Annotated in this window: 53 protein-coding genes (1 of these 53 cut by a window edge); 34 read left to right on the plus strand and 19 right to left on the minus strand. The window is 62.6% G+C overall.

Annotation, left to right across the window (positions count from 1 at the left end; genetic code table 11):
• Positions 1-226 (plus strand): ATP-binding protein (locus HHL24_RS19235; RefSeq protein WP_230417513.1); only part of this gene is annotated, 226 nt, incomplete at its 5' end.
• Between the two features lie 66 nt (positions 227-292).
• On the opposite strand, the gene HHL24_RS19240 is transcribed toward HHL24_RS19235, so the two are convergent.
• The 6 genes from HHL24_RS19240 to HHL24_RS19265 form a co-directional block, all read right to left on the minus strand.
• On the minus strand, positions 293-697 hold the full coding sequence (locus HHL24_RS19240; RefSeq protein WP_169487015.1) for a hypothetical protein: 405 nt from the start codon (positions 695-697) through the stop codon (positions 293-295).
• Between the two features lie 427 nt (positions 698-1,124).
• A complete protein-coding gene (locus HHL24_RS19245) occupies positions 1,125-1,904 on the minus strand; it encodes a peptidylprolyl isomerase (RefSeq protein WP_169487016.1) in 780 nt (259 codons plus the stop codon).
• Between the two features lie 11 nt (positions 1,905-1,915).
• A complete protein-coding gene (locus tag HHL24_RS19250; protein ID WP_169487017.1) occupies positions 1,916-2,230 on the minus strand; it encodes a BolA family protein in 315 nt (104 codons plus the stop codon).
• Position 2,231: 1 nt separating this feature from the next.
• Positions 2,232-2,762 (minus strand): septation protein A, encoded by a 531-nt coding sequence (locus HHL24_RS19255; protein ID WP_120291756.1) that lies wholly within the window; start codon positions 2,760-2,762, stop codon positions 2,232-2,234.
• 243 nt (positions 2,763-3,005) lie between these two features.
• Positions 3,006-3,428 carry a peptide-methionine (R)-S-oxide reductase MsrB gene (gene msrB, locus HHL24_RS19260; RefSeq protein WP_169487018.1) on the minus strand — a complete coding sequence of 141 codons (423 nt, stop codon included), beginning with the start codon at positions 3,426-3,428 and terminating at the stop codon, positions 3,006-3,008.
• Positions 3,429-3,518: 90 nt separating this feature from the next.
• Positions 3,519-5,075: a protein adenylyltransferase SelO gene (locus HHL24_RS19265; RefSeq protein ID WP_169487019.1), complete on the minus strand. Its 1,557-nt coding sequence runs from the start codon at positions 5,073-5,075 to the stop codon at positions 3,519-3,521.
• Between the two features lie 247 nt (positions 5,076-5,322).
• Here HHL24_RS19265 and HHL24_RS19270 point away from each other — a divergent pair, with 247 nt between their 5' ends.
• The 3 genes from HHL24_RS19270 to HHL24_RS19280 all read left to right on the plus strand — a co-directional run bounded on the left by HHL24_RS19270 (position 5,323) and on the right by HHL24_RS19280 (position 10,592).
• On the plus strand, positions 5,323-7,008 hold the full coding sequence (locus tag HHL24_RS19270; protein ID WP_169487020.1) for a 3-(methylthio)propionyl-CoA ligase: 1,686 nt from the start codon (positions 5,323-5,325) through the stop codon (positions 7,006-7,008).
• A 141-nt stretch (positions 7,009-7,149) separates the two neighbouring features.
• A complete protein-coding gene (locus tag HHL24_RS19275) occupies positions 7,150-9,264 on the plus strand; it encodes a 3-hydroxyacyl-CoA dehydrogenase NAD-binding domain-containing protein (RefSeq protein WP_169487021.1) in 2,115 nt (704 codons plus the stop codon).
• A gap of 149 nt (positions 9,265-9,413) precedes the next feature.
• Positions 9,414-10,592 (plus strand): acetyl-CoA C-acyltransferase, encoded by a 1,179-nt coding sequence (locus HHL24_RS19280; RefSeq protein ID WP_169487022.1) that lies wholly within the window; start codon positions 9,414-9,416, stop codon positions 10,590-10,592.
• Between the two features lie 170 nt (positions 10,593-10,762).
• Here HHL24_RS19280 and HHL24_RS19285 read toward each other — a convergent pair whose 3' ends face one another.
• Positions 10,763-11,290 carry an LEA type 2 family protein gene (locus tag HHL24_RS19285; RefSeq protein WP_169487023.1) on the minus strand — a complete coding sequence of 176 codons (528 nt, stop codon included), beginning with the start codon at positions 11,288-11,290 and terminating at the stop codon, positions 10,763-10,765.
• 67 nt (positions 11,291-11,357) lie between these two features.
• Entirely contained in the window at positions 11,358-11,735 is a 378-nt protein-coding gene (locus HHL24_RS19290) for a hypothetical protein (RefSeq protein WP_169487024.1), read from the minus strand.
• Between the two features lie 178 nt (positions 11,736-11,913).
• On the opposite strand from HHL24_RS19290, the gene HHL24_RS19295 reads away from it, so the two are divergent.
• From HHL24_RS19295 to HHL24_RS19320, 6 genes are all read left to right on the plus strand, one after another.
• Positions 11,914-13,389 (plus strand): aminotransferase-like domain-containing protein, encoded by a 1,476-nt coding sequence (locus HHL24_RS19295; RefSeq protein WP_169487025.1) that lies wholly within the window; start codon positions 11,914-11,916, stop codon positions 13,387-13,389.
• Positions 13,390-13,441: 52 nt separating this feature from the next.
• On the plus strand, positions 13,442-13,744 hold the full coding sequence (locus tag HHL24_RS19300) for a Dabb family protein (protein ID WP_169487026.1): 303 nt from the start codon (positions 13,442-13,444) through the stop codon (positions 13,742-13,744).
• Positions 13,745-13,753: 9 nt separating this feature from the next.
• Entirely contained in the window at positions 13,754-14,251 is a 498-nt protein-coding gene (locus tag HHL24_RS19305) for a PaaI family thioesterase (RefSeq protein WP_169487027.1), read from the plus strand.
• Positions 14,252-14,366: 115 nt separating this feature from the next.
• Positions 14,367-15,365: an NADP-dependent oxidoreductase gene (locus HHL24_RS19310; RefSeq protein ID WP_169487028.1), complete on the plus strand. Its 999-nt coding sequence runs from the start codon at positions 14,367-14,369 to the stop codon at positions 15,363-15,365.
• Between the two features lie 198 nt (positions 15,366-15,563).
• Positions 15,564-16,463 carry an SDR family oxidoreductase gene (locus HHL24_RS19315; protein ID WP_169487029.1) on the plus strand — a complete coding sequence of 300 codons (900 nt, stop codon included), beginning with the start codon at positions 15,564-15,566 and terminating at the stop codon, positions 16,461-16,463.
• Between the two features lie 173 nt (positions 16,464-16,636).
• The gene (locus HHL24_RS19320; protein ID WP_169487030.1) at positions 16,637-17,596 is read left to right on the plus strand and encodes an alpha/beta hydrolase; all 960 of its coding nucleotides are present in this window, start codon (positions 16,637-16,639) and stop codon (positions 17,594-17,596) included.
• Positions 17,597-17,713: 117 nt separating this feature from the next.
• Here the strand turns inward: HHL24_RS19320 and HHL24_RS19325 are convergent, their stop codons facing one another.
• Together HHL24_RS19325 and ygfZ are read right to left on the minus strand one after the other, a co-directional pair.
• Entirely contained in the window at positions 17,714-18,559 is an 846-nt protein-coding gene (locus tag HHL24_RS19325) for an NRDE family protein (RefSeq protein WP_169487031.1), read from the minus strand.
• 84 nt (positions 18,560-18,643) lie between these two features.
• Positions 18,644-19,741, minus strand: a complete 1,098-nt coding sequence (gene ygfZ / locus HHL24_RS19330) for a CAF17-like 4Fe-4S cluster assembly/insertion protein YgfZ (protein WP_169487032.1) — start codon at positions 19,739-19,741, stop codon at positions 18,644-18,646.
• Between the two features lie 78 nt (positions 19,742-19,819).
• Between ygfZ and mltG the strand changes: the two genes are divergently transcribed.
• From mltG to HHL24_RS19385, 11 genes are all read left to right on the plus strand, one after another.
• Complete coding sequence (mltG, locus tag HHL24_RS19335) at positions 19,820-20,830, plus strand: endolytic transglycosylase MltG (protein ID WP_169487033.1); 1,011 nt, start codon at positions 19,820-19,822, stop codon at positions 20,828-20,830.
• The gene (tmk, locus tag HHL24_RS19340; RefSeq protein WP_169487139.1) at positions 20,830-21,450 is read left to right on the plus strand and encodes a dTMP kinase; all 621 of its coding nucleotides are present in this window, start codon (positions 20,830-20,832) and stop codon (positions 21,448-21,450) included. Before mltG ends, tmk begins: the two co-directional genes overlap by 1 nt.
• A 93-nt stretch (positions 21,451-21,543) precedes the next feature.
• Entirely contained in the window at positions 21,544-22,578 is a 1,035-nt protein-coding gene (locus tag HHL24_RS19345; protein WP_169487034.1) for a DNA polymerase III subunit delta', read from the plus strand.
• Positions 22,579-22,685: 107 nt separating this feature from the next.
• The gene (locus HHL24_RS19350) at positions 22,686-23,204 is read left to right on the plus strand and encodes a GNAT family N-acetyltransferase (RefSeq protein ID WP_169487035.1); all 519 of its coding nucleotides are present in this window, start codon (positions 22,686-22,688) and stop codon (positions 23,202-23,204) included.
• A 58-nt stretch (positions 23,205-23,262) separates the two neighbouring features.
• A complete protein-coding gene (locus HHL24_RS19355) occupies positions 23,263-24,054 on the plus strand; it encodes a TatD family hydrolase (protein WP_169487036.1) in 792 nt (263 codons plus the stop codon).
• Positions 24,055-24,106: 52 nt separating this feature from the next.
• Positions 24,107-24,847: an ankyrin repeat domain-containing protein gene (locus HHL24_RS19360; RefSeq protein WP_169487037.1), complete on the plus strand. Its 741-nt coding sequence runs from the start codon at positions 24,107-24,109 to the stop codon at positions 24,845-24,847.
• 229 nt (positions 24,848-25,076) lie between these two features.
• Positions 25,077-25,433: a Rap1a/Tai family immunity protein gene (locus tag HHL24_RS19365; protein WP_054042704.1), complete on the plus strand. Its 357-nt coding sequence runs from the start codon at positions 25,077-25,079 to the stop codon at positions 25,431-25,433.
• Positions 25,434-25,886: 453 nt separating this feature from the next.
• Entirely contained in the window at positions 25,887-27,110 is a 1,224-nt protein-coding gene (locus HHL24_RS19370; RefSeq protein WP_169487038.1) for a mechanosensitive ion channel family protein, read from the plus strand.
• A 317-nt stretch (positions 27,111-27,427) separates the two neighbouring features.
• Complete coding sequence (gene otsA / locus HHL24_RS19375) at positions 27,428-28,840, plus strand: alpha,alpha-trehalose-phosphate synthase (UDP-forming) (protein ID WP_169487039.1); 1,413 nt, start codon at positions 27,428-27,430, stop codon at positions 28,838-28,840.
• 67 nt (positions 28,841-28,907) lie between these two features.
• Positions 28,908-30,089, plus strand: a complete 1,182-nt coding sequence (locus HHL24_RS19380; RefSeq protein WP_169487040.1) for an AAA family ATPase — start codon at positions 28,908-28,910, stop codon at positions 30,087-30,089.
• Between the two features lie 288 nt (positions 30,090-30,377).
• On the plus strand, positions 30,378-31,445 hold the full coding sequence (locus tag HHL24_RS19385; RefSeq protein ID WP_169487041.1) for a glycosyltransferase family 4 protein: 1,068 nt from the start codon (positions 30,378-30,380) through the stop codon (positions 31,443-31,445).
• 108 nt (positions 31,446-31,553) lie between these two features.
• Here the strand turns inward: HHL24_RS19385 and HHL24_RS19390 are convergent, their stop codons facing one another.
• From HHL24_RS19390 to HHL24_RS19400, 3 genes are all read right to left on the minus strand, one after another.
• Positions 31,554-32,141 (minus strand): BPSL1445 family SYLF domain-containing lipoprotein, encoded by a 588-nt coding sequence (locus HHL24_RS19390; RefSeq protein WP_169487042.1) that lies wholly within the window; start codon positions 32,139-32,141, stop codon positions 31,554-31,556.
• 360 nt (positions 32,142-32,501) lie between these two features.
• Positions 32,502-32,948 carry a hypothetical protein gene (locus HHL24_RS19395; protein ID WP_169487043.1) on the minus strand — a complete coding sequence of 149 codons (447 nt, stop codon included), beginning with the start codon at positions 32,946-32,948 and terminating at the stop codon, positions 32,502-32,504.
• 315 nt (positions 32,949-33,263) lie between these two features.
• Positions 33,264-33,560 (minus strand): PsiF family protein, encoded by a 297-nt coding sequence (locus HHL24_RS19400; RefSeq protein ID WP_169487044.1) that lies wholly within the window; start codon positions 33,558-33,560, stop codon positions 33,264-33,266.
• Between the two features lie 448 nt (positions 33,561-34,008).
• On the opposite strand from HHL24_RS19400, the gene HHL24_RS19405 reads away from it, so the two are divergent.
• Together HHL24_RS19405 and HHL24_RS19410 are read left to right on the plus strand one after the other, a co-directional pair.
• Positions 34,009-34,305, plus strand: coding sequence for a YciI-like protein (locus tag HHL24_RS19405; RefSeq protein WP_169487045.1), 297 nt, complete (start codon positions 34,009-34,011; stop codon positions 34,303-34,305).
• Between the two features lie 584 nt (positions 34,306-34,889).
• Positions 34,890-36,041: a transposase gene (locus HHL24_RS19410; RefSeq protein ID WP_169487046.1), complete on the plus strand. Its 1,152-nt coding sequence runs from the start codon at positions 34,890-34,892 to the stop codon at positions 36,039-36,041.
• Between the two features lie 158 nt (positions 36,042-36,199).
• Here the strand turns inward: HHL24_RS19410 and HHL24_RS44595 are convergent, their stop codons facing one another.
• The 3 genes from HHL24_RS44595 to HHL24_RS19420 all read right to left on the minus strand — a co-directional run bounded on the left by HHL24_RS44595 (position 36,200) and on the right by HHL24_RS19420 (position 38,384).
• A complete protein-coding gene (locus tag HHL24_RS44595; protein WP_268966727.1) occupies positions 36,200-36,328 on the minus strand; it encodes a hypothetical protein in 129 nt (42 codons plus the stop codon).
• 55 nt (positions 36,329-36,383) lie between these two features.
• A complete protein-coding gene (locus tag HHL24_RS19415; protein ID WP_169487047.1) occupies positions 36,384-37,937 on the minus strand; it encodes a mannose-1-phosphate guanylyltransferase/mannose-6-phosphate isomerase in 1,554 nt (517 codons plus the stop codon).
• A gap of 177 nt (positions 37,938-38,114) precedes the next feature.
• On the minus strand, positions 38,115-38,384 hold the full coding sequence (locus tag HHL24_RS19420) for a hypothetical protein (protein WP_169487048.1): 270 nt from the start codon (positions 38,382-38,384) through the stop codon (positions 38,115-38,117).
• 212 nt (positions 38,385-38,596) lie between these two features.
• Between HHL24_RS19420 and HHL24_RS19425 the strand changes: the two genes are divergently transcribed.
• The 10 genes from HHL24_RS19425 (at position 38,597) to HHL24_RS19470 (ending at position 52,073) form a co-directional block, all read left to right on the plus strand.
• Positions 38,597-39,994: an undecaprenyl-phosphate glucose phosphotransferase gene (locus HHL24_RS19425; RefSeq protein ID WP_169487049.1), complete on the plus strand. Its 1,398-nt coding sequence runs from the start codon at positions 38,597-38,599 to the stop codon at positions 39,992-39,994.
• Positions 39,995-40,047: 53 nt separating this feature from the next.
• On the plus strand, positions 40,048-41,520 hold the full coding sequence (locus HHL24_RS19430) for a UDP-glucose dehydrogenase family protein (protein WP_169487050.1): 1,473 nt from the start codon (positions 40,048-40,050) through the stop codon (positions 41,518-41,520).
• A gap of 60 nt (positions 41,521-41,580) precedes the next feature.
• Positions 41,581-42,036 (plus strand): arsenate reductase/protein-tyrosine-phosphatase family protein, encoded by a 456-nt coding sequence (locus HHL24_RS19435; RefSeq protein WP_169487051.1) that lies wholly within the window; start codon positions 41,581-41,583, stop codon positions 42,034-42,036.
• On the plus strand, positions 42,030-43,283 hold the full coding sequence (locus HHL24_RS19440) for a polysaccharide biosynthesis/export family protein (protein ID WP_407947515.1): 1,254 nt from the start codon (positions 42,030-42,032) through the stop codon (positions 43,281-43,283). Before HHL24_RS19435 ends, HHL24_RS19440 begins: the two co-directional genes overlap by 7 nt.
• Positions 43,284-43,441: 158 nt before the next feature.
• Positions 43,442-45,640, plus strand: a complete 2,199-nt coding sequence (locus HHL24_RS19445) for a polysaccharide biosynthesis tyrosine autokinase (RefSeq protein ID WP_169487141.1) — start codon at positions 43,442-43,444, stop codon at positions 45,638-45,640.
• 76 nt (positions 45,641-45,716) lie between these two features.
• Positions 45,717-46,649, plus strand: a complete 933-nt coding sequence (locus tag HHL24_RS19450) for a glycosyltransferase family 2 protein (protein ID WP_169487052.1) — start codon at positions 45,717-45,719, stop codon at positions 46,647-46,649.
• A gap of 131 nt (positions 46,650-46,780) precedes the next feature.
• Positions 46,781-48,076, plus strand: a complete 1,296-nt coding sequence (locus tag HHL24_RS19455; RefSeq protein WP_230417514.1) for a glycosyltransferase — start codon at positions 46,781-46,783, stop codon at positions 48,074-48,076.
• A gap of 3 nt (positions 48,077-48,079) precedes the next feature.
• Positions 48,080-49,540, plus strand: a complete 1,461-nt coding sequence (locus HHL24_RS19460; RefSeq protein ID WP_169487053.1) for a glucose-6-phosphate isomerase — start codon at positions 48,080-48,082, stop codon at positions 49,538-49,540.
• Complete coding sequence (locus HHL24_RS19465; RefSeq protein ID WP_206002938.1) at positions 49,537-50,766, plus strand: glycosyltransferase family 4 protein; 1,230 nt, start codon at positions 49,537-49,539, stop codon at positions 50,764-50,766. Before HHL24_RS19460 ends, HHL24_RS19465 begins: the two co-directional genes overlap by 4 nt.
• 140 nt (positions 50,767-50,906) lie before the next feature.
• A complete protein-coding gene (locus HHL24_RS19470; protein ID WP_169487054.1) occupies positions 50,907-52,073 on the plus strand; it encodes a glycosyltransferase family 4 protein in 1,167 nt (388 codons plus the stop codon).
• A gap of 185 nt (positions 52,074-52,258) precedes the next feature.
• Here HHL24_RS19470 and gmd read toward each other — a convergent pair whose 3' ends face one another.
• From gmd to HHL24_RS19485, 3 genes are read right to left on the minus strand one after another with little or no spacing between them, the layout of a single operon-like run.
• Positions 52,259-53,302 (minus strand): GDP-mannose 4,6-dehydratase, encoded by a 1,044-nt coding sequence (gene gmd, locus HHL24_RS19475; RefSeq protein WP_093633741.1) that lies wholly within the window; start codon positions 53,300-53,302, stop codon positions 52,259-52,261.
• Between the two features lie 55 nt (positions 53,303-53,357).
• Complete coding sequence (locus tag HHL24_RS19480; protein ID WP_169487055.1) at positions 53,358-54,089, minus strand: SGNH/GDSL hydrolase family protein; 732 nt, start codon at positions 54,087-54,089, stop codon at positions 53,358-53,360.
• Positions 54,086-55,174: an acyltransferase family protein gene (locus tag HHL24_RS19485; RefSeq protein WP_169487056.1), complete on the minus strand. Its 1,089-nt coding sequence runs from the start codon at positions 55,172-55,174 to the stop codon at positions 54,086-54,088. Before HHL24_RS19485 ends, HHL24_RS19480 begins: the two co-directional genes overlap by 4 nt.
• A gap of 506 nt (positions 55,175-55,680) precedes the next feature.
• Between HHL24_RS19485 and HHL24_RS19490 the strand changes: the two genes are divergently transcribed.
• A protein-coding gene (locus HHL24_RS19490; protein WP_169487057.1) for an NHL repeat-containing protein crosses the window boundary here: on the plus strand, positions 55,681-57,235 show its 5' portion. It continues 647 nt past the right edge of the window; only the first 1,555 of its 2,202 coding nucleotides appear in the window; its start codon is at positions 55,681-55,683; the stop codon falls past the right edge of the window.

Below are 57,235 nucleotides of genomic sequence, written 5' to 3' on the forward strand. Positions count from 1 at the left end.
TAGCCTTCTGATCACGGCCAACCAGCCGTTCTCGGGCTGGAACGACGTGTTCCCCGATCCCGGCATGACCGTCGCTGCAATTGACCGGCTCGTCCATCATTCGACGATCTTCGAGATGAATGTCGAAAGCTACCGTCGTCGCACCGCCAGCGACAAACAGAACAGCCGGCGCCGACAATCATCCAGCGACAATCACAAGGAAGGAGCGACAAACATGGCCGAATAACCACCGACAATCAACCCGGTCGACCGGCCAAAATGATTGTCGGTAAACCGGCCATCCTGCTTGACGTTATCCATCCACATCCCCGCACCCTTGCAGGGCCTTCCAGATGGCGTTGAAGAAACAGTTTCCGTCAGGTCGAACCCAGACTCTTTCGCCATCGATCAGCGCCCAGTAGTGCTCTTCCTCCACCTCGATACATACGTCGTTAGCGCTGTATTCCGATGCACCAAAAGACTCATGGTGCCGACCGTTCCAGACGTGAAGTGCCAGCCGGCCCGCCTTCCAGCAAGGAAGTTCGGAAACCAGAAAGGGCATTGAATCCGCCAGCTCAAAATCCCATTCACCGTTGCGGCCGACGCGCTCTACCTGGTCGATCCACCTCGATTCGGTAACATCGGGTTGCTCGACAACGTCATCGTGCCCGCGTCGCTTATTTCTGGTTGCGGAATCGTTCTCTGCGTAGGTGTGCATAAGCCGTCTCGGAATCGGACAATTGACTTTGAATAGAGCCGTGCATTGCCAGGCTCAGGCGCATATTGCGTGTCATGCCGATCGGATATGCACTGTTTCATCGCAGCGACGCTGATGCGATATTATTTTTATTTCTGAAACGTGCGAATCAATGACAATACTGGGAAACTAAAGCGGTGTATTCGTGCTGTCAACGGCGTAACCACAAGAATTATCTGTGTGCGTCAATCTGCAGCAATTGCGCCGAGCCATGCTTATTGAGCCAAGGAACGGCCTGATATAGACGAAATTCCTTTCGGGGGCTGTGTGAAGTATGGGGTGGTTTAGAGGAGCGGCGAGGATTTCGCAGTCGAAAAAAAACCGCCCCTTATAACTGCACTCCCGTGCAGTTATAAGGGGCGGCCAATTCAGAGTGGCTAAAAACCGCTTACTGAATCTTCGCGTTCTTACGCAGACCTTCTTCGAACGCCTGCAGCTTTTCCTGCTGGATCTGCTGCACGATCTGCGGACGCACTTGCTCGAGCGGGGGCGGCGTGATGTTGCGCACGTCGTCGACACGGATGATGTGCCAGCCGAATTGCGTATGCACCGGCGTGTCGGTCATCTGGCCTTTCTGCAGATGCGTGGCCGCGTCCGCGAATTCAGGCACATAGGCCTTCGGGTCCGACCAGTCCAGGTCGCCGCCGTTCTTGCCCGATCCCGGGTCCTTCGAGTATTGCTTCGCGAGGTCTTCGAAGCTCGCGCCGGCCTTGATCTTGGCGATCAGATCCTTGGCTTGCTGTTCGTTGTCGACCAGGATGTGGTGCAGGTGATATTCCTTGCCGCCTGCGTCCTTGATCAGCGCGTTATAGCGCGCGGTGACTTCGGCGTCGGTCGGCGTGTTGTTCTTCACGAAATCTTCGATCAGCGCGCGCAGCACGACGGTTTGTTGCGCGACGGCGATTTGAGCCTTGATGTCCGGACGATTCGGCAGGCCGCGGCGCAGCGCTTCCTGCATCAGGATTTCGCGATTCACCAGCTCTTCGCGCACGGCCATTTGCAACTGTGGCGTGTCTTGCTGGCCTTGATGAACCAGTTGATCGATCAGCGCGTCGGCGCGCGCTTTCGGAATCGGCGTGCCGTTTACGACAGCAATGTTCTGTGCGAATGCAGGTGCGGCCGCAAAGGCAGCCAGCAATACCCAAAGGCGGGTTTTCTTCAAGGTCATCGAAAGGTTTCCTAGCGGGGCAACAAAGCGAATTCTTCGGGCGTATACGCCGTGATTGCAAGGGCGTGAATGCCGCGCTGCATGGCATCGGCCAGCGCATCATACACCATGCGATGCCGCGCCACGCGGGCCTTGCCGGCGAATGCGGCGGCCACGATCGTGACAGTGAAATGACCGCCGGCGGAGGCGCCGGCGTGGCCTGCGTGCTGCGCGCTGTCATCCGTGATCTGGATCGACGCGACCGGCGCGAGCGCTGCGCTCAGGCGCGCTTCGATCAGCGCAGCCCGCTCGGCGGTGGTGGCATGCATGAATACATCGCTCGTCATGTCATTCTTCCTTCATGTACTTCGAGAGCCACAAACTCTGTCCGACGATGAATACCACGAGGCACCCGGTCGCGCCGAACAGCTTGAAATTGACCCATTGGTCGGTCGTGTAGTTATACGCGACGAACAGGTTCACCAGCCCCAGCAGCACGAAGAAAATCGCCCAGACGATATTCAGCTTGCCCCAGATCGCGTGCGGCAGTGTGATCTGCTTGCCCATCATCGCTTCGATCAGGTTCTTGTTGAAGGCCAGCTGCGAGACGATCAGCGCGACCGAAAACGCCCAGTACAACACGGTCGGCTTCCATTTGATAAAGGTGTCGTTGTGCAGCACGAGCGTCGCGCCGCCGAAGACGGTGACGACGCCGAGGCTCACCCACAGCATCGGATCGACCTTGCGGTGGCGGAATGCCACCCACGCGATCTGCACCAGCGTGGCAACGATCGCCACTGCCGTCGCCGTGAAAATGCCCCATAGCTTGAAGGCGACGAAAAACAGGATGATCGGGAACAGATCGAACAGGAATTTCATTATCTGGTCGGGAATTCGGAGAGTGGGTCGGAGAGTGGATCGGAAAAACAGGGACGCGGCGCGGGGCGCCCGGTGGCAGGGATAGAAGAAACCCGCCGCGGCACGCCGGGAACGGCACGTTGCGCCGTCCGTAGCATGATCGCCGCGCCGGGTTGACCGGTTCGCAAGCCGGATGAAGGGTGTCGCGGCCGGCGGGCGCTTAAGGCAGACGCCGGCCGGCAACGCGCCGAACTCCGCGCTGCGTTACTTGGGCTCGAATTGTAACGCAGCCGAATTGATGCAGTAACGCAGACCGGTCGGCGCCGGTCCGTCTTCGAACACGTGACCCAGATGCGCGCCGCAGTTCTTGCACTGCACTTCGATGCGCAGCATGCCGTGCGTGCGGTCGGTTTTCTCGGCGATCACTTCGCCGTTGATCGGCTTGAAGTAGCTCGGCCAGCCACAACCGGCGTCGAACTTGGTGTCCGATTCGAACAGCGGTGTGCCGCAACACACGCAGTCATAGATGCCGCGGTCCCAGTGGTCGTGATAGCGGCCGGTGAAGGGGCGCTCGGTGGCCGCGTGGCGCGTCACCTCGTATTCGATGTCGGAGAGCTGATTACGCCACTCGGCGTCGTCTTTCTGCACGGCGGGGGCGCCAGCGTTGAGGTCGTCGGGCTTGTTCATGGTCGGGGTTCCTGTCTCAAGATTGTTTGGGGGCTGCTAAGGGGGCCAGCGGTTCAAGCAGATTTCAGCAGAATCAAAGCTTTCGGCTTGTCACGAAGAGCAACTCACTTCCAACGAGCTGGCCCAATCCGGCGGCAGCCCCGCATACGATTCGTTTTCCGGCTGCTCGTCGAACGGGCGGCGCAGCACCGCCGCCAGACGTTCCACTTCGGAAAAGTCCTTCTCTTTGGCACGGCGGATCGCGGTTTCCGCCAGATGATTGCGAAGTACGAATTTGGGGTTCACACGGTTCATTGCAATGGCGCGCGCGGCGTCGTCGCGTGTTTCTTCGGACAGGCGCGCGCGGTAGTCGTTCACCCACGCGTCGAACGCGGCGCGGTCGAGGAACAGGTCGCGCACCGGCGCGTCGCCGCTCGCATCGTGCTTTGAAATACGCGCCAGATTGCGGAAGGTCAGCGTGAAATCCGCACGGTTCGCGTGCATCACTTCGAACAGACGGTTGACCAAAGTATCGTCACCGTCGCGCTCGCTTTCGAGGCCGAGCTTGGCGCGCATGCGTTTCTCCAACGCCGGCGCGAAACGCTCCTTGAAGCCGCCGAGCACGCGCTGCGCGTCTTCGATTGCCTTGTCGCCGCGCACGCCTTCTTCATGCTTAACGCCCAGCAACGGCAGCAGGCCTTGCGCGAGGCAAAAGAGGTTCCAGTAAGCGATTTGCGGCTGCATCTTGTACGCGTAGCGGCCTTGCGAGTCAGAGTGATTGCAGATGTAGCCGGCGTCGAAACCGTCCATGAAGCCGAATGGGCCGTAGTCGATCGTGAGACCGAGGATCGACATGTTGTCGGTATTCATCACGCCGTGGCAGAAGCCGACGGCTTGCCATTCGACCATCAGATCGGCCGTCGAATTCACCGCTTCATTCAGCAGCGCGAGATACGGATCGTCGGCTTCGCGGCAATGCGGATAGAAGCGTTCGATCACATGATCCGCGAGCGCGCGCAGCGCATCGACGCGATCGTTCGAATAGAAGTGCTCGAAGTGCCCGAAGCGCACGAAACTCGGCGCCACACGCGTGACGACCGCTGCGGTTTCGACTTCCTCGCGGCGCACCGGCTGGTCGGAGCCGATCACGCATAGTGCGCGCGTGGTCGGAACGCCGAGGTGATGCATCGCTTCCGAACACAGATATTCTCGGATTGACGAACGCAGCACGGCGCGGCCGTCGCCCATGCGCGAATAGGGCGTGCGGCCCGCGCCTTTGAGCTGCAGTTCGAAGCGTTGGCCGTCGTGTTCGACTTCGCCGAGACCGAGCGCGCGGCCGTCGCCGAGCTGGCCGGCCCACACGCCGAACTGATGCCCCGAATACACCGACGCGTACGGGAGCGCTTCGGCGCGCCATTCACGCGTGGCGTTGCCGGAGAACAGTTCGGCGAAGCCCGGATCATTCTGGAGCCCAGGCTCTAAACCGAGCAATGCGGCGGTTTCTTCGGAGAAGCCGACCACATACGGCGCACTCAACGGCGCCGCGGGCAGCCGCGTCAGAAACGCGCTGCCGAGGCGCGCAAATGCGTTTTCAGGCGAGGTGGTAAGTGCGTCGGAAAGAGCCGATAACGGCCCGGATAACCCTGCAATGCTTGGGGAAAACGACATGTTGAGCGCCTCTGGATTAACCGATATTGTAAGTCCGCGCCCGCGGAGCTGCTGGCCAGCCCTCAGCCCGAGGTTTAGCCAGACCCGCGCCTGCGTGCCGGGCGTCTCCTGCCGGAGCGCGCCTGCGCCGTTTCAGAGCACGCCGCGCGGACCCACCGGAGCGTTGCGTGCGACTCAAACGGAGCGCGCCGCGTGGCCCCCGAATTGCAACCCCAATGACGCAAACAAGGCGAGGAGACTTCTCTTTATGACGACGCCGCTGCTTGGCCAGATGATGGACGTGCCGCTCACTGTGTCCTCGTTGCTCGCGCATGCCGCGCGGCATTTCGGCGACACCGAGATCGTGTCGCGGCGCATCGAAGGCGACGTGCATCGCTACACCTACCGCGACTGCGAAAAGCGCGCGAAGCAGCTGGCGCAGGCGCTGATCGCGCTCGGCGTCGAGCCCGGCGAGCGGGTGGCCACGCTGGCCTGGAACGGCTACCGGCATCTGGAAGCGTATTACGGCACGACGGGCTTCGGCGCCGTGTGCCACACGATCAATCCGCGCCTCTTTCCCGATCAGATCGCCTACATCGTCAACCACGCCGACGACGCCTACGTGCTCTTCGACACCACGTTCGCGCCACTTGTCGATGCCCTCGCGCCGCAGTGCCCCAAAGTGCGCGGCTGGATCGCACTGGCCGATGAGGACCACCTGCCGAAGATGCAAACGCCGGTGCTGAGCTACGAAACGTTGGTAGAAGCGCAGGATGGCAATTACGAATGGCCGGCCATTGACGAACGGCAGGCGTCTTACCTCTGCTATACGTCGGGCACCACCGGCAACCCGAAAGGCGCGCTGTACTCGCATCGCTCGACGGTGCTGCACGCGTTCGGTGCATCTCTTCCCGATGCGATGAGCTTGTCCGCGCGCGACTCCGTGCTGCCGGTCGTGCCGATGTTCCATGTGAACGCCTGGGGCATTCCGCATGCCGCGCCGCTGACCGGCGCGAAGCTTGTCTTTCCCGGCAAGGATCTCGACGGCAAATCGCTGTATGAATTGATGGAAAGCGAACGCGTCACGTATTCGGCCGGCGTGCCGACCGTGTGGCTCGGCTTGCTCAACTACCTGCGCGAAGCCAAGGTGCGTTTCTCTTCGCTGAACCGCACGGTGATCGGCGGCTCAGCCTGTCCGCCGGCCATGCTGCGAGCCTTCGAGGACGAGTACGGCGTGCAGGTGATCCACGCATGGGGCATGACGGAAATGTCACCGCTCGGCACCTTGTCGAAACTGACGTGGGAACAGAGTCAGCGTCCGCTGGCAGAGCAGCGCAAACTGCTCGAAAAGCAGGGCCATGTGCTGTACGGCGTCGATATGAAGATCGTCGGTGAAGACGGGCGCGATCTGCCGTGGGACGGTGTGGCGTTCGGCGATCTGCACGTGCGCGGACCCTGGGTGATCGACCGGTATTTCCGCAAGGGCGATTCGCCGCTGGTGGACGGCTGGTTCCCGACCGGCGACGTCGCCACGATCGACCGCGACAGCTTCCTGCACATCACGGATCGCTCGAAAGACGTGATCAAGTCGGGTGGCGAGTGGATCAGTTCAATCGACATCGAGAACGTCGCGATCGCGCATCCGGCGGTGGCTGAAGCCGCGTGCATCGCCTGCGCGCATCCGAAATGGACCGAGCGGCCGCTGCTGGTGATCGTCAGGCGGGCGGGTTTCGACGTGACGCGCGAAGAACTGCTCGCGTTCTACGACGGCAAGGTCGCCAAATGGTGGATTCCCGACGACGTCGTCTTCGTCGACGAACTCCCGCACACGGCTACCGGCAAGCTGCAGAAACTCAAACTGCGCGATATCTTCCGCGACCACGTCCTGCCGTCCGCGCTCGAAGACGAAAAGGACTGTCCGCTTACTCCGCTTGCCAGGGGAAACCCCATCTAACGATAAATTGAACGAGCGTGCTTTTTTGTGTATTCTGCCTGCTGACCCGGGAAACTCGGAGATAAAGTCGGACAATGAGTCGACCCGATAAACCGGACGGGCGGCGCGTCATGCGCCGCCTCATCGCACGGAGGCAGGCAGATGGCAGTGGACTACACAACTCATGACGGCGTGGCCGTCATCACGCTGAACAATCCCCCCGTAAACGGCCTCGGCCTCTCGACGCGAGCGGGTATTGTCGAAGGGATCGAGCGCGCGCAGAACGATCCGGCCGTCAAGGCGATCGTGCTGACCGGCGCCGGCAAAGCCTTCTCGGGCGGCGCCGATATCACCGAATTCAACACGCCGAAGGCAACCCAGGAGCCCACCCTCCATACGGTCATCAAGACCGTCGAAGGGAGCGCCAAGCCGGTTATCGCCGCGATTCACAGCGTCGCCATGGGCGGCGGCCTCGAACTGGCGCTCGGCGCGCATTACCGTATCGCCGCACCCGGCGCGCAGATCGCGCTGCCGGAAGTGAAGCTCGGCATCCTGCCGGGCGCGGGCGGCACGCAGCGTCTGCCGCGCGCGATCGGCCTTGAAGCCGCGCTCAACATGATCGTCTCCGGCGCGCCGGTAATGTCGGAGAAGCTGGCCCATCCCGGGCTGGCCCATCCCGGGCTGGCCGACTCGGGCCTGTTCGACGAAGTCGTGGAAGGCGATCTGGCCGAAGCGGCGCTCGCGTTTGCCCGCAAGGTTGGCGCGAAAGCGGGCCCGCATCCGAAGGTGCGCGACCGTAAGATCGAGCATCCGAATGCCGCCGGTTTCATCCAGTTCGCGCGCAATAGCGTCGCGGCAGTCGCCAAGAACTTCCCGGGGCCGCTGAAATGTATCGATGCAGTGGAAGCGGGCGTGCAGAACGGCTTCGACAAGGGCCTCGCATTCGAACGTGACTGCTTCATCGCGCTCGTGCAGACGCCGGAAAGCCATGCGCTGCGTCATGCGTTCTTCGGCGAACGCGCGGCGAGCAAGATTCCCGATGTGCCTTCCGATACACCGGTACGCGACATCAAGCAGGTGGCCGTGATCGGCGCCGGCACGATGGGCGGCGGCATTGCGATGAACTTCATCAACGCGGGTATTCCGGTCACGCTGCTGGAAACGAAGCAGGAAGCGCTCGACCGCGGCGTCGGCACGATCCGCAAGAACTACGAGGCCACCGTCAAGAAAGGCAAGCTCAAGCCCGAAGCGCTGGAACAGCGCATGGCTTTGATCACGCCGACGCTCTCCTACGACGACCTGAAAAACGCCGACCTGATCGTTGAAGCCGTGTTCGAAGAACTCGGCGTCAAGGAGCAGGTGTTCAAGCGTCTCGACGAGGTGGCGAAACCCGGCGCGATCCTCGCGTCGAACACGTCCACGCTGGATGTCGACAAGATCGCAGCTTTCACGAAGCGTCCGCAGGACGTGGTCGGCATGCACTTCTTCAGCCCGGCCAACGTGATGAAGCTGCTCGAAGTCGTACGCGGCAAGGACACGGCGAAAGACGTGCTTGCCACCGTCATGAAGCTCGCGAAGAAGATCAAGAAGACCGCAGTGGTCTCGGGCGTCTGCGACGGCTTCATTGGCAACCGGATGATCGAGCAGTACATCCGTCAAGCGCTCTTCATGCTCGAAGAAGGTGCATTGCCCGCGCAAGTGGACAAGGCCATCGAGAAGTTCGGCTTCGCGATGGGCCCGTTCCGCATGAGCGATCTGGCGGGTAATGACATCGGCTGGGCGATCCGCAAGCGCCGCTATCAGGAACATCCTGACATGCACTATTCGAAGATCGCCGATCGTCTGTGCGAGACGGGGCGCTTCGGGCAGAAGACCGGTGGCGGCTGGTACGACTACAAGGCGGGCGACCGCACCGCGTATCCGTCGAAAGTGGTCGACGAGATGATTACGTCGTTCTCGAAAGAAGCCAACGCCGAGCGCCGCAAGATCAGCGACGAGGAAATCGTTGAGCGCCTGGTGTTCGCGCTCGTCAACGAAGGCGCGAAGATCCTCGAGGAAGGCATTGCGTCGAAGGCGTCGGACATCGACATGGTTTATCTGACCGGCTACGGCTTCCCGCTCTATCGCGGCGGTCCGATGCTGTACGCGGATACGGTCGGCCTCTACAACGTCGAGCGCGCGATTCGCCGCTATGCGTCGCGCCCGAATGGCGACGCGTGGCAATTGGCGCCGAGCATTGCGGAGCTTGCGGCGAAAGGCCGTGGGTTCAACGGCTGAATCGCCGCCGCTCGGGCGAAATGAGTGAAATGAGTGAAGTGGGGCGACCGAGCGATCCGCCAGCGCGCCCACCATCAACATCTGGAATTACTTGTATGGGACCAGAGTAAGCGCTAAAGCGCCAACTCTGGTCGACACAGGAGACATGAATGACTGACGCCGTAATCGTATCGACCGCCCGTACGGGCCTCGCCAAATCATGGCGCGGCGGTTTCAACATGACCCACGGCGCCACGCTCGGCGGACATGCGACGCAGGCCGCTGTCGAGCGCGCGAAGCTGGACCCGGCGCGCATCGAAGACGTGATCATGGGCTGCGCAAATCCGGAAGGCGCGACGGGCGCCAACATCGCGCGGCAAATCGCACTGCGCGCCGGTTTGCCGGTCAGCGTGCCGGGCATGACGGTCAACCGTTTCTGCTCGTCCGGTTTGCAGACGATCGCACTGGCTGCGCAACGCGTGATCGCCGGTGAGGGCGACGTGTTCGTCGCGGGTGGCGTGGAATCGATCTCGTGTGTGCAGAACGAGATGAACCGCCACATGGTGGCCGAAGGCTGGCTCAGCAAGAACAAGCCGGAAATCTACTGGTCGATGTTGCAGACCGCCGAGAACGTCGCGAAGCGCTACTCGATTTCCAAGGAACGTCAGGACGAATACGGCGTGCGCTCGCAACAGCGTGCCGCGGCCGCACTCGAAGCCGGCAAGTTCAAGGACGAGATCGTGCCGCTGACGGTGCTGGCCGGCGTCGCCGACAAAGCGACTGGCCGTCTCTACACGAAAGAAGTGACCGTCAGCGCCGACGAAGGCATTCGCGCCGACACGACGCTCGAAGGCGTGTCGAAGATTCGCACCGCGATGCCGGGCGGCGTGATCACCGCAGGCAACGCGAGCCAGTTCTCGGATGGCGCGTCGGCTTGTGTCGTGATGAACGCGAAAGTCGCGGAGCGCGAAGGTCTGCAACCGCTCGGCATTTTCCGCGGCTTTGCGGTGGCCGGTTGCGAGCCGGACGAGATGGGCATCGGCCCGGTGTTCGCCGTGCCGAAGCTGCTCAAGCAGGCCGGCCTGAAGGTCGAAGATATCGACCTGTGGGAGCTGAACGAAGCGTTCGCGGTGCAGGTGCTGTATTGCGCCGACAAGCTCGGCATTCCGCAGGACCGCCTGAACGTGAACGGCGGCGCGATTGCGGTGGGCCATCCGTATGGCGTGTCGGGCGCGCGTTTGACGGGCCATGCGCTGATCGAAGGCAAGCGGCGCGGTGCGAAGCTGGTCGTCGTGACAATGTGTATCGGCGGCGGCCAGGGTGCAGCAGGCTTGTTCGAAGTGGTTTGATGCGCGTTCTGGCCTGGTTTAGTGCGACGCGGGATGATCTGGCGTGACCTGGCGTGAAGTGACGACGCGTCACGGGTGGCAAGAGCGGGTGTTGCGGTTCGGTGTCGATTGCATTGAATCCGCAACACCCGTTTTTTTCGCCCGCGGCTCGCCAGATCAGGCGAGCAGAATCAAGGCAGCGCCATCCCGAGCGCGGGCAGGCTCAACGTGCCTTGATCGATAAAGCGATTGCCGCCCACGAGGCCGCTCGTGACACCGCCCGAAAAGCCGCCGGCGAGCTTGCCGCGCAGGATGTACGGAATCTGGCCTGATTGAGTCACGCCCGCGAAGGCGAAGGCCTGGCGAACCGCGGCGAAAGCGGGGACCGTTAGGGGCACGTTGACAATGATTTCGCCGTAGCGCGGCACAACGCCGCTCTGATTACTGACACCGCTCGCGAACGGCTTGCCGTTCAGTTCGAGATCGAGCGACACGCCGTCGAAATTGATGGCGGATTCATTGGGATTCTGTACGCGCAGTTTGACGTTGAAGCGCACCTCGAGGCCCTGACTGTCGATCGGATCGATGCCGGCCACGTTCACGCGCACCGGCTCACTGCCGAACATGCCGGCGCAGCCGTTGAGCGTCAGCACGACGAAGGCGAGGGTCGTAGCCAGACCAGGGGTACGGCCAAACCGTAGCGCGCGAAAGAAGGACATGACCGACACCTCGAAAGAAGCGGGTAGGTCATGCATTGTAGGGCCGTTCTGCGCCAGTAGAAACGTTTCAGGTGGCGCGCCGCAGCTGCGTTTTGACGAGGCTCGTCAGATTGCGGATGGCTTGACTGACGAAACCGTGCTGCTCGTTTTCGGGCCGGCATGGCTGTACGACGAACACGGCAGGTTCCGCATGCGCGGTGCTGATCGACACGACGCCGCGCTGCGGCGTGACATAGCGGTCGCCTTCATGCAGCGTGACCGAGGTGACCGGGACGGTGTCTCCCAGCCACGCCAGAGAATGATCGCGGAACTCGAGTTGCAGATCGCCTTCGACGGCCACGATCGAGGTCCGTGCGCGCAGATCGTGCACGGCCATCTGACCGGCCGCAACGCGCGCGAGGGCGGCATCGCGAGGCAAACCGGTGCGAGGTTGAGTGATGGGCATGACCGATTCCTTTAAACCGTTTCCATGCCACATAGCTTATTGAGTCCATCCACGTGAAAACAGGCGCAACAATGGACAATGTGGACCGGTACAACGTGGCGTTTCAGCGTGCTGTATCGGTTGGAATCACGTCGATGTGTATCTGTCGCCACGCCCGAACTATCCGCACCATCGGATCATGAACGCTTCGATCCCTGCGCCAGATGACCGGCCCCTCTACCGCCAACTGGCTGACCAATACCGTCGTGCAATCGACAACGGCGTGCTGCGTCCCGGCGACCGCATGCCGTCGATGCGCGCATTCATGCAGCGGCACGGCGTGAGCCTTGCGACCGCGACCGAGAGCTATCGCACGCTTGAACGTGACGCGCTGATCGACGCCCGGCCTCGCGCTGGTTACTTTGTGCGTGCCCGGCCGACGGCTACCTTGCCGGCCGCAACCGAGCCCGACCTCGCGGCAGCGCCCGGCGCCGCACAGTTCGTCGGCATCCATTCGGCAATTTCGGCGATCGTGTCGAAATTCCAGCGCTATCCCGACGCGCTGAATCTCGGCGGCGCGACTGCATCGCCCGATCTTTATCCCACTGACGCTTTGCAGAAGGCCGCGCTTCGCGCATTACGCCGACGGCCGACCTTGCTGACCGCGGCTGGACACGATCAGGGCGATCCCGAGCTGCGCGCAATCATTGCGCGCCGTGCGCTCGACGCCGGCATCCAGATCGGTGCGGACGATGTGATCATGACCCACGGCGGCATCGAGGCCGTGAACCTGGCCTTGCGCGCGGTCACGCAGCCGGGCGATACGGTCGCGGTGGAATCGCCGTGCTTTTTCGGCTTGCTGCAAGCGCTCGAAAGCCTCGGCCTGCGGGCGCTCGAAATCCCAGCCAGTCCGACCACCGGCCTCGCCATCGAAGCGCTGGCGTTCGCGCTGCAAACGCATCCCGACATCAAGGCCGTGGTGGTGGTGCCGAATTTGCAAAACCCGCTGGGTAGTGTCATGCCGGACACGCACAAGGCACGGCTCGTCGAACTGTGCGCGCGAGCCGGCATTCCACTGATCGAAGACGATCCCTACCGCGAACTCGCCGACGCCGCCCAGCCGCCCCGATCGTTGAAGGCCTGGGACGCCGACGGCACGGTAATTCATTGCACGTCGTTCAACAAGACGCTCGCGCCCGGCATGCGGGTTGGCTGGATCAACGGCGGACGCTGGCATCCGCGCATCGGCATGCTGAAGTTCGCGCAGTCGCGTCATAACGAACAGCTGTCGCAAGTCGTCCTCGCCGAATTTCTGGAAACGAATGCGTATGAGCGGCATCTGCGGCGTTTGCGCGACCGTCTGCGGATTCAGCGCGAACGAATGGCCGCAGCGATCGCCGCATCGTTTCCCGACGGGACGCGCTTCACGCCGCCGGGCGGCGGAATGTTTTTCTGGATCGAGCTGCCGCGCGAAGTATCGTCGTCGGCGTTTTTCGCTGCGGCTTTGGACGAAGGCATCCGCGTGATGCCGGGCACGGTGTTCTCGAACGCTGGGCGCTTCGATCATTTCATTCGCCTGAGTTGTCCGAGTACGGACCTCGATCAGGCCGATCAGGCGGTGCGCAGATTAGGGCGTCTGGCGGCACGGCTGGTGGCGCATGCGCGAACGCCATAGCGGTTATCATTAAAGTCCCGGTCCAACGAATTGAATCGAACAAGGTGATCCCGTGATCCGTCATATTGTGATGTGGAAGCTCAAGGAAACAGCAGAGGGCGCCTCGCGTGTCGAAAACGTCCTGAAGCTGAAGGAAAAGCTCGAAGGCTGCCGCGACATCGTCCCCGGCATGTTGAAGCTCGAAGTCGGCATCGCGGCACCGGGTCTCGAATCGACCTACGACGTCGTGCTGGTGTCGGACTTCGCCGACAAAGCCGCGCTCGACGCCTATCAGGTCCATCCGACACACGCGGCGTTGAAAGGCTTCGTCGGCGCGGTGCGCGAATCGCGCGAATGTGTCGACTACGAAATCTGAAATCAGCAAATGACCGATTCACCCTCATCTAAAACGGGCAGCGCGACGGGCAGCGCGTCGTTGCCCGAAAGCCCGTTCGTCGACCGGCTCGGCGCACAACTCGTGTCGGTTGCCGACGGCGTCAGCGAAGTCGTGCTGCCGTTGCAGCCCGATCACATGAATACTTGGGATGTCGCGCATGGCGGCGTGACCATGACGCTCGCCGACGTCGCGCTCGCGATGGCCGCGCGCAGTCTGGCCGGCGACGGCGTCGGCGTCGTCACCGTCGAGATGAAGGTCAACTTCATGCAGCCAGGCCGCGGCGAATTGCGCGCCACGGGCCGCGTACTGCACCGCTCGACCACCATGGCCTATTGCGAAGGCGAGATCCGCGACAGCGAAGGCCACTTCGTCGCCAAAGCACTCGGCACCTTCAAATACATGCGGCGTCTCGCCGTGGGCCGCGACGTGACGCAACAGCGCCTGCGCAGCGATCCTTCGGCGAAACCCGGTCCAAGCGACGGCTAATCACCGGATGGACAGCGCGCGTGTTGCGCGCCTCACGCGCTGGATCCTGTCGTTGCAGATACCGTTCGTTCGAATTATTCGCCGATCACATCGGTAACCCATGGAGACGATCGTCATGCCCCAGATCAACCGTCAACTCGTGCTGGCTTCGCGTCCGCAAGGCGCGGTTACGCCCGATAACTTCAAGCTCGTCGAAACGCCGCTTGCGCCGCTTGCCGACGGCGAATTCCGCGTGCGCAATCATTTCCTGTCGCTCGATCCGTACATGCGCGGCCGCATGAACGACAGCAAGTCGTATGCAGCGCCGCAGCCGCTGAACGAAGTGATGATCGGCGGCACGGTGGGCGAAGTGGTGGAGTCGAAGAATCCGAAATTCGCAGTCGGCGACAAGGTCGTCGCGATGTTCGGCTGGCAGGAGTACGGCACCTCGAACGGTGCGGGCGTGCAGAAAGTCGACGATACGCACGTGCCGCTGTCGGCCTATCTCGGCCCGGTCGGCATGCCCGGCGTAACGGCCTGGTACGGCCTGAACCGGATCATCGTGCCGAAAGCGGGCGAGACGGTGGTGGTCAGCGCGGCGAGCGGCGCCGTGGGCAGCGTGGTCGGGCAACTGGCGAAGCTGGCTGGCGCACGCGCGGTCGGCATCGCGGGCGGCGCGGAGAAGTGCCGCTACGTGGTCGAGACGCTCGGCTTCGATGCCTGCGTCGACTACAAGGCCGGCAATCTGTATCAGGACCTCAAAGCCGTAACGCCGGACGGCGTCGATGGCTACTTCGAGAACGTCGGCGGCGAAGTCCTCGACGTGACGCTCGCGCGCATGAACGCGTTCGGCCGCATCGCGTTGTGCGGATTTATCGCAGGCTACGACGGCCAGCCTCTGCCGCTCAAGCATCCGTCGCTGATGCTCACGCAGCGGTTGCTGGTGCAGGGCTTCATCGTCAGCGAGCATATGGACGTGTGGCCCGAAGCGCTCAAACAACTCGGCACGCTGGTCGCGCAGAAGAAGCTGCAATATCGCGAGACCATCGCGCAAGGGCTCGATGCGGCGCCCGAGGCGTTTATCGGTCTCCTGAAGGGCAAGAACTTCGGCAAGCAGCTCGTCAAGCTGATCTGAGCGCGGCGGCTGTTGAGCGGCCTGCGCGGTATATGTCGCTGGATATCTGCTGGTAGATCTCTGTCGATAGATCTAAGCCGGCAGATTCAGGCCGGCAGATTCAGGCCGGCAGATTCAGGCCGGCAGATTCAGGCCGGCGGATCCAGGCCGATATACCTAAGTCGATAGCCCCAAGCCGATAAACCCAGGAGAGAAAGGATGTTTGAATTCGAAGGCAAGGTGGCGGTGATCACCGGTGCCGCAAGCGGTTTCGGCCGGGCATTCGCGGAGAAGGGCGCGTCGCTCGGCATGAAGCTCGTGCTCGCCGACGTGAACCCGGAGGCGCTTCTTCAAACCGTCGATGCATTGCGCGCCGGCGGCGCCGAGGCAATCGGCGTACCGACAGACGTGTCCGACGCCGCCCAGGTCGAAGCGCTCGCACAAGCGGCGCTCGACGCTTTCGGCAAAGTGCATCTTCTGTTCAACAACGCGGGCGTGGGCTCGGGCGGCTTCCTCTGGGAAAGCTCGGCGAACGACTGGGCGTGGGTGTTCAACGTCAACGTGATGGGCGTCGCGCACGGTGTGCGCGCCTTCACGCCGATCATGCTGAGGCAGAACGAACCCGCGCATATCGTCAACACGGCGTCGGTGGCGGGCTTGCTGTCGCCGCCCGCGATGGGCATTTACAACGCCTCGAAACACGCCGTCGTGTCGCTCACGGAGACGCTCTATCACGACCTGCAACTCGCACAGGCGGCCAAACCGGCGCAAGCGGCGGCTGGCGGCGAGGTCGGCTGTTCGTTGTTATGTCCAGCCTTCGTGCCCACCGGCATCGCCGATGCGGAACGCGCGCGGCCCGCGGAACTGCGCAACGATAGTGGGCCGACCCGCTCGCAGATTGCCGCCGGCAAGCAACTGCAACGTGCGGTGCAATCGGGCAAGCTGACCGCGGCCGACGTCGCCGACATTACGTTCGAAGCGATCGCGGCGCGGCGTTTTTACATCGTCACGCATCCGGGCATCATGGCGACGGTGAAGCTGCGTCACGAGGATATCGAGCAGTTGCGCAACCCGACTGATCCGATGTCGCTGAAGCCCGAAGTGAAGAACGCGACCTAGGTGTTCGTGGTATCAGACAGACTGCGGACTTGCCGCCGCTTCTTCATGGCTGTTTCATGCCTGTTGCAGTTGGTATGTGAAGCTGGCCAGTGGATTTTTTCTGCTTGTTCTACGGTTTTGCTCCGCTTTTTTGACCCACTAACCTTCGGCGCCCACGCGCCAGCAGGCGCCCAATGCCGTTGAATCCGAAGATCGAGCAGGTGCTCGACATGATCGCGCGCGCGAAACGCCCGCAACTTCACGAACTGACCCCGCAACAGGCGCGCGCGTCCTACGAGAAAAGCGCACCGATTCTGGAGATCGCGAGCGCGCCCATGTTCGCGGTCGAAGACCTGCACGTGCCGACGCGCGACGGCGCGACGATTCGCGCGCGTCTTTATCAGCCGGTCGAGCCGAGCTGGGCCGAGCCTGCTCCGGCGCTGGTGTATTACCACGGCGGCGGCTTCACGGTCGGCAGTGTCGATACGCACGATGCGGTGTGCCGGATGTTCGCGCGCGATGGCCGTTGTACGGTGTTGTCGGTCGATTACCGGCTTGCGCCAGAGTACAAATTCCCCACTGCCGTTGACGACGCGTTCGATGCATTGACCTGGCTGCACGCGCACGCCGCGGAATTCGGCGTCGATGCAAAGCGGCTGGCTGTGGGCGGCGATAGCGCGGGCGGCACGTTGGCAACGGTGTGTGCGGTGCTGGCACGCGACGCGGGCATCAGGCTAGTGCTGCAATTGATGATCTATCCGGGCGCCACGGGCTATCAGCAAACCGATTCGCACTCGCGCCTCGCGGATGGCTTCCTGCTGTCGGGCGACACGATTCAATGGTTCTTCGAGCAATACGCGCGGGATAAGAGCGACCGCGACGACTGGCGTTTCGCGCCACTCGACGGCACGCGCGGCGCACCGGAATTCAGCGGCCTTGCACCGGCATGGATCGCGACCGCCGAATACGATCCTCTAAGCGACGAAGGCGATGCATACGCGGAGAAACTGCGCGCGGCGGGCAATCAGGTCATGCTGAAACGCTACCCGGGCATGATTCACGAGTTCTTCAAGTTGGGCGGCTTCGTACCCGATGTCGCAGAGGCGCATGCGGATGCCGCCTCTGCGCTGCGCGCGGCGTTCGGGGGCGAGTAATCTCCGCTCCGTGTAAAACGCGCAGCGCGATCGTGAAATGATCATCGGGCCGCAAAACAGCGAAAGGGTCGTCGAGACCGTCCGGCTGCAAACGGCCAGGCAGTCCTCAAACGCTCGTCAGGCAATCTCGCGTTCAACGTTGAACGCAAAGCTTCGCTCGAAGTCGCCAGGTCGCACGATCCTGTGCGAGCCGTTGTCGTCGCTGCGCTCGGCGGCCGCTACGCTGATGACCTCGCCATGCGCGACCACGCGCACCGCGGTCGTACCGCGCGTGCCGTACTCCGGCGTTTCGATAAACGCCGCCGACAAGGCCCGTTCCCGTTCGAGCGGAATGCCGGTGGACGGCAATTCGTCATCGCGCGCGAGGCGCGGATCGCGCATCAGATCGATCAGCCGTTCGAGCGGCGGCATCGCATCACGCGTGAGCATGGCCCCCAGTTCCGCGCGCTTTTTAACCAGCTTCGGCCAGGCGGTATCGAGCACCGCGTTCGAGATGCCATGTGTGCCGGGCGTGAGCAGGGTGGGCGCGGTGTTCGACCGGTTGCAATACCAGCCGAGCTCGCGGCGCGTCCAGTCGCCGACGAGCAGATTGAAGCCGTTGTAGATGTCGCCGGTTCGCGCGACGTGTTGCAGATAATCGAGCGGCGTTTCGTGCTGACCGTTATCCGAGCCACTTGCGGAGCCACTGAGCCAGTCGCTGACAAGCGTGCCGCGGGTCGGTGCATCGGCGCGCATTTCATGCGGCGCGCGGTAATTGGTCAGCGCGGCGAAGCGGCCATCGCGCGACATGCCGAGCCATGTGCCGCCGCCCACCAGATCGCGGCCGGCCAGCATGGTCGGCGCGTCATGCCACCAGCTGATCGGCTCGGCGGTGCGGCGGAAGAATTCGTCGCGATTCGCGGCGAGCGTGAAAAGCGGCGCGTCGACCGCATCGGGCCGCCAGTCGAAGACAATCAGGCACATCGGGTGGAGTCTCCCGGTGAGGGCGGTGGAGGAACAGATGCCATGAAAAAGCGGCGCTTGATTGCGCCGCTCGGGTGTGGGAGCTTAGACCTCAGTCGGCAACCCATACGGCAACGCCAGGAAGTTCAGCGCCGGACCGTCCGCCGCACCCAGATGCACCGTGCCGCCTTCGAGCGCCGCCAGCTTGATCTCCACCAGCAGATCGACGCCACCCTCCGGCGCCGACGCCGCATTCACCACCATCCCGCACGGCTGACCCGGATCGTCCGAGTGGAACAGTTCCGCGCCGGGCTTGACCGTCGCCAGCTCGCCAGCCACATTCGCGAGCGAGGTGCGCCGCTTGATCGTGCCGCGATACTGGCTGCGCGCCACGACTTCCTGACCCGGATAGCAGCCTTTGCGGAAATTGACTGCACCGAGCACGTCGAAGTTGACCATTTGCGGCACGAACTGCTCGACCACCGGTTGCGTGATGCGCGGTTCGCCTGCACGAATGTCGAGCCAATCCCATACCGCCGGCGACACGCGCTTGAGCTTTTCATCGAGCAAGGGCAGGTGCGCTTCGATCGTGGCCTTCGGACCGACCCACAGATAGCGCAGCCGGCCGAGCGCGTCCGGAACACGAATCAGCGAACCTGCCGTGCCGTCCACCTGCACATGCACGCCGTCGGGCAGCGCATCGAACACGCCGGAAAGCGCTTTGCGCACGTCGCCCGCGAGGCCCACCACCGCCAATTCGCCGCTCGCATCCACGAGCTTGGCCTTGGCGCGCAGAACGAACATGGACAGCCGCTTCTGCACGGCCGCCTGTAAGTCCTTCGACACCAGCAGGCGGATCGTTTCGCCCGTGCGCCACGTCAGCAACGATGCCAGCAGTCGGCCTTTGGCCGAGCAGTAGCCCGCGAGGCGCGCAGTGGCGGCGTCGAGATGCTGGGTGTCGTTGGTCAACTGGCCATGCAGGAAGCTCGCCGCGTCGTCGCCGGTCGCGTCGATCACGCCGAACTGCGTGAGCGGCATGTAGGCGCCTTGTCGGATGACGGCGTCGAATTCATCAGCGGCGGGGCGCGGCAGCGTAGGAAGTCCGACAGGCGCGGAGGCCTGCGCCGCGGCAGAAGTGCCCGGGGGCGCAACTGCGGGTGTCACTGAGGGCGTGCCTGAAGCGGTAGCGAGCGGTGTGTTCATGGATTCCGAGAACAGTCAATTCTGACTTTAGCTAAGGCAAACAAGTATTATATGAGGTCCAACCCAGCCACGTTACGCATGTCCCTTTTGAAGAAATGTTTCGTCGCCGGCTCAATCGTCGTTGTGCTGGCCGCAGCCGCAATCGCAGGCGGATATCACTGGGCCACTAGCCCACTCGATTTGACCCCCGCGCAACTCGATGTCACCGTCAAGCCGCACAGCAGCTTACGCAGCGTCACGCTGCAGCTCAACCGCGGCGGCGTGCCGGTCGAACCTGAACTGTTCGTTATCATGACTCGGCTGCTCGGGCTGCAAAGCGATCTGAAATCGGGCAACTACGAGTTCAAGACGGGCATCACGCCGTACGAAGTGCTGCAAAAAATCGCCCGCGGCGACGTCAACGAATATGTGGCGACCATCATCGAAGGGTGGACCTTCAAGCGCATGCGCGCCGAGCTGGACGCCAATCCGGCGCTCAAGCACGACACGATCGGCATGAGTGACGCCGATCTGATGAACGCGATCAACGCGCCGGAAGCGTCGATCGGCAATGGTGAGGGGCTGTTTTTCCCGGACACCTATCTGTTCGACAAGAACACCAGCGATCTGGACGTCTACCGTCGCGCTTACCGGCTGATGCGGCTGCGTCTGGACGAAGCGTGGACCGCGCGGGCGCCGAACCTGCCGTACAAGACCCCGTACGATGCGTTGACGATGGCATCGATTATCGAAAAGGAAACCGGTAAAACATCGGACCGGCCGATGGTGGCGGCCGTGTTCGCGAACCGTCTGCGCGTGGGCATGCCGCTGCAAACCGACCCGACCGTGATCTACGGCATGGGCGACAGCTACACCGGCCGCATCAGGAAGAAAGACCTGCAGACCGACACTCCCTACAATACCTACACCCGGATGGGGCTTCCGCCAACACCCATCTCGCTGCCCGGTGTCGCATCGCTGCAGGCGGCGATGAACCCGGCGCAATCCACCGCGCTGTACTTCGTGTCGCGCGGCGACGGCAGCAGTATCTTTTCTGACACCCTCGGCGATCACAACAAGGCCGTGGACAAATACATTCGAGGGCAATGATGGCGCGGGGCAAATTCATAACGTTTGAGGGCATCGACGGTGCCGGCAAGACCACCCACCTGGGCTGGTTTCGCGAACGCCTCGAAGAGAAAGTCGCGCGCACCGGCCGTTCGGTCGTGATGACGCGCGAGCCGGGCGGCACGCCGCTCGGCGAACAGATCCGCGAGATCGTGCTGCATCAGAAGATGGACCTCGAAACCGAGGCGTTGCTGATGTTCGCGCTGCGCCGCCAGCATCTGGCCGAAGTGATTGAGCCGGCGCTGGCGCGCGGCGACTGGGTGCTGTCCGACCGTTTCACGGACGCGACCTTTGCCTACCAGGGCGGCGGCCGCGGCCTGCCGCGCGACAAGCTGGAAACACTCGAACGCTGGGTGCAGGGCGGTTTTCAGCCGGACCTGACGGTGCTCTTCGACCTCGCGCCGGAAATCGCCAACGAACGGCGCAGCGCCGCACGTGATCCGGATCGGTTCGAAAGCGAGTCGGAGGCATTTTTCAACCGCACCCGTGCCGAATATCTGCGCCGCGCGGAAGAAGCGCCGTACCGGTTCGCTATCATTGACTCTTCGCAGAGCATCGCGCGCATTCAGAAACAGCTTGAAGAATTGATCACAGTTCTTTGATTTTAAAAGAATATAATCCTGAATTATAACGGTGGCGGAGTTCGCTTGGTGTCTCATCAAGCATCGTCAACCGATTGATTTAAAAGAGAAACGATGATTTATCCGTGGCAAGCCGATGACTGGAATCGCCTGCAGCAGTTGCGTGGGCACTGGCCGCACGCCTTGCTGCTGCATGGGCAGGCTGGGATCGGCAAGCTGCGCTTCGCGCAGCACCTCGCGCAGGGGCTCCTGTGCGAGGCCCAGCAGGCCAACGGCGAGCCCTGCGGCGCGTGCGTGGCGTGCAATTGGTTCACGCAGGGCAATCATCCGGACTATCGGATCGTCGTGCCTGAAGCGCTGGCCGCCGAAGCCGGTCTCGGTAACGCCGCGGAAGAAAAATCCGAGAAGGCCGATGGCGACGAAGGCAAGAAGACTCGCGCGCCCAGCAAAGAAATCAAGATCGAGCAGATTCGCGGCTTGCTCGATTTCGTCGGCGTCGGTTCGCACCGCGGCGGCGCGCGCGTGGTCGTGCTGTATCCCGCCGAGGGGCTCAACATCGCCGCGGCCAACGCGCTCCTGAAAACGCTTGAAGAACCGCCGGCGGGCGTGGTGTTTTTGATGGTGTCGGCACGCATCGACCGCTTGCTGCCCACCATCATCAGCCGCTGCCGCCAGTGGCCGATGACGGTGCCGGCGCCGGATGTCGCCACTAAGTGGCTCGCCGCACAAGGCGTCGCCGAAGCGCCCGCGCTGCTCGCCGAGGCCGGCGGTGCGCCACTCACGGCCCTGGCACTGGCGAGCGACGAGAACCGCACGCTGCGTGACTGGACCCTCAAGCAACTGGCCGCCGGTGCCGATTGCGACGCTTTTGCCTGCGGCGAGGCGCTGCAGAAGCTGCCGGTGCCGCTCGTGCTCGGCTGGCTGCAGCGCTGGATGTACGATTTGCTGGCGCAGCGCACAGCCGGCGTGCCGCGCTATTTTCCGCAGGCGTCGACGGCGTTGACGCGCTGTGCGTCGCAAGCAGACGCCAGCGCGTTCGCGCGCTTCATGCGCACCGTGACGCGCCAGCGCGCCGTCGAGAACCATCCGCTGAACGCGCGGTTGGTGTTCGAAGAACTGTTTATCGGCTACCGCGAGTTGTTCGCGTAAGTCTGTTGATGGCGGACGGCCCGGCTGGGGCGGTGGGCGCCTTATCGCGCTGCACCCACCCGCGCGCTTGTCCGCTGATTCGTCTTCCACCTCACGTTCAAAGCACCATGAGCCTTTCCTACCGCGATGCCACGCTCGACGATCTGCCCGCGATCGTCGCCATCTACAACTCGACCGTGCCGTCGCGGCAAGTCACCGCCGATCTCGAGCCGGTGAGCGTCGAAAGCCGTCTGACGTGGTTTCACGCGCACGGCCCGCAAAAGCGCCCACTGTGGGTGGTGGAAGATTCGCAGCAGCCCGGCCGCGTGATCGCATGGCTTAGTTTCTCTGACTTCTATGGCCGCCCGGCCTATCTGCGCACCGCCGAAGTCAGCATCTATCTGGACGAAAGCGCTCGCGGCAAGGGGCTCGGCAAGCAACTGCTGGCGGCTTCGCTCGAGGCGGCGCCGGCGCTCGGTATCGACACGGTGCTGGGTTTTATCTTTGGCCACAATGATGCGAGCCTGCGCCTATTCCGTGGGTTCGGTTTCGACACGTGGGGCTCGCTGCCGCGCGTCGCGGTGCTGGACGGCGTGGAGCGCGATCTGGTGATTCTCGGCAAGCGGCTCAACGCGGCCGGCGCCTGATTGACGGCCAGATTCACACCCGGCCCGAGTTAAAGCCATTTATCAGCAGGACTTCATCATGTTTGTCGATTCGCACTGCCATATCAACTTCGAAGGACTCGCCGACCGCCTGCCTCAGGTGCTCGAGAACATGCGCAGCCATTCGGTCACGCATGCGCTGTGTGTATCGGTCGACCTGGAGACGCTGCCATCGGTACTGGAGATCGCCAGCCGGCACGAGAATGTGTACGCGTCGGTCGGGGTGCACCCGGATCACGAGGACATGCGCGAGCCGAGTCTCGCCGAACTTGTTGAGCTGGCCGAGCATCCGAAAGTGGTCGCGATCGGCGAGACTGGCCTCGACTACTACCGCCTGGAAGGCCGCACGATCGCCGATATGGAGTGGCAGCGCGAGCGCTTTCGCACCCATATCCGTGCCGCGCACGCCACGAAGAAACCGTTGATCATCCACACGCGTTCGTCGGCGGAAGACACGCTGCGCATCATGGCCGAGGAGCGCGCGAGCGAGCCGGGCGGCGTGATGCATTGCTTCACCGAACCGTGGGCGGTTGCTGAGCAGGCGCTGGCGCAGAATTTTTACATTTCGCTGTCGGGCATCGTCACGTTCAAGAGCGCGACCGACGTGCAGGACGTCGCGCGCCGTGTGCCGCTCGAGCGTTTGCTGATCGAAACCGACTCGCCGTACCTCGCGCCCGTGCCGTATCGCGGCAAGCCTAATGAACCTGCGTACGTAAGTTATGTCGGACGCTTCATCGCGCAGCAACGCGACCTGCCGGATACGGCGCTGGCCGCTGCGACGACACAAAACTTCTTCCGGCTCTTCAAGATTCCCGCGCCAGCTGGCGTGTGATCGATAAAGCCGATAGATATCAAAAGGATAGGGACGTTTCCTAAAGCAAAACATGACAAATTATTCGAATTCGACCGTAGCGTTTCAAGAGACTTCAGCGGTGCAACCCGCCCTCAGTTCGGCACGCCGCAGTGTGTCGCGCTTCGCGCTGGCCGCCACGCTCGCCTGCGCTGCGCTGACTTCGCTGGTCGCTTCGCCGGTTCAGGCCGCGCCGATCGACTCGCTCATCAAGTCGGTTAAATTCGACGACGTCGACGGCGTCAACAAGCTGCTCGCCAAGGGCATGGACCCGAACAGCGTCGACAACCAGGGCATCCCGCTGCTGGTGATCGCCGCGCGCGAGAAGTCGGACAAGGTGGGCGCAGCGCTACTCGCCAATCCGAAGACCAACATCGAGATTGAGGACAAGGCCGGCGAGAACGCGATGATGATGGCCGCGCTGAACGGCGACCTCGATTTCGTCAACCAGTTGATCGCGAAAGACGCCGAAGTCAACAAGAAGGGCTGGGCGCCGCTGCACTACGCGGCCGCGAACGGCCACGACGATATCGTCAAAGTGCTGCTCGACCATTCGGCCTATGTCGACGCCGGCTCGCCGAACGGCACCACGCCGCTGATGATGGCTGCGCGTGGCGGTCATGTGTCGACGGTGAAGCTCCTGCTCGACAACGGCGCGGACCTCACGGTGAAGAACCAGATCGGCTTGACCGCGCTCGATTTCGCGAAGACGTACAAGGAGCCGGACGTGGTCGAAGGACTCACCGCGCGCCTGCAGCAGATGCAACAGAAGTGAGCTGTGCGACAAACCGGCACTCCGGCCACCGGAGTGCCGGCCACCGGAACGCCGGCCGCCGGAGCGCCGGCCGCCGAAGTACCGGGGCGCAAAATTGCCTGAAGATAGCGGCTGTCGGCATGCCTGCCGCTTCGTAAAACAGTGCAGAATGACGACTTGGCGCGCTACGAGGCGCGCCGGTTCGATGCGGCGCAAGACCGCCTGATAAACGACCCTGGAAAGGAACACCATGCTGCGGGCCTTGATTTTCGCCAGCGCGCTTGCCGTACCGCTATCGGCAGCCGCGTTTACGGGGGGCGACCTCAACAAGCTGTGCACGAAAACTGATGTGGCATCGCGTAGTGCGTGTGCCGCCTATATCGAAGGCGCCGCCGACGGTATCTTCAACACGATCGACGCGATTGGCGGCACCACCGGGCCGCGCGTCGGCCAGTATTACTGCCTGCCGCCGGACGCGCGCTCAGCGCAACTCACCGACGCAGTACGCAAGTACATCGCCGAGAATCCGATCGTCGCGGGCTATAACGCCAGTACGGCGATCTCGCTGGGGCTCGGCAAGGCATTTCCTTGCAAGAGCGGCAGTTGAGCGCGTAGTTGATTTGAATTTGATGTGAATCGCGGCTGACGTCTGCGCCGCGTGCCCGAATCGGGCACGTCGGGCATTTCAGCTCGCTTCAGCCTTGAGCGTGTTTCAGGCCGCGTTGAAATCCGCTTCGAGGCCGGCTCAAAGCCGGCTGCCCGCTTTCAGAAGCTGCAGCTTCAGGCACCTTTCCCCAGTCCGAGCGGACGAGCGCCTAAGATGTCTACAGGCGTGCCGCGGCGGATGCATCGAACCATGAGCGGCGCGCCGCTGCTTTAAGGTTCGTCAGCGCCAGTGTCGTCAGCGGGGCGTGACCTTCGAACTCATGCCCGCTCCATGGAGCACTTTGCCGCCGGTTCGGCCGGCGGCCCAGCCCGCATGGCGCCCGCCCCACGCAACGCCACCGCGTTTAGACCTTGCGATCCCGTTCACCTGCGAACCAAGAGGAACACGCCCTTCATGCCAACTCTCGACGACCTCAGCCGTATCGCCGAAGCCCCGCTGCATACGTGGCTCGGCGCGTTGATCGTCTCGGCCATCGCGATGGTGCTGGCCTTGGGCATCCATCGAGTCGGCGCACGCATCGTCAAGCGAATTGCGCGGCCGTATCCGCTCACCAGCGTCGTGCTGCGCTATATCGACAAGCCGTCGCTGTTCGTCCTCGTGATTCTGGCGCTGCAGGCGGTGTGGTGGGAGGCGCCCGATGCACTGACCTTCATCACGCCGCTGCGCGATGCCACCGCGATTGCGCTGATCGGTGCGCTCACGTGGCTGTCGGTGCGCTCGGCGGCGGCGATCGGCGAGGCGATCATCCAGGCGCATCCGCTCGATACCGCCGACAATCTGCAGGCGCGCCGCATCCATACGCAGGCGCGTGTGCTGGCGCGTTCGGTGATGCTGGTGATTGTGATCGTCGGGGTGGGCGGCGCGCTGATGACGTTCCCGAGCGTGCGGCAGATCGGCGCGAGCTTGCTGGCGTCAGCGGGCGTGGCGGGTCTGGTCGCCGGTATTGCCGCGCGGCCGGTGCTCGGTAATCTGATTGCCGGTCTGCAGATCGCGCTTTCGCAGCCGATCCGGCTCGACGATGTCGTCGTGATTCAGGGCGAGTGGGGGCGTATCGAGGAAATCACCGGCACCTACGTCTCGGTGCGCCTGTGGGACCAGCGGCGGCTCATCGTGCCGCTGCAATGGTTCATCGAAAACCCGTTCTCCAACTGGACGCGCAGCAGTTCGCAGATCATCGGCACGGTGTTTCTGTATGTCGACTACCGGATGCCGCTTGCGCCGTTGCGCGAAGAACTCGCGCGCATTGTCGAGGCTGCGCCTGAATGGGACCGCCGCGTGCAGGTGCTGCAGGTCACCGACGGCACCGAGCGCTCGATGCAGTTGCGCGCGCTCGTCAGTTCGCTCGATTCCGGTCTGAACTGGGACTTGCGCTGCCGGGTCCGCGAGGGGCTGCTCGACTTCATCCAGAAACACTATCCGCAGTATTTGCCACGGGCGCGCGCCGACGTGTCGGCGGAGCTCGAAAACGGCAAGGACGAACCGCTCGACTGGGTGCCACGCAGTACGCAGACGCCTGCCGGCAGCACCGCCGCGCATACCGAGGCTGATCCGGTAGCAAGCCGCGCCGGTCGTCCGCCGGCGGCCGATCCGTCGCAGAAGATGAAGGAAAAGGCCTAGCCGAGGCGTGCCGCATGCGGATGCGAAGGCGGATACGGCACGCGGATGCCATCGCGGTACGGCAGGTGTCCTGGGGTGAGCTGCCGCCGTTTGCACGCGCTGCGCCCGTTGTACATGGATCGCGACGCGCATCCACAAGCAGATGAGTGCAACTGATCGGGCGCCGAAACAGTCGAACCGTCCATCTGACTCACGAACCTGGCGCGGCATCGCGTGCTCTATCCGCTTCGGGGCATCGAAGTGCTGCAGCGCTCGATACGTCATAAGCGCTTGAAACGCGAACGCCGCGCCGTGCGAACCAAAGGAGGACTACCAACATGGGCCGACTGATCGTCGTGTCGAATCGCGTCGCAACACCGACGGAAACCAAGGGATCGGCGGGCGGCCTCGCGGTCGGCGTGTTCGGCGCGCTGAAGGATGCGGGAGGCGTATGGTTTGGCTGGAGCGGCGACGTGGTGAGCGAGACCGTCGCCAACGCCGGTCCGACGCTGGAGCAGGATGGCGCGGTGACCTTCGCAACCGTCGGCCTCACGCGCAAGGATTATGACCAGTACTACCGCGGCTTTTCGAACGCGACGCTGTGGCCGGTGTTCCACTACCGCAACGACCTCGCGCGCTACGAGCGCGAGGAATATGCAGGCTACCGGCGTGTCAACGCATGGCTTGCGCACAAGCTGATCAAGCTGCTCGAACCCGACGACGTGATCTGGATTCACGACTACCATCTGATCCCATTCGCCGAAGCGCTGCGCTCCGAAGGCATCACGAACCGCATCGGTTTCTTCCTGCATATTCCGTTTCCCGCGCCGCAGATTCTGCTCAACATTCCACCCCACGAAGAGTTGGTGAAGTCGCTGTCGTGCTACGACTTGCTGGGCTTCCAGACCGCGACCGATGAACTTGCTTTCCATGACTACGTGACGCGCCACGCGCGCGGCACCGTGACCGAGGGCAATCACGTCGAAGCCTTCGGCCGCAAGCTGCGCACGGGCGTCTATCGGATCGGCGTATTCCCCGACGAAATCGCCGAACAGGCCAAGCGCTACGAAAGCCGCCAGCACGTACTCGACCTGAAGCAGAGTCTGGAAGGTCGGAAGCTGATCATGAGCGTCGACCGGCTCGATTATTCGAAGGGGCTCGTTGAACGTTTTCGCGCCTTCGAGCAACTGCTGGAGCGCTCGCCCGAATGGCGCGGCAACGTCACGCTGGTGCAGATCGCGCCGCCGACCCGGTCGGACGTCGCCACCTATCAGAAGATCCGCCAGGATCTCGAATACGAAGCGGGGCGCATCAACGGCCGCTATTCGGGCCTCGATTACACGCCGATCCGCTATCTGAATCAGCAGTACGACCGCTGGAAGCTGATGTCGCTGTTTCGCGAGTCGCAGATCGGCTTTGTCACGCCGTTGCATGACGGGATGAACCTGGTCGCGAAGGAGTATGTCGCCGCGCAAAATCCCGACGATCCAGGCGTGCTGGTGTTGTCGATTTTCGCGGGCGCGGCGGCGGAGTTGACCGGGGCGCTGCTGGTCAATCCGCATGATGCGATTGGCATGTGCGAAGCCCTGCAGCGCGCGCTGCAAATGCCGCTCGATGCGCGACAGCGGCGTCACGAGATCAACATGGCGGCGCTCCGCAAGAACGATCTCGGCGTGTGGCGCGATACCTTTCTGGATGATTTGCGCAATGTGCCCGTGCAGACGCCGGGCAAAGGCGGCGGGCATAAGTAATGGTGCGTTTGAACGATGTTGTTTTAGCGGGCGCCCGGCAGCGCGCGTTTGACCGACCGGTGGCCACATGCTGAGGACTTTGGCCATCGCGGGGTATCGGTCGCTGCGCGAGTTGATCGTGCCGCTCGGGCAGTTGAATGTGATCACGGGTGCGAATGGCAGCGGGAAATCGAGCGTGTATCGCTCGTTGCGTTTGCTGGCAGAGACCGCGCGCGGCGGCGTGATTACGTCGCTCGCGCGTGAGGGTGGTTTGCAATCCACGTTGTGGGCCGGCCCGGAACGCTTCTCGCGCGCGGTGCTGGCCGGCGAGTTGCCCGTTGAGGGCACGCGTCGCAACGAGCCGGTGAGTTTGCGGCTGGGCTTTTCCGGCGATGAATTTGGGTATTCGATCGATTTAGGGCTGCCGCCGCCGGATGACCACCCGCCTGAGACGCGCAGCAAGTTCCTGCTCGATCCGATGATCAAACGCGAATGCATCTGGAGCGGCCCAGTGGTGCGACCTTCCGCGCTACTGGTTGATCGGCGTGGCGCTGCGATTCACACGCGTGACGAGCAGGGCGACTGGCAAACCGTCCCCCAACCCGTTGCCAGCTTCGACAGCATGATGACGGAGTTCTCCGACCCGCGGAGCGCCCCCGAGATGATCACGGTTCGCGAGCAGATTCGCTCGTGGCGCTTTTACGACCACTTCCGCACCGATGCCGAAGCGGCCGCGCGTCTGCCACAGATCGGCACGCACACACCGGTGCTTTCAAACGACGGCGCGGACCTTGCCGCGGCCTTGCAAACCATCCGCGAGATCGGCGACCCTGTTGCGCTCGATACCGCCATCGACGACGCCTTTCCCGGTTCACGCCTCGACATCGCCACGCAGGACGGCCGCTTCGAAGTATCGATGCAGCAGCACGGCTTGCTGCGGCCGCTGAAGGGCGCGGAACTGTCGGACGGCACCTTGCGTTATCTGTTGCTGGTGGCCGCGCTGCTGACGCCGCGTCCGCCCGCGCTGCTGGTGCTGAACGAACCGGAGACGAGCTTGCATCCGGACCTGCTGCCGGCGCTGGCACGCCTGATCGCGCGGGCTTCCATGCATTCTCAGGTGCTGGTGGTGTCGCACGCGGCGCGGCTAATCGCGGCGCTCGAGCGGGAGGACGGCAGCCAGTCGATCGTGCTCGAGAAGCACTTCGGCGCGACGCGCATCGCCGATGCGGACGATCGCGACCTGCCGCCCTGGAAATGGCCGGCGCGATAACCGTGGTTAAGCGATCTGGTTAAGGGGCATAGGCAATGCGACGTACGAACGCGACGTACGTAAGCGGATAATAGGCGCGCCACCCAATGTAAGCTGAATGTAACAATGCGCAGGAATTGCAAGGCCAGGGGCTTTTTGTTCTCCCTTGGTGAATAATGCTTCGATGCGGATGGTGCAGGCGGACGCGCGGCGTTCCCTGCATTGATGGAGAAGGACCGGCGCTGCCATACTCAGCGCCGCTGACGTGCACCGCCATGGGCGCAAGCCGTCAGTTCACGGAGACAAAATATGAAGATTGCGCAGATCGCCCCGTTGACCGAATCGGTGCCGCCCAAGCTATACGGCGGCACGGAGCGCGTCGTGTCCTATATCACCGAGGCGCTGGTCGATCTCGGCCATGACGTGACGTTGTTCGCGAGCGGCGATTCCGTCACGAGCGCAAAGCTCGAAGCAGTATGGCCGCGCGCGCTGCGTCTGGACCCGGGCATTCGCGACCGTATCGCGCCTCATATGCTGTTGATGGAACTGGTGCGCCGCCAGGCAGAAGATTTCGACGTGCTGCACTTTCACCTCGACTACTACTCGTTTTCGGTCTTCAAGCGCCAGGACACACCCTTCGTCACGACGATGCATGGCCGCCTCGACTTGCCCGAGCAACAACCGGTGTTCGACACCTTCAACACCGCGCCGGTGATTTCGATTTCGAATGCGCAGCGTCATCCGTTGCCGCAGGCCAAGTGGCTCACCACCGTCTATCACGGTCTGCCGGAGCAGCTCTACACACCGCAACCAGTCGAGCAGAAGTACCTCGCATTTCTCGGCCGCATCTCGCCGGAGAAGCGAGTGGACACTGCGATCCGGATTGCCGGCCGCTGCGGAATGCAGATTCGCATCGCCGCGAAGGTGGATGCCGCCGACCGCGAATACTTCGAGCGCGAGATCCGGCCGTTGCTGGATTTGCCGTATGTCGAGTTCATCGGTGAAATCGCGGATAACCAGAAGGCGGAGTTTTTATCCGGCGCGCATGCGTTGCTATTCCCGATCGACTGGCCGGAGCCCTTTGGCCTCGTGATGATCGAAGCAATGGCGTGCGGGACGCCGGTGATCGCGTTCAATCGCGGCTCGGTGCCGGAAGTGCTGGAAGACGGCGTGACGGGCTACATTGTCGAAGACGAAATTGGCGCCGTAGCGGCGGTCAATCGCCTGCATAAGATGCCGCGGGCGGGCGTGCGGCAACGCTTCGAAGAGCGCTTCACCTCGCACCGGATGGCGCAGCAGTATGTGGACGCGTATCAGTCCGTGATTCGCGCGCAGAAGCGGGCGCGCTTCAAGGTGATCGATACGTCGGGAGGCTGAGCGGAGCAAAACCGGCCCACGCAGCAGATTGAAAAAGAACGGCGGTGTGCAATGCACATCGCCGTTTTTTTTGCTGCTGCGCTCGGAACCGGCAACCGGATCGCGCGCTCAGATCTTCAGGCGCGACACCTTCGTGCCCTGGAGCGACAGATCCGCCATCAGGCCGGCATTGGTCAGCACGAATACTTCGACCGGCGCCGTAGCCGTATTCGTATCGATGGCGCCGTTCGCGCCCATCTTCACCAGCGCGACGGAGGCGTCGCCGCCCACCGACCAGCCGTCGGCATTGCGGAATTTGTCGAGCGAGTCCTGCGTCATGAACAGGAAGATGATGGCCTTCGACTGCGCGCCTGCCTGCAGGCCGAACGAACCCGTAATCGTGCTGTAGTAACCCACCGTGCCGCCGCCTACGCGCAGCGAACCTTCGCCATACTGGCCGCCAACGATGAAGCCCGCTTGCAGTACCGACGGGAACACCAGTACGCCGCGCGCCTTGGATACGAGTTCGCGCGAACCCTTCACGGTCGTGAACAGGCGCGATATGGTGCCGTCGACACTGGCGTCGATCGACTGGCGTTTGGATGCATCAGTGGAGGGTGTGTCGTGGTTGCTCCCATTGGTCGTACAACCAGCGAGTGCAAGGCCTCCGAAAGCGAGCGCAGCGGTAGTCTTCAGCATGAAGTTTCGTCTTTGCATCGTTTTTCTCCATCATGGTTCCTGGGCACAACCTCATATGGTGTTGCCGGGTTGCCTCTGAGTTATATCACACGCAAGCGTGGAAGGCGTACTTCGTCGTTCGGCGAAAGCCTTGCGGGGCGGGCGTTTGCGACTCGCCGGCAGGCGTGTTGATGTAATTTTGACCGGCTGCAGCAGAGTGTTAAAAGATGCTCGGACAGGGCGTTCGAATGGGCTCCCTGCGAGTCATGCCGGGCAGGGACCGGCTCGTCGGTGGCCGGGCTGAGACAGTATCAAGTACCTGTTTTTACCGATTTTCCGCGTTCACGATGCGCGTTGAAATTGAACTGAAAGTGTTGCCGGGACGCTGCACCCGCGTCCTCACCCATGGTTCGCCGGACTTTTGACAGGCGGGCGCCGCAGCGCGCGGCGAATCATGCCGATCAACACGCCGATCAGAAACAGCGTGACAGCCGGCACGATCCAGTAGCCGACGAATGCATGCCAGAGGTACGCCATGAGCGTTGAGCGACGCACGCCATATTCATTGCGGGCGTCCTGCTGGCGTGGCGCATTGGCGGCCAGCACATCGGCCGGGCAGCCGGCGGCTTGGGCCTCGTCGGGCTTGCCATGACAGCGCGCGGGCGCGCCGGCGGCGCGTTGTGCGTCGGTGAAATTCCAGGTGGTCAGCGCGCGCTCGAGGTCGACGGCGTTGTACGCCATTTCCTCCCGGATCTCGCTGACTGCAACGATCGCCACGGGCACGGCCCAGAATATGATGACGACCAGCCACCGCCTCAACCAGCGGTTTTTATGCTTCGAAACCATCCTTGCCTCCGATCGATGCTCTGCAGCACCAACGACAAGATGGCGGCCCGTCTAATGTTGTGTATGAGGGTGGGCCGTCTCCGCAGCCATCATAGAAGAAAAACGGCGCGTTCGCGCGGGTGGACAGCGAAGGGATGCGTGACGTGAGGACGGCTGCCGGGGAGATGAACTGCGCAGGGGACCAGGAGCCAGGTAAAAGCGAGGACAGAAGCAAGGGCAGAAGAAAGACAGGGCCGCGCCGAAAAACGGCGCTGCCCTGTTCGAGCAATACGCGGCCAAACGCGCGGCGTATGGTCCGCGCCAATTGCCCAGCGTTTAGTTAGCCGGCGCGGACGACAGGCAGGTCTTCATGAAAGCCTTGCGGTCGTCGCCTTTCTTGCCGGTGGCTTGCGTGTTGCACGCCTTCATCTTGTCCTGCTGGCTCATCGGCGCTGCGGCGGCCGGCTTGGCGGACAGGCAGGTCTTCATGAAGGCCTTGCGGTCGTCGCCTTTCTTGTCGGCGGCCTGCTTGTTACAGTCGGCCATTTTCGTTTGCTGACTGTTCTGCGCGAACACCGGCGAAACGAGGACAGCACCCAGCACCAGCGTAGCGATAGCGGATTGGATTTTCATGTGACACTCCATCGGTGGTGAAAACGTTTTTGGTCGTTCGTGCGCGTGGGCGTCAACGGCGTCCAGGACCCCTCGGCACGTCCATTATTGCAAATGCTGTCTGCCAGAACGGACAAAAGGGCATTCCGGTTGACAGGCGCTCACGCTGGTTTTCCCCTACCAGGCGCAGATAGCAGTGCGCCGGTGAATGAAACGGCTGAATCGTAGCAGTGCCAAAATATGCTATGCAATCCGGATTAATTGGCGAGGTGTTGCAAATGAATTAGCTGACCGTCGTTCGCCATGGATTGATCAAATATTAGACATCCGATTCGCATTGCTGCAGATGCAAATGAATAGGAAATCGGCAGAAAATCCCGGCGACGATCATGTAGGCAATCTTGACTCGAATTCCTGCGCCGATACGCCACCCAGCGTCTGCGCCACGCAAGCCAAAAGGAGGCTCACCATGCACTATCTGTTGATCTATGACCTCGTACCTGACTACCTCGAACGGCGCGGCGCCTATCGCGAGGCCCATCTGAAACTCGCCTGGGCGGCAGCGGAACGCGGTGAACTGGAACTGGCCGGCGCGTTGACCGAACCCGTGGACACTGCCGTGTTGCTCTTTGAAGGCGACTCTCCTGCAGCCGCCGAAGCCTTTGCCAGAGCCGATCCGTATGTGCTCGCGGGGCTCGTGGCGAGCTGGCGCGTACGCCAATGGATCACCGTCGTGGGTGAGGGCGCGGCGAACCCTGTGCACTAGGCGCACGTCGATCAGTCAGGCTCGCGCGGCGTCGAGAGGAATGCGAACAGCATGCGCCAAGGGCTGCGTTCGCTTCCCCGACAATTACGCCTCGATGCCAGTCAGGGGCTCTTCACCCCTCGCGCCACTCACTTCCCAGCCGGGCAAAAAATACGTTCAAAACGCATCGAAATGCATTACGGATCAAGCGGCGATTTCGTAAAGGCCATTCGCCGCTCTTGTCGCGTCATTGTGCCGTGCAATAGTGTCTTTCGACGCCGAAACCGACAGCCGTTCTGTTACCGCAATGCGTGAAGCGACACAGCAAAAAGGACAAGATTGTTTCCATCCGTAACACTTGTCTCAATCATATTCACGCAAACCCTGGTGATGGTATGCTTCGTGCACAAATTCTCCCATGCACGAGTGAGACCACGTTTTGTGCTTCGCAATAGGGACAAACCGCACTAACCCAGTGCGATATTGACCAGCAAACAGAACGTACAAAACATATTTGTGCAACCGCGGGCTGCACACGGATCGTGAAAGTTGAATCCGTGGCCGTCCAAAGCCGCGGCCCGGCCAGGCCGCGTGGAGAAAACCCAATGTTTTTCGATGAGCTAAGCAATGACGAATGGGCGCTGCTAGCAGCGCTTGTCTCTGATGAGCCGGCCGTCCGTCTGAACCGACGCGGCCGGCCCCGCGCCGAACCGCGCATCGTGGCGAATGCCGTTCTGTGGATTCTGACAACTGGCGAACCCTGGTCGAAGCTGCCGGGGCGTTATCCGTCGGGTCCCACATGCCGGCGCCGTTTCGAAGAATGGCAGTTGAACGGCACCCTCCTCGAGATGGTTCGGCTGTTGTCGCAAACCGGGCGTAGCTTCGCGTACGTCCCGCAACCGGCGCCGCCCGTTGCGGCCAAGCCGGCAGCACCGGTAGCGCAAACCCCCAGCGTGCGTGACGAAGGTCTGCGTGGCGTGTCGTGGAAGAGCCCCGAGTCGTGGCAGGCGCCCGGCGTCTCGAGCAGCCTGAGCAACTGGCGTTCGGCCGATCCGATCGCCGATATGACACGCCAGTTGTCCGGGCTGACGAAGGTGCCGCCGGTGTCTCGTGCACCGGCGGCACCTTCGTCACCCTCGTCACTGGCAGCACGGCCCGCTATGCGCGCCGATCTGCAAGGCATGGACGAAGCGCGGGCGGTGGACGCGGCCATGCACAGCCTGGATTCGGCGATCACGTCGGCACGCCGCACGCAACAGCTTGACGATCAGCGCAGCCCGCTGTCGATGAGCCTCGCGCCACGCGGCACGCAAGTCGCCGACCGGCGCGGTTATGTGATCTACGTTGCGGCGGAGCAGGTGCCCAACGCCATGTATCGCGCGTGGGCGGAGATCATGAAGGACGGCAAACGCGTCGAGCGTTCCGGCCTCGTCGGCCCGCGCTTCGCAGAGGCTGACGCGGCCGAGCAATATGCGCTTGAATGGGCGCGGCAGTGGATCGACCGTGAATGCCGCACGCAGGCTGCAGCAGACGCTGCACCGGCAGTCAACGCGCCGGCGGTCGCGCGTCCGTTGCCGGCCATGCGTCATGTGCCGGAGCCGGTCACGGTGAATCACGGCGGGCCTTTGCACGCTCCCCTCAATGCATTCCGTGGACCGCTGCGCCGTTACCCCAGCGAACCGGCTGCACCCGCGACCGAAAGCAGTGCATCAGATCGTTTTCCGTCGTACCCAGAACTCATCTCCCAAGCGGGATGAGCAGGGCTGTAAGCGCGGCTGCCAGCGCGGCGGTTAGCGCAACAGCACCCCGCGGCCGTTAGGAGCAACCGCCGCAGGTTCCCGCTTCATCCGTTGTGAATCATTGGTGTTGCCTGACTGGCGCAGGTTGGCCTCGGCAGGACGTTGCTTTGGTGCTGTCAACGCTGATCAACCGCTGGTTTAACCGCCGATTTAACCACTGCTTCAACCGCTGTTTCAACCGCTGTTTCAACCGCTGTTTCAACCGCTGTTTCAACCGCTGCTTCAACATTATTACGCGCCGGCATCCTTCACCGGCGGTCCTGATTTGCGTGCGTCAGTTGCATCCGTCAATCGCGTTCTTCACTGGCGTCCATATGTGTCGTCGAAGCGCACGATATCGTCTTCGCCGAGATACGAACCTGACTGCACCTCGATCATTTCGAGTGGCATCTTGCCCGGGTTCTCGAGACGGTGGGTGACGCCCAGCGGAATATAAGCCGATTCGTTTTCGGAGACGATGAAGCGCTCTTCACCTCGCGTGACGAGCGCGGTGCCGCGCACGACGATCCAGTGTTCCGCGCGGTGATGATGCATTTGCAGCGAGAGCCGCGCGCCCGGCTTCACGACGATACGTTTCACCTGGAAGCGCTCGCCCGTGTCGACGGAATCGTAGTTGCCCCACGGACGGTGCACCTTGCGATGGTTGGCCGCCTCCAGCCCGCCATCGTTGCGAATCCGTCCGACAATCTTCTTGACGTCCTGTACCCGCGATTTGTCCGCGACCAGAATCGCATCGGCCGTTTCGACCACCACGAGATCCTGCGTGCCGACACAGGCAATCAGGCGTCCTTCCGAATGCGCGAAAGTCGAGTTCGCCCCTTCAAACATCACGCGACCGCGGCCCACGTTCTGATCGGCGTCTTTCTCCGAGATGTCCCAGATCGCGTCCCACGAACCCACGTCCGACCAGCCCGCCTGCAGCGGCACGACCACGCCGGACGCGGCGGTCTGATCGTTACCTAGTTGCTCCATCACGGCGTAGTCGATCGAATTCGACGGCGAGGCGCTGAACGCGTCGCGTTGCAGACGGAAGAAATCGCCGTCAGCTTTGCCGCCTGTGAACGCTGCTTCGCAGGCCTCGTAAATCGCCGGCTGAAAGTGGCGGATCGCTTTCAGCCAGGTCGATGCGCGCATGATGAAAATGCCGCTGTTCCACCAGTATTCCTGCGATTCGATATAACGCTGCGCCAGTTCAAGATGTGGCTTTTCGACGAAGCGATCGAGCTTGTGCGCGCCGATCTTGCTGGCTGTATCGGCGTCCGTTGCGCGAGCGTCGTTAGGCGTACCAAGCGCCGCGCCGATGCGGATGTAGCCATAGCCCGTTTCCGCGCGCGTCGGCACGATGCCCATTGTCACGATATGGCCAGCTGCTGCATGCTGTACGCCGGCGGCGACCGCTGCGTGAAAACCGTCGATGTCGGTGACTGCGTGATCGGCGGGCATCACGACCATGATGCCGTCCTCGTCTTGCGCGGCAATCGACAGCGCGGCCACCGTGAGTGCCGGCGCCGTGTCGCGGCCAGCGGGTTCAAGAATTAGCCGGCTCGGCTTACCGCTCGTGCGCAATTGTTCGGCAGTCGTAAAGCGATGCTCTTCGTTGGCCACCACGACGAGCTGCTCGGATAGAAGATGACCGGTTTCGAGCCCATCGAGACGGCGCGTAGTGGATTGCAGCAGCGAGTCTTCGCCCAGCAAACCAATCAGTTGTTTTGGATACTGCTCGCGCGACATTGGCCACAACCGTGTGCCGGAGCCGCCCGCCAGAATCACGGGATGAACTTTGAGTTTGACGTTAAGGGACATAGCTTGCGTGGACCGGGTGTCGGCGGGCGTGGCCGTAACCGGAGCTGTCATGGTGGACTCCTCGAGGCTGGGTGAAAGCGGGGTGAATGCGTCGAGTTTTATCACGAAGTAAGGAATCAATAAAAGCGTGTTAAATAGGAGTGATATAAAAATCTTTATAAAAATTGCCCTTTTCGTGGAGGAAAAATGTCCATCTAATTTTAAAAAAGAAAAATTAACCGAAAAAAATCATGGGCAATTTTTTTGCGCAGATAAATAACGCAGAATAGAGACGAAAGGCGCGGCGTAAGCTTCGTCGGAAAACGGACAGATCAACATGCCGTAGCCTCCAGAAAGGCGCCAAATGGGCCTCTTAAACGTCGAATCCGGTAACAATTGCCGCATAAAATTCAGAAAAAATACCGAATTTTTGACCGATACATTTTGAGATATTTTGCTGTCTTGCGGTCCGAATTTTAATATCGCTTTATCTATACCTGTACAAGGGTATTCACTCATTCCGACACCTGCTTTCCGAATCCTCCGTTCAGGAATTTTTTAGTCCGGAAAGCAGCAGGGCAATTGCACCGGTTCGATCAGTTTCGCGTCGCGCATTTATCTGGCAGGCGCGGATATCGGCGTTGCGGCCCCCGGTGGCAGGACTTGATGAGTGTGACGGGAAATCAACCAACCAACGGATGGCACTTGACTGACGAACTGAGGGGCAGCGCATGCTGAGCGTTCTATCGAGAATCATCGACATCGCCATGGTCGCGCTCGGCGCCGCCATCGCGACGGCCGTGCACAGCGGGAAATTGGTGTGGCTAGACGACGTCCAAACCGTGTCGCTCGCGTTCGACTGCCTGCTCGTGGTGGTGTTCTTTCCCGCGCTGGGGATCTATCAGTCGTGGCGCGGCAAGCCGCTGTACGACCTGCTGTGCCGCGTTGCGGGCGGCTGGGTGATGGTGGAGGTCACCGGCATCCTGATCAGCTTCAGCCTGCACCGTTCGGACAACCTGTCGCGTCTGTGGCTGTTCTACTGGGCGGTCGCCACGATCGTGCTGCTGATCGTCACCAAGGTGATCGTCTATTCGATCCTGCGCGGACTGCGCCGCGAAGGCTTCAATCAGCGCGCGGTGGCGATTGTCGGCGGCGCGCCGTATGGGCGCTTTCTGATCGAGCAGATGCGCAGCCGTCCGGAAGCGGGCTTTAGCCCCGTCGTGGTGTTCGATGAGGACGGCACGATCAATCCGTATGAAGACCCGGACGCCGCGGACGCGATCGAAGGCGTGCCGGTCGAGCGCGATTACGCGCGGATGCTGCAGCTGGTGCGCCAGCGCGCGATTCGCGAACTGTGGCTCGCGCTGCCAATTTCGAAGGAGAAGGCGATTCACCGCTTCGTGATGGACCTGAAGAACGACTTCGTGAACATCCGCTTTATTCCGGACGTGCGCAGCCTGACGCTCTTCAATCAGCCGATGGTCGATCTGCTTGGCGTGCCCGCGATCAACCTGGCCGCCTCGCCGATCACCGATCTGCGTGTGCTGCCTAAGCGCGTCTTCGACCGCCTGTTCGCGCTGGCGGCATTGACTGCACTGTCGCCGGTAATGCTGATGATCGCCGTCATGGTGAAGGTGAGCTCGCCGGGCCCGGTGTTCTTCCGACAGAAGCGCAAAGGCATCGACGGCAACCAGTTCGAGATCTACAAGTTTCGCTCGATGAAGATGCACAAGGAAGAGGCCGGCAAGATCACCCAGGCCACGCGACGCGATCCGCGCATCACCGCGGTCGGCGCGTTCCTGCGGCGCACCAGCCTCGACGAATTGCCGCAATTCATCAACGTGCTGCGCGGCGAGATGTCGGTGGTCGGTCCGCGCCCGCATGCACTCGAACACGACGACATCTACAAGGATCTGGTGAAGGGCTATATGCATCGTTACCGGATCAAGCCTGGCATCACCGGGTGGGCGCAGATCAACGGCTATCGCGGCGAAACCGACCGCATCGAAAAGATGATGGGCCGCGTCAAGCTCGATCTGTACTACATGCAGCACTGGACCTTCTGGCTCGACATCAAGATCGTCGTGCTGACGCTGTGGAAGGGCTTTGTGGGCAGCAACGCTTACTGAGTGCCCCCAACGTCGTTTTTAGTGAATCAACTCCATTTTCCGAGGTGTAATACATGAACCTGACGATCATCGGTAGTGGCTACGTAGGCCTCGTGACGGGCGCATGTCTCGCCGACATCGGCCACGACGTGTTCTGTCTCGACGTCGATCAACGCAAGATCGACGTGCTCAACAACGGCGGCGTGCCGATCCATGAACCGGGTCTGCAGGAGATCATTGCGCGCAATCGCCGTGCAGGCCGCCTGAAGTTCTCGACCGACATCGAGGCCGCGGTCGCGCATGGCGACATCCAGTTCATCGCGGTGGGCACGCCCTCCGACGAAGACGGCTCCGCCGATCTGCAATACGTGCTCGCTGCCGCGCGCAACATCGGCCGTCATATGACGAGCTTCAAGGTGATCGTCGACAAATCGACGGTGCCGGTCGGCACGGCTTCGCGCGTGCGCGACGTGATCGCCGAGGAATTGGCCGCGCGCAACGCGAGCCATATGTTCTCCGTGGTGTCGAATCCGGAGTTCCTGAAAGAAGGCGCGGCCGTCGAAGATTTCACACGGCCCGACCGCATCGTGCTCGGCTGCGATGAAGACGTGCCCGGCGAAAAAGCGCGCGAACTGATGAAACGCCTCTATGCGCCGTTCAACCGCAATCGCGAACGCACGCTGTACATGGACGTGCGTTCGGCCGAGTTCACCAAGTATGCGGCTAACGCGATGCTCGCCACGCGCATCTCGTACATGAACGAGCTCGCGAATCTGGCCGATCGCGTCGGCGCGGATATCGAAGCGGTACGCCGCGGCATCGGTTCCGATCCGCGTATCGGCTACGACTTCCTGTATGCCGGTTGCGGCTACGGCGGCTCGTGCTTCCCGAAGGACGTGCAGGCGCTGATTCGCACGGCAGCCGACCACAAGGCCAACCTGCGCATTCTCGAGGCGGTGGAAGCCGTCAACGACACACAGAAAAAGATCCTCGCGCACAAGATCGTCAATCGTCTCGGCGAAGACCTGTCGGATCGCACCTTCGGCGTGTGGGGCCTCGCCTTCAAGCCGAACACGGACGACATGCGCGAAGCGCCGAGCCGTCCGCTGATCGCAGAACTGCTGCGCCGCGGCGCGCGCGTGAAGGCCTACGACCCGGTTGCGATCGACGAATCGAAGCGCGTCTTCGCTCTCGATCTGAAAGACGTGCCGCAACAGCACGCGCGCCTGTCGTTCGTGAATGAGGAAATGGACGCGGCCGAGGGCGCCGATGCACTGGTGATTCTCACCGAATGGAAAGTCTTCAAGAGTCCGGATTTCGGTTCGCTCAAAGAGAGCCTCAACACGCCGCTGATTTTCGACGGCCGCAATCTGTACGAGCCGGACGCGCTGCTCGAACTCGGTATCGAGTATCACGCGATCGGCCGTCAGCACGCGCTGCGCAATGCGCCGGCGAAAGTCGGCGCGAACGGCCTGCCGATAGCGGCCGAGACGGCCCACTCGAACGCGTTGCCCCACTCGGCCGATGCGATCGAGGCCGGCCAGTAAGTTGGCCACTAAGTTGGCCAGTAAGCCGCCGCGCCGGCACACCTCGTTAAGGAGCCCGCAATGTTCGCCAACGTTCTGATCGTCTGCCACGCCAATGTGTGCCGTTCGCCCGCCGCCGAAATGCTGTTCAAGTCCCGGCAGCGCGTGGCGTCGCGGTCGTCCTCAGCGCCGATCGCGTTTCATTCAGCGGGCCTGCGTGCCGCGAACGGCCACGGCATGGACCCGGTGATGCGGCGCCTGCTCGACGAGCAGGGCGTCGCCTCCGGTATCCACTATTCGCGGCGCCTCGACCGCCAACTCGTGCGCTCCGCCGACCTGGTGCTCGTCACCGAGCGCGCGCAGGTGGGCGCGGTCGAAGCGCTCGATCCGGCCTCGCGCGGCAAGGTCTATCCACTCGGGAAATGGGAAGGCGACTCCGACGTCGCCGATCCGCACGGCCACGTGGAAGCCGACTATAGGGAGAGTCTCGTGCTCATCGAACATCTGGTCATGGGATGGCTGAAAAAAATATGCTGATGAAAAAACTCACTGCACACACATTCGCGAACTTCAACTCGACGGGCTTTACATCGACGGGCTTTACGTCGAAGTTCGCCGCCACGCTTTTGCTGACGTCCTTTCTGTCGGCCTGCGCTACCGCACCTGGCAATTACCTCGACACGTCCCGTCTGAAAGACGACGGTCAGCACCAGAGTCAACAGGCTAACGAAACCTATCCGGTCCATCTGATCGACGGCCCGCTGGTTGCGGCGCAAGCGCAGGCGCAAGCCGCCGCCGCCGCGCAGCAGGCGCTGCCGACCTCGCGTTACAGCGATCCGTCGCAGTACGTGTACCGGCTCTCGCCGCAGGACATTCTCGGCATCACCGTGTGGGATCACCCCGAATTGACCACGCCGCAGGGCAGCACGCTGTCGGCGGGCGGCAACACCACGCAGTCGATCGGCGGCGCCTTGCAGCAGCCGTATACCGCCGCGCTGCCGGGCCAGGCCGATCCATACGGCCAGACCATTGCCGCTGACGGCACGATCTTTTTCCCGTTCGTCGGCCGCATCAAAGCCGTGGGCAAGACCGTCGGTGAGCTGCGCGATCAGTTGAGCACCGGCCTCGTGCGCTACATCCGCAATCCGCAGGTCGACGTGCGCGTGCTGTCGTACCGCGGTCAGAAAGTGCAGGTGACCGGCGAAGTGAAGACGCCGGGCCCGCTCGCCATCAGCGACGTGCCGCTCACGCTGGTCGACGCGATCACGCGCTCGGGTGGCACGAACAGCGACGCGGACATCCAGCGTGTGCGCCTCACGCGCAACAACAAGCTGTACGTGCTCGACGCCAACCGCATGCTCGACCAGGGCGACACCACGCAGAACGTCATGCTGCAAAACGGCGACGTGATCAACGTCCCGGATCACAGCGACAGCCGCATCTTCGTGATGGGCGAGGTGAAGACACCGATCCAGGTGCCGATGTTGAAGGGCCGCCTGACGATCGCCGACGCGCTCACCCAGGCGGGCGGCATTCTCGACACGGACGCCAATCCGCGCCAGATCTTCGTGATGCGCGGTATGCGTGAACATCCGACCACGCCGGACGTGTACCGCCTCGACATGACGCAGCCCGACGCGATCATGCTGTCGTCCCAGTTCCAGTTGCAACCGATGGACGTCGTGTATGTGGGCACCGCCGCTTCGACCACCTTCAACCGTGTGTTGCAGCAAGTTCTGCCGACGATACAGACGCTGTTCTACCTGAAGCAGCTGACGAAATAACCGTCTGAGCCGTCGCCAGGCCCGCGCCGCTCTCATAGGGCGCGGGACCGAAGCAAACGCCAAGGCGCGCGTCAAAGCAAACGCCAAAGCACACGCTGAAGCCCACGCCGAAGCAACCGAAACGGGATCGAATTGTGAGCAATCAAATCTCTCCACACATGGCCGGTCCGATCAAGACCGAAGAAGAGGACGTCGTCCTCGGGCAACTGGTGCAGGTGATCCTCGACGACATCTGGTGGCTGATCGCGATCGCCGCGGTGATCGTCGCGCTGGCCGCCGCGTACTGTTTTCTCGCCAAGCCGATCTATTCGGCCGACGCGCACGTGCGGGTCGAGCAGTCCGACAACACCTCGCAGGCGCTTACGCAAACGCAAACCGGTGCGGCCATCACCACCGGCTCGACTTCGCTGCCGACCGACGCTGAAATCGAAATCATCAAGAGCCGCGGCGTAGTCGGCCCAGTGGTCCAGCAACTGAAGCTGAACTTCAGTGTTGCGCCGAAGACGATTCCGCTGCTCGGCAGCATTGCCGCGCGCATGGCGACGCCGGGCCAGCCGGCCCGGCCGTGGCTGGGTCTGTCTTCATACGCCTGGGGCGGTGAAGACGCCGAGGTCGAATCGCTCGACGTGGTGCCTGCGCTAGAAGGCGCGAAGCTGACGATGAAGGTGTTCGACGACCAGCACTACGAACTCTACGCAGAGAACGGCTCACTACTGTTGCGTGGCCAGGTCGGTCAGCAGGAGCAGGGCGGCGGCGTGACGATCCTCGTCAGCAAGCTGGTGGCCCGCCCGGGTGAAGAGTTCACTGTGACGCGCTTTAACGACCTCGACGCGATCACCGCGTTCCAGTCGGCGATCACCGTGCAGGAGCAGGGCAAGCAAACCGGCGTGATCCAGATCTCGCTGGAAGACAAGAGTCCGGAACACGCCGCTCTCGTGGCCAATGCGCTCGCGCAGTCGTATGTGCGTCAGCACGTGTCGAACAAGCAGGTCGACGCAAGCAAGATGCTCGACTTCCTGAAGAGCGAAGAGCCGCGCCTGAAGGCCGATCTCGAGCGCGCCGAAGCCGCCTTGACCGCGTACCAGCGTCAGTCCGGCTCGATCAATGCGAGCGATGAAGCCAAGGTCTACCTCGAAGGCAGCGTGCAGTACGAGCAGCAGATCGCCGGGTTGCGTTTGCAAATGACACAACTGGCCGAGCGCTACGGCGACGACCATCCGATGCTCGTAGCCGCGCGCCAGCAGATGGCCGAACTGGAGGCGCAACGCGCCAAATACGCTGACCGCTTCCGCGATCTGCCGGCAACCGAAGTGAAGGCCGTGCAGCTGCAACGCGACGCGAAGGTGGCGGAAGACATCTATGTGCTGCTGCTCAACCGCGTGCAGGAGTTGTCGGTGCAGAAGGCTGGTACCGGCGGCAACGTGCATATCGTCGACCAGGCGATGCGCCCGGGCGCGCCGGTCAAGCCGAAGAAGGTACTGATCCTGTCGGCGGCGGTGATTCTGGGCCTGATCTGCGGCACCGGTTTCGTGTTTCTGCGTCGCAATATGTTCAAGGGGATCGACGACCCCGACCATATCGAGCGCGCGTTCCATCTGCCGGTGTACGGTCTCGTGCCCTTGAGTGCCGAGCAGGCCTTGCTCGAAAGCGGCTTCCAGCGCGGCGGCGAACGCCTGCGCTCGGTGCTGGCGAATGCGCGGCCGAAGGACGTCACGATCGAAAGCCTGCGCAGCCTGCGCACATCCATGCAATTCACGATGATGGACGCGAAGAACCGCATCGTTATGCTGACCGGTCCCATGGCCGGCGTCGGCAAGAGCTTCCTGACGGTCAATCTGGCGGTGCTGCTCGCGAACTCGGGCAAACGCGTGCTGATGATCGACGGCGATATGCGTCGCGGTGTGCTCGAACGTTATGTGGGCGGTGCGCAGGACAACGGTCTGTCGGAATTGCTGAGCGGGCAGATCTCGCTCGAAGAAGCGATCCGCAGCTCGAACGTCGAAGGCTTGAGCTTTATCTCGTGCGGCCGTCGTCCGCCGAATCCGTCGGAACTGCTGATGTCGCCGCGTCTTCCGCAATACCTGGACGGTCTCGCCAAGCGCTACGACGTGATCCTGATCGACACGCCGCCGGTGCTGGCCGTGACCGATGCGTCGATCATCGGCGCGTATGCCGGTTCGACCTTCTTCGTGATGCGCTCAGGCGTGCACAACGAAGGCGAGATCGCGGAGGCGTTGAAGCGTCTGCGGGCAGCCGGCGTGCACGTGCAGGGCGGCATCTTCAACGGTATGCCGGCGCGCTCGCGCGGCGGTTACGACCGCGGCTATGCGGCGGTTCAGGAATATTTGAGTACCTGAGTCCGAGCACCTGAGCCACCAGGCTGAGCCCATGGTTCTGATCCCAGCGCACACACGATAAAAGAAGGACATCACGATGAAAGTGACGGTACTGGTTCCGACTTACCGCCGCCCGGCCGACCTGGCGCGCTGCCTCGCGGCGCTGCAACGGCAGTCGCGCGCGCCGGACGAAGTGGTGGTGGTTGCGCGCGCCGACGACGAAGCAACCCACACCTGCCTGCGCGATCCCGCCGTGCCGGGCAGCTTGCCGCTGTCCGTCGCGCTGGTGGACGTGCCCGGCCAGGTCGCGGCCCTGAATCGCGGACTGGATGCGGCCAACGGCGACGTGATCGCAATTACCGACGACGACGCCGCGCCGCACGTCGACTGGGTCGAACGTATTGCTGCCGCGTTCGGAAGCGATGCGCGCCTCGGTGCGCTGGGCGGACGCGACTGGGTGCATGAAAAAGGCCGCGTGCTGGACGGAGAACGGCCGCTGGTCGGCAAGGTCACGGCGCACGGCAAGATCATCGGCAATCATCACCTGGGTGTGGGCGGCGCACGTGAAGTCGACATCCTCAAGGGCGCCAACATGAGCTACCGGCGCGACGCAGTGCGCGCGATCCGTTTCGACCAGCGCCTGCGCGGCGCGGGCGCCCAGGTCCACAACGACATGGCCTTCAGCCTCGCCGTGAAGAATGCCGGTTGGAAGCTGATGTATGACCCGCGCGTAGCCGTCGACCATTTCCCGGCCGAACGTTTCGACGACGACCGGCGCGATGCGCAAACCATGGCGGCGTTGCGCAATGCCGCCTTCAATTTCCATCTGATCCTGCGTGACCAGTTGCCGCCGCTGCGCCGCGAAACCGCGTGGTGGTGGTGGACGCTGGTCGGCACGCGGGTCTATCCGGGCCTCACGCACGCCGCGCTCGCGCTGGTTTCGAAACAGGCGGGCCTAAGGCTATCGCGCTGGCGCGCAGTGCGCACCGGCGCGCATGAGGCGCGCCGCGCGCTGTCGCGAACCGCGTGATTCCCACGTGACCCGGGGTGACTCCGGGTGACCCCGGGGTGACCCAATCGGTCCCGCACGTTCGTGCATCGGTACAGGCGCTTGCCCGCGCGTACCGATGCTCCTTTCCACCGGCAGAGCGGAGTGTCTGCATGAGTACGAAAATTCACGTTCATCTGTTTTACGGCGCCGACCCGCGCTTTTACCGACCTGGCGACAACATCGGCTGTCTGTACGGCTATCACCACGCGCAATCCGATGCGTTTGCGCTGACGTATTCGCAGGACGCTCGCGAGAGCAAGCCGGTGAAGCTCTTGCGCCGCGGACTGAAAGCGGCGCTCGGGTTCGATTTCATCCATACGTGGCGCAACCGCGCCGAGATGCTGCGCTCGGACGTGATCTGGACGCATACCGAGCAGGAATGGCTGTCCGCCGCATTGATGCTGCTGCTGAGCGGCCGCAAGGCCGGGGACGATGCCGGACCCTTGCTGCTCGCGCAAAGCGTGTGGCTGCTCGATAAATGGCCTTCCTATGGGATTCTGCGCAGCTGGCTGTATCGCAAGCTGATGACGCGCGCCGACCAGCTGACCACGCTCGCCAGCGAAAACGCCGAACTGTGCCAGCGCTACTTCGAGCGCGACGCGAAGCCGCTCTTCTACGGCCTCAACACGCAGGACTTTCCCGTAAAGGCGCCGACCGAATGGAAGCCGCACACGCCGATCCGCATCGCCGCGATCGGCAACGATCGCGACCGCGATTGGGAGACGCTCATCAAGGCCTTCGGCAACGATGCGCGCTACACGGTGAAGCTCGCGACACGCCGGCGGATTCCCGCCTCGCTGCGTGCGCCGAACGTCGAGATCGCGTTGTTCTCGGGCATCAAAAAGCAGCATGAACTCTACGACTGGGCCGACGTGATCGTGGTGCCGCTGCGTCCCAATTCGCACGCCTCGGGCATTACGGTGATGCTGGAAGCGGCCGCGGTCGGCAAGCCGATGGTGGTGACGAACGTTGGCGCGCTGCAGGATTATTTTCCGGCGAACGAGGCCGCTTATATCCCGCCGTTCGACCCGCAGGCGTTGCGCGAGGCGGTGGACCAGCTCGCCGCCTCTCCCACGGATGCATTGCGCCAGGCGCAGGCAGCAGCCGCTGGTTTGCTGTCGCGCGATCTGACCACGCAGAACTATGCGATGCAGCATGTGAGGGTCACGCAGGAGATGCTGCGGGCGCGTGCTGTGTCGCGCGGACGGGTCGCACAGGGTGCCGCCGACGCTGAGATTGCAGCGGCGCATGCTGCTGCGGGCGCTACCGGCACCGCAGGCCAGCCGGCTCCAGGCCAGCGGCACGCCCACCTGCCAGCGCAGGCACGCAGCCACGCACCGGCGCGAGCCCAGGCCGGCGCGCAAGGCCAACGCCCTGGCCCGCGCGAATCACGCGGAGGCCTCTAAACGATGTCGACGATCGCGCGAGGCGGCGACAACGCGGGGCGGCCTCTGTCCGGCGCTCGCAAGGAGTGGTTGCCGGAGGTTTTACTGTGGCTGATCACAGCGATGCTGATCATCGCGCATCAGGGCACGGTGCTCACGCTCGGATTCCCGGTGCTCGCGATCCTGACGGGCCTGTGGCTCTACTTCAAGAGCCCGGCGCGCTACATCGGTTTCATGTGGTGGCTGTGGTTCCTGAGCCCGGAAGTGCGGCGTCTCGCCGACTGGTCCAAAGGCTCGTTCACGCCGACCAGCCTGATCCAGGTCGCGCCGCTCGCGGTGACGATGATCAGTGCGTTTTCTCTACTGCGTTACTACAGGCTGCTTTCGCAGCGGCGCGGCCTGCCGGTGCTGCTGATTCTGATGGGGCTTGCCTACGCATTCATGATCGGTGTGATGTCGAGCGGGCCGCTCGCCGCGACCTATGACCTCGCGAACTGGCTCTATCCGATCCTGATCGGCTTTCACATCATGGCGCACACGCGTCAGTACCCGAAGTATCGCGACACCATCGTCAATACCTTCATATGGGGCATGCTGGTGATGGGCGGCTACGGCCTTGTCCAGTTCTTCATCATGCCGCCGTGGGACGCGTTGTGGATGCTCGGCTCGCAGATGAATTCGCAAGGCGACGCCGTGCCGATGGGCGTGCGCGTGTTCAGCACAATGAATTCCTCGGGACCGTTCGCGTTCGCGATGATGGGCGCGATGGTCTACGTGATGGCAGCGACGCACCGCGTGCGCTGGATCGCGGCGGCGCTGGGCTTCTTTTCTTTCGCGCTGAGCCTCGTGCGTTCGACGTGGGGCGGCTGGGTCATCGCGCTGTTGATCCAGCTCGTCAAGTCGAACAACAAGGTGCGGGTGCGGATTGTCGCGAGTGCGATTTTGCTGGCCGGCCTGTGCGTGCCGCTGCTCGCGGTCGGCCCGGTGGCCGAGCGGATGCAGGCGCGCCTGACCACTATCGTCAACCTCAACGACGACCAGAGCTACGCCGCGCGTAACGAGTTCTACGCGACCTTCGCGAAGACGGCATTTACCGACGTCTCCGGCGAAGGCATGGGCGCGACCGGCACCTCCACCAAGCTCTCGAACGACGGCGGCCAGCTCGGCCAGTACGGCAACTTCGACAGCGGCGTGATGAACATCCCGTTTGTGCTCGGCTGGCCTGGCACCTTGCTCTACATGTCCGGCATCGTCTGGCTGGTGGTGCGCGCGGTGCTCGCTTCGTTCAAGCTGCGTAACGACAAATTCGTTTCCGCCTGCCTGAGCCTCAGTCTCGCGACCTTCGCGATGCTGGTGTTTACCAATTCGCTGGTCGGCACCGGCGGCCTGCTGCTTTTCATGAGTGTTTTTTCGATCCTTTCCGCGGTGCATTACGAAAAGATGAACCGCAGACGCACGCTACTTCTCCACGGAGGCACTGATTGAGAGTCGCCATTGTCACGCACGTTGTGCGCCATAACGACGGCCAGGGGCGCGTCAACCACGAGATTGCGCGCGCCGCCCTCGATGAGAACATCGCGGTCACTCTGGTTGCCTCGCATGTCGCACCGGATTTGCTCGCGCATCCGAACGTCCGCTGGGTGCCGATGAAAATCGGCCGCTGCTGGCCCACCAATCTGCTGCGCCAGCAGGTGTTCGCGTTCAAGAGCGCAATGTGGCTGCGCGCGCATCGCCGCGAATACGACGTGCTGCACGTGAACGGTTTCATCACGTGGATGCCCGCCGACGTCAACACCTCGCACTTCGTGCATAGCGGCTGGTTCGGCAGCAAGTACTACCCGTTCGGGCTCACCAAGGGCGTGTGGTCCGCGTATCAGTCGGTCTATACGCGCTGCAACGCGTTGCTCGAACGCTGGGCTTACCGGCGCTCGAAAGTGATCACGGCGGTGTCGCAGAAGGTCGCCGATGAAATTCGCGCAATCGGGCTGACGCCTCATAACCGGGTCGACGTGATTTACAACGGCGTCGATACGCAAGGCTTCGCGGCTGCAACGGGCGACCGTGCGAAATTTGGCTTGCCTGCGGACGCATTCCTGCTGCTCTTCGTGGGCGACCTGCGCACGCCACGCAAAAACCTCGGCACGGTGCTGGCCGCGCTCAAGCATCTGCCCGAACACGTGCAGATCGCGGTGGCCGGTTTTCTGCCGGGCAGTCCGTATCCGGAAGAAGCGAAGGCGCTGGGCATCGCGCATCGCGTGCATTTTCTCGGTCTGGTGAAAGAAATGCCGGTGCTGATGCATTCGGTCGACGCGTTCGTGTTCCCGTCGCGCTATGAGGCGATGAGCCTGTCGCTGCTCGAAGCGATGGCCGCAGGCCTGCCGGTGGTCACGGCGCGCACGGCGGGCGGCGCGGAAATCATCACGCCGGAATGCGGCATCGTGCTCGACGATCCGGACGACCCCAAGGCATTGGCTGGCGCCGTCGCGCGTCTTGCTGACAACGACGACGCGCGCCGCGCGATGGGCGTCGCTGCCAACGAACTGGCGACCGGCTTCGGCTGGGCGCGGATGGCCGCGCAATACATCGCGCTGTACCGGCAATTGGCGGGGCAGCAGAAGGACCGCCGGCGCAGCGAAACGGAAGCCGCGGTGGTCGCCAAGACCGATGCGCTGTCGCTGAACACGCTGGCCGGGCAGAAGGGCGCGGAATGAATTTGCGTCCTGATACGGAGCGACAACGGGACAGGACCACGGGCCAAAGGGCAGACCAACAGCTGGACCCGTTGGCGACCCGGCTGCCCGGAACATCCAGCAATCCACCACAACTCTCAGAACGCACAGGGGCAACAATCATGACGACGAGCTCAATCAAATCGCTGCAGATCGGGATGCATTGGTTTCCCGAGCGCGCGGGCGGCCTCGACCGCATGTATTACTCGCTGGTCGGCGCGCTGCCAGGCGCGGGCGTCGCCGTGCGCGGCGTGGTGGCCGGCTCGCCCAAAGTCGCCGCGGACACCGGTGGCGCAATCAACGGTTTCGGCTCCGCCGCGCAATCGCTGCCGTTGCGGCTGATGGCGGCACGCCGCGCGCTGCGCCAGGAGATCAGCACCTCGCGTCCCGACGTGATTTCGTCGCACTTCGCGCTGTACACGTTTCCGGGTCTCGACGTGACACGCGGCATTCCGCAGGTCTCGCATTTTCAGGGACCGTGGGCCGATGAGAGTCACGTCGAAGGCGCCGATTCGTTCGGCCAGCGTGCCAAGCGCTATCTGGAGCAATCGGTGTATGCGCGCTCGTCGCGGCTGATTGTGTTGTCGGAGGCATTCGGCAAGATTCTGACTTCGCGCTATCGCATCTCACCGGACCGTGTCCGCGTGGTGCCGGGGTGTGTGGATGTCGAGCAGTTCAATCTGCCGATCACACCGGCCGAGGCGCGCCTGAAGCTGCAATTGCCGCAAGACCGGCCAATCGTGCTGGCCGTGCGGCGTCTGGTGCGCCGCATGGGCCTCGAAGATCTGATCGATGCGGTGAAGCTGCTCAAGCGCACAGAACCCGATGTGCTGCTGCTGATCGCGGGCAAGGGGCGGCTCGAAGGCGAGTTACAGGCGCGTATCACCGAGGCGGGTCTTGATGACAATGTGAAGCTGCTGGGCTTCGTGCCCGATCAGCATCTGGCGGCGTTGTACCGTGCGGCGAATATTAGCGTGGTGCCGACGGTGGCGCTCGAAGGCTTCGGGCTGATTACCGTTGAGTCGCTGGCTTCGGGCACGCCCGTGCTGGTGACGCCGGTGGGCGGCTTGCCGGAAGCGGTGGCGGGTTTGTCGCCGAATCTGGTGTTGCCTGAGACGGGTGCGAAGGCGATTGCGGAGGGCCTGGCAGGCGCGTTGAACGGCTCACTGAAGTTGCCGGATGCTGATGCTTGCCGTCGCTATGCGCGTGAGAACTTCGATAACGCGGTGATCGCGAAGCGTGTGGCGTCGGTGTATAGCGAGGCGATTGCGGCGGGTGGGGTGCATTGAATTAAGGCGATCAGGCAGCGATCCTGCCTGTCGTTTTCCAGCTAAACGGCAGGCAGGACTCGCTGGTTTTGTCGTAAACCAGCTAAGGAAGGGCAAATTTGTCGTTTAAGCGCTTAGCGGCCGCGAATCAGCATCGGCCCGGCGCCGGGGCGGCCGCTCGTGCGGCCGCGCGTCACTCCACCGAATCAGAACGTCTCGTGATGCTCGTTCCGCCCAAGGTCCGCATGAACCATCATGTGGCACAGCTGTTCGAGCGTCGTTTCCGGCTTCCAGCCGAGCTTCTCGTGCGCCTTGTCCGCGCAACCGATCAGCAGGTCCACTTCCGCCGGGCGATAGAACTTCGGGTTCACGCGCACCAGCGTCTTGCCGGTGGCGACGTCGATGCCGGTCTCGCGTTCTTCCTTGCCCGACCATTCGATCTGATAGCCCGCGGCGGCGAACGCCATGCGCACGAAGTCGCGGACCGTCTCGGTGCGGCCGGTGGCGAGCACGAAGGTGTCGGGTTCGTCGGCTTGCAGCATGCGCCACATGCCTTCCACGTATTCGAGCGCGAAGCCCCAGTCGCGCTTGGCGCTCAGGTTGCCGAGTTCCAGCACGTCCTGTTTGCCGAGCTTGATCTTGGCGACGGTGTCCGTGATTTTACGGGTCACGAATTCGCGGCCACGCAGCGGCGATTCGTGGTTGAACAGAATGCCGCTGCTGGCGAACAGGTTGTACGACTCGCGATAGTTGATCGTCGACCAGTGCGCGAATAGCTTGGCGACGCCGTACGGGCTGCGCGGATAGAAGGGCGTGTCCTCGCGTTGCGGCACTGCCTGCACGAGGCCGAACATTTCCGAGGTCGACGCCTGGTAATAACGGGTCTTCGGATTAAGAATGCGGATGCCTTCGAGCAGATTCAGCGCGCCGATGCCGGTCACTTCAGCGGTCGTTACCGGCTGGTCGAACGAGACGCCCACGAAACTCTGCGCGGCGAGGTTGTACAGCTCGTCGGCCTGCGCGCCTTCGAGCAGGCGCAGCGTCGAGCCGAGGTCGGTCAGATCGTGTTCGACCAGACGCAGATTCGGATGATCGAGCACGCCGAGCTCACGAATGCGCCAGAAGTTGACCGAACTCGTGCGCCGGTAGGTGCCGGTCACGTGGTAGCCCTTGTCGAGCAGCAGTTTGGTCAGATAGGCGCCGTCCTGTCCGGATACGCCGGTGATGATCGCTTTGCGTGGTTGGCTCATAGCTTGCCTTCGATATGGGTAAAAGAAAAAGAGAAGTGCACTTGAAAAAGGAGCGTCAAAGCGTGCCGTCAAGCAGTCGCCGCACCAGCGGATCGACGACCTGAAAATCCTGTTCAGCCTTGAGCCGGTACAAGCCCGGCTTCGGATGCGCGCCGTCGGACATCAGCGTCTTCCAGTCCGGCAGATTGCTGACGTACGCGAACTGATCGACGAGCGGCACCTGCTGTTCGGCGGCCACGCGGCGCGTCATTGCGACCATCGCGGCGAGCCGCGCGTTGAGGCGGTTGTCGGGCATCGGGTTCGAGGTCTGCAGAACCGGTTCTTTGCCGAGCGCGCGGGCGGTTTTCACGAGCGTTGTTTCGGCCGCGTAAAACTGCTCGGGCGTCTGGTTTTGCATCACTTCGTTGATGCCGTAGTTGATCAACACGATCTGCGCGGACGAAGCGGCAAGCCGTTCCTGCCACGGCAGCCCCGCAGTCGGGGCGGCACGGCGGTTGCCGGTGCCGTCGCGCAACTGGGTGGCCATCGTGCCGCCCACGCCGTAGTTCGTAACGTGTACCCGTTGGCCATGCCTGGCCTGCAATTCGTCCTGCAGATATGACACGGCGTTTTGCGCCTGGGGACCGCAGTGGCCGTCGCTGCATGTAATGCCGAGCGTGGTCGAATCGCCGTACGCGTCCACCAGCACCTGCGTTGCTGGACTGCCGGCATAGGCATCCAGTGCCAGCGAAACCAGCACCGACGCAGCGGCCGACACGCTCGCGGCGAGCCACGCGCGGCGCCTCATGCGCGGCTTTGCGGCGCTTGCGACGCGCCCCCTGAAACGCTGCCGGCCGGCGCGTGGGTTGTGCCTGCCGAGCCGTGGATCAAACGTTTTTCGAACGCGAACCACGTGATGCTGGCGTAGGCGAGGGTGATCGCGAGCGCGAGCGCCGCGGTCAAAAAACGGTTCAGATGCAGCGGCCACAGCGTGTACAGCACGCTCAGGTGGATCAGATAAATCGTGTAGCTGATGGTGCCGATATAGACCAGCACGGGGTTGCACAGCAGCCGCTTGACGATGCCCTTGCTTTGCAGGGCGATGACCACGACGGAAGTGCATAGCACCAACGAAACGCTGTAGAGCCCGGCGTTCGACAGCGGCGTATTCGCCGCGCGGAATCGCGGGTAGTGCAGATGCAGCCACGCAAGCACGGCCAGCGCGGCAAAAAAGCCGAGCACGGCGAGGCCCTTGAACGGCTCGAGTGCATTGCGATCGCGCCGTACGGCGACCGCGAGCAGCGCACCGGCTGCCAGCAGATCCATGCGGAACGGCGTCAGGTAATAGATCGGCCAGAACGAATCGAACCAGGGCGTGGCGAGCGCGCGCAGCACCGGCACCAGAACGATCAATGCGGCCGCCACGTAGCCGAGCACGCGCTCGGGCAACAGCAGAATCACGAACGGCCAGAAAATATAGAACTGCTCTTCGACCGCTAGCGACCACAGCACATTCAGGCTGTCGTGGCCGCTCTGATTAAGCGCGTCGCCGATATTGGTCGCGAAGAACGCGTACCACTGCCAGTGCTGTGCCCAGCCGAAGCCGAACAGAATCGACGACACCACCATCAGCAGCAGATAAGGCGGCAGGATGCGCCGCGCCCGGCGCGCATAGAAGTAGCCGAAATACGACTGCTGACGCGCCTTGCGTTCGAGCAGGATGCCGGTAATCAGAAATCCGCTCAAAACAAAAAACAGATCGACGCCCATCCACAGCGGTGCTTTCAGCGCGTGCTGGGCGAATACGGCGAGCACGGCGATGGCGCGCAAACCGTCGAGCTGCACGATGCGGCGTGAGTGAGAAGGCGCTAAGGGCAGTGCGCTAGCAGTCATGAACCGTCCATGGTGTGAAGCGGATGAGCCGGGCGAAGGATTGCACGGGTGTCCTGAAGAACACAGGCGCGCTAGCTTCGCATCGCAACGGAAGTGCAATCGATTCTAGGCAAAAGAAATTGATGAAAAAACGGGAATGAAATGGATAAATGAATCAGATTGCAACAGGGTGTTTCGTTACCCATTCGAAATAGATTTTTATGCTTGTGTCCTGAAATTGTCGTAATGCGTAAGAAGTGCGGCCGGCCTCGGCGGTGTCGGTAAAGATGGGCGCATGGGCGCTGCTGGATGCAGGCTTCTGCCATTACTTTAATTTAATCGATTTTTAAATCATTTTCTTTCACGACGCTTAAAAGCGCTGAATATTTTTGAATTATTTTCGATTTTCGTCGCAGCGTTTTTTCCGCGTAATGTGAGCCGTGGAGATTGGGCGGCCAAGGGTTGGCTTTTGCACCCGTGCGGGCTAGTTGCCCGATCGCGGCATGGCCCTGATTGGAGGAATTACTTTGGTCCGTTTCACGTTCAAAACCTGGATTGCTGTACTCGCCTGTGCAGCCGGAATGACGGCGGCATCGGTTAGCTTCACGGCATCCGCGGAAACCGTGTTGAACGCGAAAAATTCCTGGATTGGCAACACCTTTGGTTTCGGCGACGGCACGTGGACGCAGATCAACATCACGGCGATTGCAGTCGCGCCCGACGGCAAGGTCTACACGAACGCGCCGTGGGACGAAAGCGGCGCCGAAGCGAGCGTCTACCAGAACGGCAAGATGCTCGGCTTCGCGGGCGGTACGCACGGTTGGGGCAACGGCGGCGGCAGCGCGATCGCGGTGAATCGCAAGTACGCCTTCGTGGCGATCGCGGTCGGCAACGAAAAGGGACGTCTGGTCGAGCAGGGTGTGTGGCCGGAGAAGGGCAAGCAATGGTTCGGCATTTCGCGTCGGCAGATCGCCGATCCGCAGCGTGCCGCGCCGTTCCAGCCGGCCGCGAACAACGCTGACCCGCATGTGCAACTGGCAGCCGGCTTTTTGATGATGAACGAAGTGCCGACCGGCACGAGTGCCGAAATCGGCGGTTTGGCGGCGAACGACACCACGCTTTGCGCGGCGAACACCGCGCGCGATCGCATCGAAGTGTATGACGCGGAATCGATGCAGCAGAAAACCACGTGGACCGTGCACGAACCGGGCCGCATTGCGCTTGCCCCGGACGGCACGCTCTGGGTGTTGAGCGGCACGCGCAACGATAAGACGCCGCACGTGGAGCACTACACCGCTGCGGGCAAGCGCATCGACGAAACGTTCACGTTGCCCGTCGATACGGTTGCGGTCGATATCGCTATCGATGCACAAGGCCGCGTGCTGATCGCCGACAACGGCCCGCGTCAGCAAGTGCTGTTCTTCAGCAAGAGCAATGGCCATTACACGGAATCGGGCTCGCTCGGCGAACGCGGCGGGATTTTCAGCGGCGTCCCCGGCAAGCCGGGACCGCAGCGCTTCAACGGTTTGACCGGTGTGGGCGTGGATGCACGCGGCAACGTCTATGTGTCGACCAACGGCATCGGTCCGCGTTACGACCCGATCGGCGCGGGCCTCGGCGCCACGCTCGAAAGCTATGCGCCGGACGGCAAACAGAACTGGCAGGTGCAAGGCTTGTTGTTTGTCGACGGTGCATGGATCGATCCGTCACGTCCGGATAGCGTCTATACCGGCAACAAGCGCTTCGAACTCGATCTGTCGAAGCCAGCGGGTCAGGACTGGAAATACGCGGGCTTTCTGTCGAACCGTTTCAAGTATCCCGACGACCCTGTCTTTCACACCGATCAATATCCGGGCTTGCCGATCGCTCGCAAGCTCAAGGGCCATACGTTCCTGTACCTGACCGACATGTACGCGGACCACCTGAAGATCTATCGCTTCGACCCGCAGCACGACGGCGAAGTGGCGATTCCTTCGGGCTTCATCGCCGGGCGTGAACGCGCTGTCGCCAAGGTGCCAAATGCGCCACCAGGCGGCGACTGGATCTGGCGCGATGTGAACGGCGACGGCAAGTTCAATACGG

Source organism: Paraburkholderia polaris (assembly GCF_012927345.1).
Lineage (GTDB): Bacteria > Pseudomonadota > Gammaproteobacteria > Burkholderiales > Burkholderiaceae > Paraburkholderia > Paraburkholderia polaris.

Coding starts and splice junctions, on each gene's coding strand:
- HHL24_RS19305 (WP_169487027.1), top strand. CDS start 13,754: ATGACCGATTCACCCTCATCTAAAACGGGCAGCGCGACGGGCAGCGCG.
- msrB (WP_169487018.1), bottom strand. CDS start 3,428: ATGAACAAGCCCGACGACCTCAACGCTGGCGCCCCCGCCGTGCAGAAA.
- otsA (WP_169487039.1), top strand. CDS start 27,428: ATGGGCCGACTGATCGTCGTGTCGAATCGCGTCGCAACACCGACGGAA.
- HHL24_RS19295 (WP_169487025.1), top strand. CDS start 11,914: ATGAACGCTTCGATCCCTGCGCCAGATGACCGGCCCCTCTACCGCCAA.
- HHL24_RS19320 (WP_169487030.1), top strand. CDS start 16,637: ATGCCGTTGAATCCGAAGATCGAGCAGGTGCTCGACATGATCGCGCGC.
- HHL24_RS19265 (WP_169487019.1), bottom strand. CDS start 5,075: ATGTCGTTTTCCCCAAGCATTGCAGGGTTATCCGGGCCGTTATCGGCT.
- HHL24_RS19470 (WP_169487054.1), top strand. CDS start 50,907: ATGACGACGAGCTCAATCAAATCGCTGCAGATCGGGATGCATTGGTTT.
- HHL24_RS19355 (WP_169487036.1), top strand. CDS start 23,263: ATGTTTGTCGATTCGCACTGCCATATCAACTTCGAAGGACTCGCCGAC.
- HHL24_RS19360 (WP_169487037.1), top strand. CDS start 24,107: ATGACAAATTATTCGAATTCGACCGTAGCGTTTCAAGAGACTTCAGCG.
- HHL24_RS19345 (WP_169487034.1), top strand. CDS start 21,544: ATGATTTATCCGTGGCAAGCCGATGACTGGAATCGCCTGCAGCAGTTG.
- HHL24_RS19255 (WP_120291756.1), bottom strand. CDS start 2,762: ATGAAATTCCTGTTCGATCTGTTCCCGATCATCCTGTTTTTCGTCGCC.
- HHL24_RS19405 (WP_169487045.1), top strand. CDS start 34,009: ATGCACTATCTGTTGATCTATGACCTCGTACCTGACTACCTCGAACGG.
- tmk (WP_169487139.1), top strand. CDS start 20,830: ATGGCGCGGGGCAAATTCATAACGTTTGAGGGCATCGACGGTGCCGGC.
- HHL24_RS19455 (WP_230417514.1), top strand. CDS start 46,781: ATGAGTACGAAAATTCACGTTCATCTGTTTTACGGCGCCGACCCGCGC.
- HHL24_RS19390 (WP_169487042.1), bottom strand. CDS start 32,141: ATGCAAAGACGAAACTTCATGCTGAAGACTACCGCTGCGCTCGCTTTC.
- HHL24_RS19430 (WP_169487050.1), top strand. CDS start 40,048: ATGAACCTGACGATCATCGGTAGTGGCTACGTAGGCCTCGTGACGGGC.
- HHL24_RS19280 (WP_169487022.1), top strand. CDS start 9,414: ATGACTGACGCCGTAATCGTATCGACCGCCCGTACGGGCCTCGCCAAA.
- HHL24_RS19290 (WP_169487024.1), bottom strand. CDS start 11,735: ATGCCCATCACTCAACCTCGCACCGGTTTGCCTCGCGATGCCGCCCTC.
- HHL24_RS19245 (WP_169487016.1), bottom strand. CDS start 1,904: ATGACCTTGAAGAAAACCCGCCTTTGGGTATTGCTGGCTGCCTTTGCG.
- HHL24_RS19385 (WP_169487041.1), top strand. CDS start 30,378: ATGAAGATTGCGCAGATCGCCCCGTTGACCGAATCGGTGCCGCCCAAG.
- HHL24_RS19440 (WP_407947515.1), top strand. CDS start 42,030: ATGCTGATGAAAAAACTCACTGCACACACATTCGCGAACTTCAACTCG.
- mltG (WP_169487033.1), top strand. CDS start 19,820: ATGTCCCTTTTGAAGAAATGTTTCGTCGCCGGCTCAATCGTCGTTGTG.
- HHL24_RS19310 (WP_169487028.1), top strand. CDS start 14,367: ATGCCCCAGATCAACCGTCAACTCGTGCTGGCTTCGCGTCCGCAAGGC.
- HHL24_RS19485 (WP_169487056.1), bottom strand. CDS start 55,174: ATGACTGCTAGCGCACTGCCCTTAGCGCCTTCTCACTCACGCCGCATC.
- HHL24_RS19285 (WP_169487023.1), bottom strand. CDS start 11,290: ATGTCCTTCTTTCGCGCGCTACGGTTTGGCCGTACCCCTGGTCTGGCT.
- HHL24_RS19415 (WP_169487047.1), bottom strand. CDS start 37,937: ATGACAGCTCCGGTTACGGCCACGCCCGCCGACACCCGGTCCACGCAA.
- HHL24_RS19365 (WP_054042704.1), top strand. CDS start 25,077: ATGCTGCGGGCCTTGATTTTCGCCAGCGCGCTTGCCGTACCGCTATCG.
- HHL24_RS19370 (WP_169487038.1), top strand. CDS start 25,887: ATGCCAACTCTCGACGACCTCAGCCGTATCGCCGAAGCCCCGCTGCAT.
- gmd (WP_093633741.1), bottom strand. CDS start 53,302: ATGAGCCAACCACGCAAAGCGATCATCACCGGCGTATCCGGACAGGAC.
- HHL24_RS19410 (WP_169487046.1), top strand. CDS start 34,890: ATGTTTTTCGATGAGCTAAGCAATGACGAATGGGCGCTGCTAGCAGCG.
- HHL24_RS19240 (WP_169487015.1), bottom strand. CDS start 697: ATGCACACCTACGCAGAGAACGATTCCGCAACCAGAAATAAGCGACGC.
- HHL24_RS19350 (WP_169487035.1), top strand. CDS start 22,686: ATGAGCCTTTCCTACCGCGATGCCACGCTCGACGATCTGCCCGCGATC.
- HHL24_RS19425 (WP_169487049.1), top strand. CDS start 38,597: ATGCTGAGCGTTCTATCGAGAATCATCGACATCGCCATGGTCGCGCTC.
- HHL24_RS19325 (WP_169487031.1), bottom strand. CDS start 18,559: ATGTGCCTGATTGTCTTCGACTGGCGGCCCGATGCGGTCGACGCGCCG.
- HHL24_RS19270 (WP_169487020.1), top strand. CDS start 5,323: ATGACGACGCCGCTGCTTGGCCAGATGATGGACGTGCCGCTCACTGTG.
- HHL24_RS19480 (WP_169487055.1), bottom strand. CDS start 54,089: ATGAGGCGCCGCGCGTGGCTCGCCGCGAGCGTGTCGGCCGCTGCGTCG.
- HHL24_RS19400 (WP_169487044.1), bottom strand. CDS start 33,560: ATGAAAATCCAATCCGCTATCGCTACGCTGGTGCTGGGTGCTGTCCTC.
- HHL24_RS19460 (WP_169487053.1), top strand. CDS start 48,080: ATGTCGACGATCGCGCGAGGCGGCGACAACGCGGGGCGGCCTCTGTCC.
- HHL24_RS19275 (WP_169487021.1), top strand. CDS start 7,150: ATGGCAGTGGACTACACAACTCATGACGGCGTGGCCGTCATCACGCTG.
- HHL24_RS19315 (WP_169487029.1), top strand. CDS start 15,564: ATGTTTGAATTCGAAGGCAAGGTGGCGGTGATCACCGGTGCCGCAAGC.
- HHL24_RS19380 (WP_169487040.1), top strand. CDS start 28,908: ATGCTGAGGACTTTGGCCATCGCGGGGTATCGGTCGCTGCGCGAGTTG.
- HHL24_RS44595 (WP_268966727.1), bottom strand. CDS start 36,328: ATGCCGGCGCGTAATAATGTTGAAGCAGCGGTTGAAACAGCGGTTGAA.
- ygfZ (WP_169487032.1), bottom strand. CDS start 19,741: ATGAACACACCGCTCGCTACCGCTTCAGGCACGCCCTCAGTGACACCC.
- HHL24_RS19445 (WP_169487141.1), top strand. CDS start 43,442: ATGGCCGGTCCGATCAAGACCGAAGAAGAGGACGTCGTCCTCGGGCAA.
- HHL24_RS19450 (WP_169487052.1), top strand. CDS start 45,717: ATGAAAGTGACGGTACTGGTTCCGACTTACCGCCGCCCGGCCGACCTG.
- HHL24_RS19395 (WP_169487043.1), bottom strand. CDS start 32,948: ATGGTTTCGAAGCATAAAAACCGCTGGTTGAGGCGGTGGCTGGTCGTC.
- HHL24_RS19435 (WP_169487051.1), top strand. CDS start 41,581: ATGTTCGCCAACGTTCTGATCGTCTGCCACGCCAATGTGTGCCGTTCG.
- HHL24_RS19250 (WP_169487017.1), bottom strand. CDS start 2,230: ATGACGAGCGATGTATTCATGCATGCCACCACCGCCGAGCGGGCTGCG.
- HHL24_RS19420 (WP_169487048.1), bottom strand. CDS start 38,384: ATGAGTGAATACCCTTGTACAGGTATAGATAAAGCGATATTAAAATTC.